The sequence below is a fragment of the Aquabacterium humicola genome (assembly GCF_030167915.1).
Classification (GTDB): domain Bacteria; phylum Pseudomonadota; class Gammaproteobacteria; order Burkholderiales; family Burkholderiaceae_C; genus Pseudaquabacterium; species Pseudaquabacterium humicola.
The window spans coordinates 1,067,332-1,125,002 of the sequence record NZ_JARGNB010000002.1 but is presented as its reverse complement, the minus strand read 5'-3'; the positions used below and the strand labels follow the sequence as shown (position 1 = coordinate 1,125,002).

47 protein-coding genes (2 of these 47 only partly in view) are annotated in these 57,671 nt (G+C 71.2%); 26 read left to right on the top strand and 21 right to left on the bottom strand.

What is annotated here, in order from left to right:
- The 3 genes from P1K89_RS15390 to P1K89_RS15380 form a co-directional block, all read left to right on the top strand.
- Positions 1–787, top strand: partial view of a CheR family methyltransferase gene (locus tag P1K89_RS15390; protein WP_284617316.1) — the 3' portion only. Its footprint begins 83 nt before the window's first position; only the last 787 of its 870 coding nucleotides appear in the window; its start codon lies off the left edge, out of view; its stop codon occupies positions 785–787.
- Between the two features lie 62 nt (positions 788–849).
- Positions 850–1,503, top strand: a complete 654-nt coding sequence (cheD, locus tag P1K89_RS15385) for a chemoreceptor glutamine deamidase CheD (protein ID WP_284617520.1) — start codon at positions 850–852, stop codon at positions 1,501–1,503.
- Between the two features lie 27 nt (positions 1,504–1,530).
- Positions 1,531–2,637 (top strand): protein-glutamate methylesterase/protein-glutamine glutaminase, encoded by a 1,107-nt coding sequence (locus P1K89_RS15380; protein ID WP_284617315.1) that lies wholly within the window; start codon positions 1,531–1,533, stop codon positions 2,635–2,637.
- Positions 2,638–2,671: 34 nt separating this feature from the next.
- On the opposite strand, the gene P1K89_RS15375 is transcribed toward P1K89_RS15380, so the two are convergent.
- Entirely contained in the window at positions 2,672–2,941 is a 270-nt protein-coding gene (locus P1K89_RS15375; RefSeq protein ID WP_284617314.1) for a hypothetical protein, read from the bottom strand.
- A gap of 127 nt (positions 2,942–3,068) precedes the next feature.
- Between P1K89_RS15375 and P1K89_RS15370 the strand changes: the two genes are divergently transcribed.
- Positions 3,069–3,983, top strand: coding sequence for a LysR substrate-binding domain-containing protein (locus tag P1K89_RS15370; protein WP_284617313.1), 915 nt, complete (start codon positions 3,069–3,071; stop codon positions 3,981–3,983).
- A 20-nt stretch (positions 3,984–4,003) separates the two neighbouring features.
- Here the strand turns inward: P1K89_RS15370 and hemW are convergent, their stop codons facing one another.
- From hemW to P1K89_RS15345, 5 genes are read right to left on the bottom strand one after another with little or no spacing between them, the layout of a single operon-like run.
- Complete coding sequence (hemW, locus tag P1K89_RS15365; RefSeq protein ID WP_284617312.1) at positions 4,004–5,206, bottom strand: radical SAM family heme chaperone HemW; 1,203 nt, start codon at positions 5,204–5,206, stop codon at positions 4,004–4,006.
- A gap of 18 nt (positions 5,207–5,224) precedes the next feature.
- On the bottom strand, positions 5,225–5,860 hold the full coding sequence (rdgB, locus tag P1K89_RS15360) for an RdgB/HAM1 family non-canonical purine NTP pyrophosphatase (protein WP_284617311.1): 636 nt from the start codon (positions 5,858–5,860) through the stop codon (positions 5,225–5,227).
- Between the two features lie 17 nt (positions 5,861–5,877).
- Positions 5,878–6,618, bottom strand: a complete 741-nt coding sequence (rph, locus tag P1K89_RS15355) for a ribonuclease PH (RefSeq protein ID WP_284617310.1) — start codon at positions 6,616–6,618, stop codon at positions 5,878–5,880.
- A 9-nt stretch (positions 6,619–6,627) separates the two neighbouring features.
- Positions 6,628–7,545, bottom strand: a complete 918-nt coding sequence (locus P1K89_RS15350; protein WP_284617309.1) for a PP2C family protein-serine/threonine phosphatase — start codon at positions 7,543–7,545, stop codon at positions 6,628–6,630.
- Between the two features lie 13 nt (positions 7,546–7,558).
- Entirely contained in the window at positions 7,559–8,527 is a 969-nt protein-coding gene (locus tag P1K89_RS15345; protein WP_173128474.1) for a serine/threonine protein kinase, read from the bottom strand.
- 30 nt (positions 8,528–8,557) lie between these two features.
- Between P1K89_RS15345 and P1K89_RS15340 the strand changes: the two genes are divergently transcribed.
- The 6 genes from P1K89_RS15340 (at position 8,558) to P1K89_RS15315 (ending at position 13,922) form a co-directional block, all read left to right on the top strand.
- Positions 8,558–9,478 carry a YicC/YloC family endoribonuclease gene (locus tag P1K89_RS15340; protein ID WP_284617308.1) on the top strand — a complete coding sequence of 307 codons (921 nt, stop codon included), beginning with the start codon at positions 8,558–8,560 and terminating at the stop codon, positions 9,476–9,478.
- Between the two features lie 67 nt (positions 9,479–9,545).
- Positions 9,546–10,166: a guanylate kinase gene (gmk, locus tag P1K89_RS15335; RefSeq protein WP_284617519.1), complete on the top strand. Its 621-nt coding sequence runs from the start codon at positions 9,546–9,548 to the stop codon at positions 10,164–10,166.
- Positions 10,167–10,206: 40 nt separating this feature from the next.
- Entirely contained in the window at positions 10,207–10,410 is a 204-nt protein-coding gene (rpoZ, locus tag P1K89_RS15330; protein ID WP_284617307.1) for a DNA-directed RNA polymerase subunit omega, read from the top strand.
- Between the two features lie 101 nt (positions 10,411–10,511).
- Complete coding sequence (locus tag P1K89_RS15325; RefSeq protein WP_284617306.1) at positions 10,512–12,794, top strand: RelA/SpoT family protein; 2,283 nt, start codon at positions 10,512–10,514, stop codon at positions 12,792–12,794.
- A 131-nt stretch (positions 12,795–12,925) separates the two neighbouring features.
- Complete coding sequence (locus tag P1K89_RS15320; RefSeq protein WP_284617305.1) at positions 12,926–13,171, top strand: hypothetical protein; 246 nt, start codon at positions 12,926–12,928, stop codon at positions 13,169–13,171.
- 151 nt (positions 13,172–13,322) lie between these two features.
- On the top strand, positions 13,323–13,922 hold the full coding sequence (locus P1K89_RS15315; protein WP_284617304.1) for a GNAT family N-acetyltransferase: 600 nt from the start codon (positions 13,323–13,325) through the stop codon (positions 13,920–13,922).
- 19 nt (positions 13,923–13,941) lie between these two features.
- On the opposite strand, the gene P1K89_RS15310 is transcribed toward P1K89_RS15315, so the two are convergent.
- The 6 genes from P1K89_RS15310 to P1K89_RS15285 form a co-directional block, all read right to left on the bottom strand.
- Positions 13,942–16,074: an NAD(P)-binding protein gene (locus tag P1K89_RS15310; RefSeq protein ID WP_284617303.1), complete on the bottom strand. Its 2,133-nt coding sequence runs from the start codon at positions 16,072–16,074 to the stop codon at positions 13,942–13,944.
- 23 nt (positions 16,075–16,097) lie between these two features.
- A complete protein-coding gene (locus P1K89_RS15305; RefSeq protein ID WP_284617302.1) occupies positions 16,098–17,792 on the bottom strand; it encodes a hydroxysqualene dehydroxylase in 1,695 nt (564 codons plus the stop codon).
- Positions 17,793–17,856: 64 nt separating this feature from the next.
- Positions 17,857–21,063 carry an adenylate/guanylate cyclase domain-containing protein gene (locus tag P1K89_RS15300; protein WP_284617301.1) on the bottom strand — a complete coding sequence of 1,069 codons (3,207 nt, stop codon included), beginning with the start codon at positions 21,061–21,063 and terminating at the stop codon, positions 17,857–17,859.
- A 35-nt stretch (positions 21,064–21,098) separates the two neighbouring features.
- On the bottom strand, positions 21,099–21,758 hold the full coding sequence (locus tag P1K89_RS15295; protein WP_284617300.1) for a Crp/Fnr family transcriptional regulator: 660 nt from the start codon (positions 21,756–21,758) through the stop codon (positions 21,099–21,101).
- A gap of 264 nt (positions 21,759–22,022) precedes the next feature.
- A complete protein-coding gene (greB, locus tag P1K89_RS15290) occupies positions 22,023–22,592 on the bottom strand; it encodes a transcription elongation factor GreB (RefSeq protein WP_284617299.1) in 570 nt (189 codons plus the stop codon).
- Between the two features lie 76 nt (positions 22,593–22,668).
- The gene (locus P1K89_RS15285) at positions 22,669–23,688 is read right to left on the bottom strand and encodes an AraC family transcriptional regulator (RefSeq protein ID WP_284617298.1); all 1,020 of its coding nucleotides are present in this window, start codon (positions 23,686–23,688) and stop codon (positions 22,669–22,671) included.
- Positions 23,689–23,798: 110 nt separating this feature from the next.
- Here P1K89_RS15285 and icmF point away from each other — a divergent pair, with 110 nt between their 5' ends.
- The 8 genes from icmF to P1K89_RS15245 all read left to right on the top strand — a co-directional run bounded on the left by icmF (position 23,799) and on the right by P1K89_RS15245 (position 37,870).
- Positions 23,799–27,107: a fused isobutyryl-CoA mutase/GTPase IcmF gene (gene icmF, locus P1K89_RS15280; protein ID WP_284617297.1), complete on the top strand. Its 3,309-nt coding sequence runs from the start codon at positions 23,799–23,801 to the stop codon at positions 27,105–27,107.
- A 156-nt stretch (positions 27,108–27,263) separates the two neighbouring features.
- Positions 27,264–29,501: a carboxypeptidase-like regulatory domain-containing protein gene (locus P1K89_RS15275; protein WP_284617296.1), complete on the top strand. Its 2,238-nt coding sequence runs from the start codon at positions 27,264–27,266 to the stop codon at positions 29,499–29,501.
- Positions 29,498–31,585, top strand: coding sequence for a caspase family protein (locus tag P1K89_RS15270; protein ID WP_284617295.1), 2,088 nt, complete (start codon positions 29,498–29,500; stop codon positions 31,583–31,585). Before P1K89_RS15275 ends, P1K89_RS15270 begins: the two co-directional genes overlap by 4 nt.
- 103 nt (positions 31,586–31,688) lie before the next feature.
- Positions 31,689–33,629: a serine/threonine-protein kinase gene (locus P1K89_RS15265; protein WP_284617294.1), complete on the top strand. Its 1,941-nt coding sequence runs from the start codon at positions 31,689–31,691 to the stop codon at positions 33,627–33,629.
- Between the two features lie 47 nt (positions 33,630–33,676).
- Positions 33,677–34,216 carry an OmpA family protein gene (locus tag P1K89_RS15260; RefSeq protein WP_284617293.1) on the top strand — a complete coding sequence of 180 codons (540 nt, stop codon included), beginning with the start codon at positions 33,677–33,679 and terminating at the stop codon, positions 34,214–34,216.
- The gene (locus P1K89_RS15255) at positions 34,213–36,009 is read left to right on the top strand and encodes a diguanylate cyclase (protein ID WP_284617292.1); all 1,797 of its coding nucleotides are present in this window, start codon (positions 34,213–34,215) and stop codon (positions 36,007–36,009) included. The genes P1K89_RS15260 and P1K89_RS15255 overlap by 4 nt, the downstream gene beginning before the upstream one ends.
- Before the next feature lie 161 nt (positions 36,010–36,170).
- Entirely contained in the window at positions 36,171–37,277 is a 1,107-nt protein-coding gene (locus P1K89_RS15250) for a calcium-binding protein (protein WP_284617291.1), read from the top strand.
- A gap of 122 nt (positions 37,278–37,399) precedes the next feature.
- The gene (locus P1K89_RS15245) at positions 37,400–37,870 is read left to right on the top strand and encodes a hypothetical protein (protein ID WP_284617290.1); all 471 of its coding nucleotides are present in this window, start codon (positions 37,400–37,402) and stop codon (positions 37,868–37,870) included.
- Here the strand turns inward: P1K89_RS15245 and P1K89_RS15240 are convergent.
- The 5 genes from P1K89_RS15240 to P1K89_RS15220 all read right to left on the bottom strand — a co-directional run bounded on the left by P1K89_RS15240 (position 37,857) and on the right by P1K89_RS15220 (position 45,411).
- The gene (locus P1K89_RS15240; protein WP_284617289.1) at positions 37,857–41,189 is read right to left on the bottom strand and encodes an ATP-binding protein; all 3,333 of its coding nucleotides are present in this window, start codon (positions 41,187–41,189) and stop codon (positions 37,857–37,859) included. The genes P1K89_RS15245 and P1K89_RS15240 overlap by 14 nt on opposite strands.
- 6 nt (positions 41,190–41,195) lie before the next feature.
- Positions 41,196–42,152, bottom strand: coding sequence for an MBL fold metallo-hydrolase (locus P1K89_RS15235; protein ID WP_284617288.1), 957 nt, complete (start codon positions 42,150–42,152; stop codon positions 41,196–41,198).
- Positions 42,153–42,337: 185 nt separating this feature from the next.
- Positions 42,338–43,129 (bottom strand): ABC transporter ATP-binding protein, encoded by a 792-nt coding sequence (locus P1K89_RS15230; protein ID WP_284617287.1) that lies wholly within the window; start codon positions 43,127–43,129, stop codon positions 42,338–42,340.
- A 427-nt stretch (positions 43,130–43,556) separates the two neighbouring features.
- A complete protein-coding gene (locus tag P1K89_RS15225; protein WP_284617286.1) occupies positions 43,557–44,336 on the bottom strand; it encodes an ABC transporter permease in 780 nt (259 codons plus the stop codon).
- Between the two features lie 130 nt (positions 44,337–44,466).
- Complete coding sequence (locus tag P1K89_RS15220) at positions 44,467–45,411, bottom strand: ABC transporter substrate-binding protein (RefSeq protein ID WP_284617285.1); 945 nt, start codon at positions 45,409–45,411, stop codon at positions 44,467–44,469.
- Between the two features lie 150 nt (positions 45,412–45,561).
- Between P1K89_RS15220 and P1K89_RS15215 the strand changes: the two genes are divergently transcribed.
- Positions 45,562–46,311: a substrate-binding periplasmic protein gene (locus P1K89_RS15215; protein ID WP_284617284.1), complete on the top strand. Its 750-nt coding sequence runs from the start codon at positions 45,562–45,564 to the stop codon at positions 46,309–46,311.
- Between the two features lie 14 nt (positions 46,312–46,325).
- Here P1K89_RS15215 and hutH read toward each other — a convergent pair whose 3' ends face one another.
- Together hutH and hutU are read right to left on the bottom strand one after the other, a co-directional pair.
- The gene (hutH, locus tag P1K89_RS15210; protein WP_284617283.1) at positions 46,326–47,873 is read right to left on the bottom strand and encodes a histidine ammonia-lyase; all 1,548 of its coding nucleotides are present in this window, start codon (positions 47,871–47,873) and stop codon (positions 46,326–46,328) included.
- Positions 47,874–47,876: 3 nt separating this feature from the next.
- On the bottom strand, positions 47,877–49,580 hold the full coding sequence (gene hutU, locus P1K89_RS15205) for a urocanate hydratase (protein ID WP_284617282.1): 1,704 nt from the start codon (positions 49,578–49,580) through the stop codon (positions 47,877–47,879).
- Positions 49,581–49,689: 109 nt separating this feature from the next.
- Here hutU and hutC point away from each other — a divergent pair, with 109 nt between their 5' ends.
- From hutC to P1K89_RS15170, 7 genes are all read left to right on the top strand, one after another.
- Positions 49,690–50,415 (top strand): histidine utilization transcriptional repressor HutC, encoded by a 726-nt coding sequence (gene hutC, locus P1K89_RS15200; RefSeq protein WP_284617281.1) that lies wholly within the window; start codon positions 49,690–49,692, stop codon positions 50,413–50,415.
- Positions 50,412–50,990: a HutD/Ves family protein gene (locus tag P1K89_RS15195; protein WP_284617280.1), complete on the top strand. Its 579-nt coding sequence runs from the start codon at positions 50,412–50,414 to the stop codon at positions 50,988–50,990. Before hutC ends, P1K89_RS15195 begins: the two co-directional genes overlap by 4 nt.
- Positions 50,987–52,216 (top strand): imidazolonepropionase, encoded by a 1,230-nt coding sequence (gene hutI / locus P1K89_RS15190; RefSeq protein WP_284617279.1) that lies wholly within the window; start codon positions 50,987–50,989, stop codon positions 52,214–52,216. The genes P1K89_RS15195 and hutI overlap by 4 nt, the downstream gene beginning before the upstream one ends.
- Positions 52,216–53,010 carry an N-formylglutamate deformylase gene (gene hutG, locus P1K89_RS15185; RefSeq protein WP_284617278.1) on the top strand — a complete coding sequence of 265 codons (795 nt, stop codon included), beginning with the start codon at positions 52,216–52,218 and terminating at the stop codon, positions 53,008–53,010. Before hutI ends, hutG begins: the two co-directional genes overlap by 1 nt.
- Complete coding sequence (locus tag P1K89_RS15180; protein WP_284617277.1) at positions 53,007–53,489, top strand: GNAT family N-acetyltransferase; 483 nt, start codon at positions 53,007–53,009, stop codon at positions 53,487–53,489. Before hutG ends, P1K89_RS15180 begins: the two co-directional genes overlap by 4 nt.
- On the top strand, positions 53,486–54,877 hold the full coding sequence (locus P1K89_RS15175) for a formimidoylglutamate deiminase (RefSeq protein ID WP_284617276.1): 1,392 nt from the start codon (positions 53,486–53,488) through the stop codon (positions 54,875–54,877). The genes P1K89_RS15180 and P1K89_RS15175 overlap by 4 nt, the downstream gene beginning before the upstream one ends.
- A gap of 163 nt (positions 54,878–55,040) precedes the next feature.
- Entirely contained in the window at positions 55,041–56,501 is a 1,461-nt protein-coding gene (locus P1K89_RS15170; protein ID WP_284617275.1) for a hypothetical protein, read from the top strand.
- A gap of 40 nt (positions 56,502–56,541) precedes the next feature.
- Here the strand turns inward: P1K89_RS15170 and map are convergent, their stop codons facing one another.
- Together map and P1K89_RS15160 are read right to left on the bottom strand one after the other, a co-directional pair.
- Positions 56,542–57,300 carry a type I methionyl aminopeptidase gene (map, locus tag P1K89_RS15165; protein WP_284617274.1) on the bottom strand — a complete coding sequence of 253 codons (759 nt, stop codon included), beginning with the start codon at positions 57,298–57,300 and terminating at the stop codon, positions 56,542–56,544.
- A 14-nt stretch (positions 57,301–57,314) separates the two neighbouring features.
- Positions 57,315–57,671, bottom strand: partial view of an HAD family hydrolase gene (locus tag P1K89_RS15160; RefSeq protein ID WP_284617273.1) — the 3' portion only. 303 nt of this gene lie beyond the right edge of the window; only the last 357 of its 660 coding nucleotides appear in the window; its start codon lies beyond the right edge, outside the window; it ends in the stop codon at positions 57,315–57,317.

Here is a 57,671-nt window from a genome sequence, read left to right as displayed (position 1 = left end):
CGACTTCGACAAGGTGCGCGAGCTGATCTACCAGCGCGCGGGCATCAGCCTGCACGCGGGCAAGCAGGCGATGGTCTACAGCCGGCTGTCGCGCCGGCTGCGCGAGACCAGCCACCGCTCGTTCGCCGACTACCTGCAGTGGCTGCAGTCGCACACCGGCGCGTCGGGTGACGCCGAGTGGCAGGAGTTCATCAACTGCCTGACCACCAACCTGACCTCCTTCTTCCGCGAGGACCACCACTTCCACGCGCTGGCCGACGACCTGAAGGCCCGCGCCGGACAGAACCTGCGCATCTGGTGCAGCGCGGCCTCGACCGGCGAGGAACCGTACTCGATCGCGATGACCGTCGCCGAGGCGCTGGGCCCGAGCGCAGCGGTGCGCATCCTGGCCAGCGACATCGACACCAAGGTGCTGGCCACCGCGCAGCGCGGTGTCTACGACGCCGATTCGCGCGGCCTGTCGCCGCAGCGCCTGCAGAAGCACTTCCTGCGCGGCAAGGGCGCGAACGCCGGCTTCATCCGCGTCAAGCCCGAGCTGGCACGCATGATCGAGTTCCGGCCGTTCAACCTGATGGCCCGCGACTGGGCCCTGGGCGAGCCCTTCGACATCATCTTCTGCCGCAACGTGATGATCTATTTCGATGCGCAGACGCAGCGCCAGGTGCTGCAGCAGATGCATCGCATCACGCGGCCCGGCGGCCTGCTGTACGTGGGCCACTCCGAGAACTTCACCGACTCGCGCGACCTGTACAAGCTTCGCGGCAAGACGATCTACCAGAAGGCCTGAGCCGACCCCGCTCGCCCGAGACAGGACCGCTTCACATGATTCCGATGTCTGCCACCGCCACGATGGCGCCGCGCATGCCGACGATCAACAACACGATCAACAGCTCGCCGCGGCTGGAGAAGCTCAAGGCCGCGTCGCGCAAGCCGGGCGAGGCCTCGTTCTTCTTCTGGGACGCGCACTTCAAGAACGACTCGGTCAAGGTGCTGCCGGGCGAGTACTTCGTGCACGACGAGGACCTGCTGATCACCACCACGCTGGGCTCGTGCATCGCCGCCTGCCTGTGGGACCGCGAGCGCAAGATCGGCGGCATGAACCATTTCATGCTGCCCGAAGGCGCCGGCGACTCCGGCCGCTACGGCTCGTACGCGATGGAACTGCTGATCAACGAGATGATGAAGCGCGGCGCCTCGCGCATCACGATGGAGGCCAAGGTCTTCGGCGGCGGCGCGGTGATCAGCGGCATGAACAGCCTCAACGTCGGCGAGCGCAACACCAAGTTCGTCATCGACTACCTGCAGACCGAGCGCATTCCCATCGTCAGCAAGGATGTGATGGACGTCTACCCGCGCAAGGTGTGCTTCCTGCCCGGCAGCGGCAAGGCGATGGTCAAGCGCCTGGCGCCGACCAACACCGACGCGCTGCTGGCCCAGGACCGCGCCGCGGCGCAGAAGGCCGTGCCGGTGTCCACCGGCGGCGGCTCGGTCGACCTGTTCTGATCAACCGACGACAAGACGGAGTTCAAGATGTCCAAAACCCGTGTCGTGGTGGTCGACGATTCCGCGCTGGTACGTGGCCTGCTCGCCGAGATCATCAACAAGCAGCCGGACATGGAGTGTGTCGGCGCCGCGAGCGATCCCTACGTCGCGCGCGAGATGATCCGCAACCTCAATCCCGACGTCATCACGCTGGACGTCGAGATGCCGCGCATGGACGGCATCGACTTCCTGTCCAAGCTGATGCGCCTGCGGCCGATGCCGGTGGTGATGGTCAGCACGCTGACCGAACGCGGCGCCGAGGTGACGCTGCGCGCGCTGGAGCTCGGCGCCATCGATTTCGTCGCCAAGCCGAAGATCGGCGTCGCCGACGGGCTGCGCCAACTCGCCGAGGACATCACCGAGAAGGTCCGCACCGCGTCGAAGGCCCACGTGCGGCGCCTGCCGCCGGCGGTCGCGCCGGCCGGGGCCGCCCCCGGCTCGCCGGCACCCGCGGGTGTGCGACCGGCCGCCCCGGCCGCGTCGCTGGGTCGCCTGTCGACGGAGAAGATCATCTTCATCGGCGCCTCCACCGGCGGCACCGAAGCGACCAAGGAAGTGCTGATGAACCTGCCGGCCGACGCGCCGGCGGTGGTCATCACGCAGCACATGCCGGCGGGTTTCACCCGCAGTTATGCCGCGCGGCTGGACGGCCTGTGCCGCATCCGCGTCAAGGAAGCCGTGGACGGCGACCGCATCATCCCGGGCCATGCCTACATCGCGCCGGGCGGGCTGCACCTGTCGGTCGAGCGTTCCGGTGCGAACTACATCGCCCGCGTGCGCGACGGTGACCCGGTGAACCGCCACAAGCCGTCGGTCGAGGTGCTGTTCGAATCGGCGGCACGCGTGGTCGGCCAGAACGCGCTCGGCGTGATGCTGACCGGCATGGGCGCCGATGGCGCACGCGCGATGAAGACGATGCGCGACGCCGGCAGCTACAACTTCTGCCAGGACGAGTCGAGCTGCGTCGTCTTCGGCATGCCGCGCGAAGCCATCGCCCACGGCGCGGCCGACGAGGTGCTGCCGCTGCAGCGCATCGCACCGGCGCTGCTCGAGCGCCTGCGCTCGACGGTCGGCGCGGCGATCCACCGCGTCTGAGCGAACCGCGCCGTCGGCGCGGTCCGCCCGTCGTTCACTGCCAGCGCAGGCCGCCGCCCGCGAGGTCCACACGCGCGGCGCGCAGCGCCAGCGAGTCCGCTCCCCGGCGGGCCGCCGCCTCGGCCTGCAGCCACTCGGGCGCGCCGATGTCGCGCAGCGTCGCGTCGTTGAGCTCGATCGCCAGCTGCAGGTCCATCTCGCCCTCGGGAACGACGCGCGCGCGGCGCCAATTCGTCAGACTGTCCAGCGCCGCATCCTTGATGCGCTGCCACAGCGGACGGTGCAGCGGGATCGGGGCGGGCATCGTGCAGGTGTTGGCGTTCATAAACACTCCGGTGGTCATGGATTCGACGTGCTGGTAAGCATAAACATAGCTTCCTGGCAAGAAAATCGATAAGTTCCGGCCAAATTGGTCAGCGATACTTACCAACATGCGCCTTCCCCTGCAAACGCTGCCCACCTTCCGCGCCGTCGCGAAGCGCCAGAACCTGCGTGCCGCCGCCGAGGTGCTGCACCTGACGCACAGCGCGGTCAGCCAGCAGATCAAGCTGCTCGAGGAACAGCTGGGCTTCGTGCTCTTCGAGCGCAGCGGCCGCCGCATCGTGCTCAACCCCGCCGGCGCGGCGCTGCTGGCGGCCGTGGAAAGCGCGCTGGACCAGCTCGACGAAGGCCTGCGCGCCGCTGCCGCCACCGCGGCCGGCGATACGCAGCGCGTGCGCGTGACGCTGCTGCCCTCCTTCGCGCAGCGCTGGCTGCTGCCCCGCATGGGGCGGTGGCGCGCCCGCCACCCCTGCATCGCGCTGGAGCTCGAGGCGTCGCCGCGGGTCATCGACCTGCAGAAGGAAGGCTTCCACGTCGCGCTGCGCCAGGGCGCCGGTCCGTGGCGCGGATTGCAGTGCGAGCCCTTGATCGCCTCGTCGCGCATCGCGCTCGCCGCGCCCGACATCGCGCGCCGGCTGCGCGGCGCCTCCCCCGCGGCGCTGGCCGACGAGCCGCTGCTCGGCGATGCAGACCTCTGGCAGCAGTGGTTCGCGCAGCAGGGCCACACGACGCGCGTCAACCCGGTCGCCAGCTTCAACGATGCGGGCCTGATGCTGCAGGCGGCCGAACAAGGTCTGGGGCTGGCACTCACGCGCGAGCTGCTGGCTGCCGATGCGCTGCGCGACGGCCGGCTGGTGCGACTGGCGCAGCAGGCGGTGGCCGGCGACGGCTACGACACCTTCTGGATCGTCTACCCGCCGGCACTGGCCGACTGGCCACCGTTGCAGGCCTTCCACGCCTGGCTGCGCGAGGAACTGGCGCAGTCGGCGGCCGAGCTGCGCGTGAGCCCCGCGCCGGCCGGCTGAAGCCTCGGCGGATCAGCGCGTCAAGGCGCCAGGAACAGCGACTGCAGGTCCGACAGGAAGTCGAAGCCGCGCACGGTCGGCTTCACGCGCACGAAGTCGCGCTCGACCAGCCCGCGCGCTTCGGCCTGCTGCAGCGGCGCTTCGATGGCCGTCAGCGGCAGCCCGGTGCGGGCGCTGAAGTCGGCCAGCGCGAAGCCCTCGCGCAGTCGCAGTGCGTTGAGCATGAACTCGAAAGGCAGCTGCTTGCGCGCCACCTCGTCGTCGTTGCTCATTGCGCTGCCGGCGAGCGCCTGCTCGATGTAGCTCATCGGCTCGCGCCAGCGCACCTGGCGCACGACGCGATGCGGGTAGCTCAGCTTGCCGTGGGCGCCGGCGCCGATGCCGAGGTAGTCGCCGAACTGCCAGTAGTTCAGGTTGTGCCTGCAGCGGTGGCCGGGCTGGGCGAATGCCGAGACCTCGTAGCGCTGCAGGCCCGTGGCGGCCGTGCGTTCGACCAGCAGGTCCAGCATGTCGCTGGCGAGGTCGTCGTCCGGCAGGCCCACCGGCCGCTGCACCGCGAAGCGGGTGTTCGGCTCGATCGTCAGGTGGTAGATCGACAGGTGCGGCGGCGCGAACGACAGCGCGGTGTCGAGGTCGGCCTGCAGCTGCGCGAGGGTCTGCCCCGGCAGCGCGTACATCAGGTCGAGGTTGAAGGTGTCGAACGCGTCCTTCGCTTCTTCGAGCGCGGCGCGCGCCTGCGCGCCGTTGTGCACGCGGCCCAGGCGCTTGAGCATGCCGTCGTCGAAGCTCTGCACGCCGACCGACAGCCGCGTGACGCCGGCGGCCCGGAAGGCCTTGAAGCGCTCGCGTTCGAAGGTGCCGGGGTTCGCTTCCAGCGTGATCTCGCAGCCCGGCTCGAGTGGCAGGCGGGCACGGATATCGGCCAGCAGCCGGTCGATGGCCTCCGGCGAGAACAGGCTCGGCGTGCCGCCGCCGATGAACACGCTGATCACCGGCCGGCCCCAGACCTGCGGCAGCGCCGCGTCGAGGTCGGCGCGCAGCGCGTCGAGGTAGCGCTGCTCGGGCGGTTTCCCGTCCGGCAGCGCGTGGGAATTGAAGTCGCAGTACGGACACTTCGCCAGGCACCACGGCAGGTGCACGTACAGCGACAGCGGCGGCTGCTCGCTCAGGGTGAGCGTGCCCGGGCGCAGGTAGCGCGCAACGACATCGGCACCGTCGACCATGGCCGCTTCCCTTGAACGCTAGGCCAGGCGCCAGACCTGCACCAGCTGCTCGCGCAGCGCGGCGGCCGAGCGTGCACGGTGGCTGAAGCGGTTCTTGCGATCGGCATCGAGCTCGGCGACCGTCGCGCCCAGCTCGGGGATCATCATCAGGGGGTCGTAGCCGAAGCCGCCGTTGCCGCGCGGGCTGTCGAGCACCTCGCCCGGCCAACGGCCGACGGCGATCAGCGGCTCCGGATCGTCGGCATGGCGCAGCGCCACCAGCGTGCTGATGAAGTGCGCACGGCGGTCGGCGGCGCCCTGAAGCCGTTCGAGCAGCAGGGCATTGTTCAGCGCATCCTGGCGGCGGCGGCGCGCCTCGCGGTCCTCGCCGGCGATGACGTCGACTTCGCCCGCGTAGTGCGCCGAGATCACGCCCGGCGACCCGCCGAGCGCGTTGACGCACAGCCCCGAGTCGTCGGCGATCGCCGCGCCGCCGCAGGCCCGCGCCGCATGGCGCGCCTTGGCCAGCGCGTTCTCGACGAAGGTGTGGTGCGGCTCCTCGGCCTCGACGATGCCCAGCTCGCCCTGCGTGACGATCTCCAGCGGCAGGCCGGCGAGCAGCGCGCGCAGCTCGGCGAGCTTCTTCGCGTTGTTGGAGGCGAGCACGAGGCGCATCGGATTCACCGTGAACGTCAGCGGGGCAAAGGCAGTGCCAGCGCCGCCGCCTGGGCCTGCACCAGCTCGCGGATGCCCTTGTCGGCCAGCGCCAGCAGCGCGTCCATCTCGGTGCGGGTGAAGGACGCACCTTCGGCCGTGCCCTGCACCTCGACGAAGCCGCCGGCCCCGGTCATCACGACGTTCATGTCGGTGTCGCAGGCCGCGTCCTCGGTGTATTCCAGGTCCAGCAGCGGCGTGCCGTCGACGATGCCGACCGAGATCGCCGCCACCGCGCTCTTGATCGGGCTCTTCGGGATCGCGCCCTTGGCCAGCAGCCAGCTCACCGCGTCCTGCGCGGCGACCCAGGCCCCGGTGATCGCGGCGGTGCGCGTGCCGCCGTCGGCCTGCAGCACGTCGCAATCGATCAGGATGCTGCGCTCACCGAGCGCCGCGAGGTCGAACACGCAGCGCAGCGAACGGCCGATCAGGCGCTGGATCTCCTGCGTGCGGCCGCTCTGCTTGCCGCGCGCGGCCTCGCGGTCGCCGCGGGTGTGCGTGGCGCGCGGCAGCATGCCGTACTCGGCCGTCACCCAGCCTTCGCCGGAGCCGCGCTTGTGCGGCGGCACCTTCTCCTCGACCGACGCGGTGCACAGCACGCGCGTCTCGCCGAAGCACACCAGCACCGACCCCTCGGCATGGCGGGTGAAGCCGCGCTGGATGACCACCGGACGCAAGGCGTCCGCTGCGCGGCCGCTGGCGCGCTGGAATTCACTCATGGAAGGACCTCAGTGTTTTTTCTGGGACGAGCGCCGGATGGCCTCGTTGATCTCGCGGATCGAGCGTTCGATCTCCGCGTCGTCGAGCTCGTCGGGCGGGGCTTCGCCGGCGCCGAGGCTGGCCTGGATGGTCGATGCGAAGACCTCGTCGCCGAGGTTCTGCGTCGACACCGCGACGGTCGATTCATGGTCCTCGGCGGCTTCCCACTCGACCGCCAGGATGGTCACGTTGTCGCTCTTCGCGCCGGCATTGCGCAGCGCCTGCTCGGCGAGCTCGGGCACGGCATCGGAGATGGGGCGCAACGACAGCTGCTCGGTGATCACCGCGTCGGTCACGCTGCCCCACAGGCCGTCCGAGCACAGCAGCACCTTGTCACCCGGCTGCATCAGCAGGGGCCCGGCGGTGTCGACCACCGGCTTGCCGGGCGAGCCGAGGCAGGTGAACAGCACGTTGCGGTTGAAGCGCTGCGCGATCGGCACCACCTGCGCCATCGTGTCCTGCAGCTCGGTGTACGAATGGTCGCGCGTGCGGGCGATCAGCTTGTCGCCGCGAACGAGGTACAGGCGCGAATCGCCGCAGTGCGCCCAGTACGCCGCGTTCCCCTGCAGCACGCAGGCGACGATGGTGGTGCGCGGCGTGTCGAGCAGCGCCTTGTCGGTGGCGTAGCGCAGCAGCTGGTGGTGACCGGCGAGGATGGCGTCGTGCAGGAAGCGCAGCGGGTCCTTCAGGCCCGGCTTGGCATCGCGCTGGTAGAGCGCGGCCATCGTCTGCAGCGCCAGCTGCGAGGCGACCTCGCCCTCCGGATGTCCGCCCATGCCGTCGGCCAGCGCAAAGAGGCCAGAACTGCGGGTATAGCAATACCCCATCCGGTCTTCGTTCTTCTCGCGGCCGCCCTTGCGGCTGACCTGGTAGACGGAGAACCTCATCGCGCGCTCCGGATCACGGCTTGGCGCCGGACTTCAGGTTCTCGATCTGCAGTTTCAGCCGCTCGCTGAAGCTGAGCTTGGTGTAGCGGCGTTCGGTCTCGCGCGACAGCTCCTTCTGCAGCGCGAACACGCTCTGCGGCCGCGACAGCGGATCGAGCGACATGCACCACTCGGTGACCTCGATCAGGTTGTCCGAGTAGACATTGCGCAGCCGCGACAGCGACAGCGCGAGGCGATCCTTCTCGAGCCGCTGCGGCGCGTCGTTCGGCGGATAGCCCTGCATGCAGGCATAGATGCAGGCGCCGATTGCGTAGATGTCGGTCCACGGGCCCAGCGTGCCGTCGCGGCGGTACATCTCGGGCGCGGCGAAGCCGGGCGTGTACATCGGCCGGATGAAATTGCCTTCCTTGCTCAGCACTTCGCGCGCAGCGCCGAAGTCGAGCATCACCGCCTTGTTGTCGTTGGTGATGAAGATGTTCGCCGGCTTGATGTCCAGGTGCAGCATCTTGTGCTGGTGCACGATGCGCAGGCCGCGCAGGATCTCGTCGAAGAGGCTGCGGATCGTCGACTCGCGGAACACCTTGTCGCGCTTGAGGTCGCGCGCGGTGACGATGAAATCCTGCAGGGTATCGCCCTGCAGGTAGTTCATCACCATGTAGACGGTTTCGTTCTCGCGGAAGAAATTCAGCACCGAGACGACGCTGGAATGCGAGATCTGCGCGAGCGACCGGCCTTCTTCGAAGAAGCTCTTCAGGCCCAACCGGTACAGCGGCTGCTTCTCGGGCTTGACGCGTGGCGTCAGTTCACCGGGCGAACGTTCGGCCAGCGACGCCGGCAGGTATTCCTTCACCGCCACCAGGTGCCGGTCGGCATCCTCGGCGAGGTAGACCACCCCAAAGCCACCGGCCGCCAGTTTCTTGACGATCGAGTACCCCCCGACCACCGTGCCCGCAGGCAAAGGGGCGGGTTTTGGCTTTGACATAATTGGTGATTTCGCTCGAACGAATAGTCGATGGCAGTCTACAGCATGACCGGTTTCGGCAGCGCCAGCGCAGCGGCTGCAGCACCTGCCGAAACGGCGCCGGCTTCCCCAGGTGCGGGGTCGGCCGCGACGGTCGAGCTCAGGTCCGTCAACGGCCGCTTCCTCGACCTGTCGCTGCGGCTGCCCGATGAGCTGCGCGGCCTCGAACCGGCGCTGCGCGAGCTCGTCGGCCAGGTGTTCAAGCGCGGCAAGATCGAATTGCGGGTCGCGACGCAGCGCGAGTCCGACAACGCCTGGCCGCAGCCGCAACCGGAACAGCTGATGCGGCTTGCTCAGCTGGAATCCACCGTGCAGTCCTTCCTGCCCAACGCCCGCTCGTTCAGCACCAGCGAGGCGCTGAACTGGTGCCGCGGCGCGGCCGCCACCGAACGGCTGGACGATGCGGTGCTTCAAGCCGCCCGCGCAGCCGTCGAGGCGATGCGCGAGGCGCGGGCCCGCGAAGGCGCCCGCCTCGTCGCGATCCTGAGCGAACGCATCGGCCGCCTGCGCGAACTGGCCGCGCAGGCCGAGCCGCTGGTGCCGCAGGTCGTGCAGCGCCAGCAGCAGCGCTTCCTCGAGCGCTGGCACGAGGCGCTGGCCAATGCCGGCGCGGCGAGCACCGTCAAGCCCGAGGCGCTGCAGGAGCGCGCCCTCAACGAAGCCGCCGCCTACGCGCTGCGCATCGACGTCGCCGAGGAACTGTCGCGCCTCAAGGCCCACCTCGACGAGATCACGCGGCTGCTGAAGGCCGGCGGCGAGCTCGGCAAGCGGCTGGACTTCCTGATCCAGGAACTGCACCGCGAGGCGAATACGCTGGGTTCGAAGTCGTCGGCGCTGGAGCTGACCAACGTCTCGGTCGAGATGAAGGTGGCGATCGAGCAGATGCGCGAGCAGGTGCAGAACATCGAGTGAGGCCGATCAGATGAGCGACACCCCCGCGCCCGCCGGGCCCCTTGCAGCCGCCGGCTCTGCATCGCCGATCGAGACGCCCGGCAACCTCTTCGTCGTCGCCGCGCCGTCGGGCGCCGGCAAGTCCAGCCTGGTCAAGGCGCTGCTGGAGCTGGATTCGCACCTCGCGGTGTCGGTCTCGCACACCACGCGTCAGCCGCGGGGCCAGGAGCAGCACGGCCGCGAGTACTGGTTCATCGACGAGCCGACGTTTCGCGCGATGGTCGCGCATGGCGACTTCTTCGAGTGGGCCGAGGTGCACGGCAACCTCTACGGCACCTCGCGCTCGGCGGTCGAGAAGCGCCTGGCCGAAGGCGAGGACGTGGTGCTGGAGATCGACTTCCAGGGCGCGCTGCAGATCAAGAAGCTCTTCCCGCACGCGGTGCTGATCTTCATCCTGCCGCCGAGCTGGCAGGAGCTGAAGCAGCGCCTGCAGCGCCGCGGCGAGGACCATCCCGAGGTCATCGAGGAGCGCATGGCCAACGCCCGCGAGGAAGTCGCACAGGCCCGGCACTTCGACTTCGTTATAATCAATTCTTTGTTCGAAACGGCGCTTTTCGACCTGAAGACCGTCGTGCACTCGCAGCGCCTGAAGTACGCCGCTCAACTGCGCAACAAGTCGCAGGTCTTCGCCGCGCTGAATCTGATCTGAACCGAGCTTCGAACAGACTTCGAAATCCACCAGGACGCCCATGGCCCGCATCACCGTCGAAGACTGCCTGCAGAAGATCCCGAATCGCTTCCAGCTCGTGCTCGCCGCGACCTACCGCGCCCGCATGCTGAGCCAGGGCCACGCGCCCAAGATCGAGACCAAGAACAAGCCCGGCGTCACCGCGCTGCGCGAAATTGCCGCGGGCGAAGTCGGCATCGAGATGCTGCGCCGCGTGCCGATCTGAGGCACGGCGTTTCCAGATCATTGCAAATGGGCACCCTCGGGTGCCCTTTTTGCTTTCCCGCGCGCCACGGCGCGCCCGTCAAAGCAGGCTAAATTCGGGCCATGGGGATCCGATCGTTCGCCGCTGAACTGCTTTTGCCTGCCGCGCTGCAGCCGAAGCATCGGGCGCCCGCGATCGAAACCGCGCCGAAGCCCGAAGCCGCCTCCTTCGCCGCACTCTCGGACAAGCTCGGCTACCTGTCGAAAGGCGAGATCAAGCAGATCCGCGAGGCCTACAAGTTCGCCGACGAGGCCCACCTGGGCCAGTTCCGCGCCAGCGGCGAGCCCTACATCACGCATCCGATCGCCGTCGCCGGCATGGTGGCCGACTGGCGCCTCGACGCGCAGGCCGTGATGGCCGCGCTGATGCACGACGCCATGGAGGACTGCGGTGTCACCAAGGTCGAGCTGATCGAACGCTTCGGCGCGCCGACCGCCGAGCTGGTCGACGGGCTGACGAAGCTGGACAAGCTGCAGTTCCCGACGCGCGAGGAAGGCCAGGCCGAGTCCTTCCGCAAGATGCTGCTGGCGATGGCGCGCGACGTGCGCGTCATCCTCGTGAAGCTGGCCGACCGGCTGCACAACATGCGCACGATGGCCGCGATGCAGCCGGCCAAGCGAAAACGCATCGCTCGCGAGACGCTGGACATCTTCGCGCCCATCGCCCACCGGCTGGGCCTGAACCAGATCTACCGCGAGCTGCAGGAACTGTCGTTCGCGCACCTGTTTCCCTGGCGCCACGGCGCGCTCGACAAGGCGGTCAAGCGTTCACGCGGCTACCGGCGCGACATCGTCGACCGCGTGCACAAGGACGTCGAGAAGGCCTTCGCCGCATCGAAGATGAAGGTGCTGGTCTCGGGTCGCGAAAAGACCGTCTACTCCATCTACCGCAAGATGCGCGAAAAGCACACCAGCTTCGCGCAGGTCAACGACATCTTCGGCTTCCGCATCGTCGTGCAGACGCTGCCCGACTGCTACCTGGCGCTCGGCGTGCTGCACCAGCTGTACAAGCCGGTGCCGGGCCGCTTCAAGGACTACATCGCGATCCCCAAGCCCAACGGCTACCAGTCGCTGCACACCACGCTGGTCAGCCCGCTCGGCACCGCGGTGGAGTTCCAGATCCGCACCGAGCAGATGCACGCGGTGGCCGAAAGCGGCATCGCGGCGCACTGGCTCTACAAGAACGACCGCCGCGCCGGCGGCTCGGGCGATGCGCATCCGCTGGGCGCGATGTGGCTGCAGTCGCTGCTGGACATCCAGGACGAGACGCGCGACGCGGCCGAGTTCCTCGAGCACGTGAAGATCGACCTCGTGCCCGAGGCGGTCTACGTCTTCACGCCGATGAGCAAGATCATGGCGCTGCCGCGTGGCGCGACGGCGGTGGACTTCGCCTACGCGATCCACTCCGACGTCGGCGACCACTGCGTCGCGGCCAAGGTCAACGGCGAGCCGGTCGCGCTGCGCACGGAGCTCAAGAGCGGCGACGTCGTCGAGATCGTCACCGCACCCGGCGCACGGCCGAACCCGGCCTGGCTGAACTTCGTGCGCACCGGGCGTGCGCGCTCGAAGATCCGGCACTTCCTGAAGACGATGGAGCAGGAAGAGTCGCGCAGCCTGGGCGAAAAGCTGCTGCAGCAGGCGCTGCGGGCCGAAGGCCTCGGCCTGCCGTCGACCGACCCGACCGACACCGAAGCCAATGCGCTGTGGCACCAGCTGACGCGCTGGAGCGGCAATCGCGGCCGCGGTGAGCTGCTGACCGACATCGGCCTGGGCCGCAAGATCGCCACCATCGTCGCCAAGCGGCTGGCGCAGCTGATGGCCGAGCGCGGCACGCGGCCCGATGCGGTGACGCTGACGCTGGGCCGCTATGCCGCGGACGACGCGGCGCCGAGCCAGGGCGGCGTGGCAATCGACGGCAGCGAAGGCGCGTCGGTGCAGTTGGCCACCTGCTGCCGACCGATCCCGGGCGACGCGATCGTCGGCTACCTGGGCCGCGGCGAAGGGCTGCTGGTGCACACCGCCGACTGCCACAACGGCAAGCGGCTGAAGGAACGCGATCCCGAGCGCTGGATGGCCGTGGAATGGGCCGAGCAGCCGGTGCGGGCCTTCGAGACGATGATCGCCGTGCAGGTGCGCAACGGCAAGGGTGCGCTGGCCCAGGTGGCCGCGTCGGTCAGCGCCGCCGAAGCCGACATCACGCACATCGACATGGACAACGAACGGGATGCCGACATCGCCGAGCTGCGCCTGTCGCTGGCCGTGCGCGACCGCCATCACCTGGCCGACGTGCTGCGCACGCTGAAACGCTCGCCGCCGGTGGTGCGCGCGTCGCGCGTGAAGCCCTGACGGCCGTCGCGGCGGCCGCTTAGCAATCTCTTCGCATCCCCGTAGGCGCGAGTTAGCAACGCGCGCCGGGCGCGCTTCCTAGACTGGGGCCAACCCTCGACGACCACGTCGAATCACCCAGGAACCGCGCCATGAAACTGCCCCGCCTCTCCCCGATCGTGTGGATGTGCCTGCCCGTGATGCTGCTGCTCGGCGGCAGCGTGCTGCTGCTGGCACCGTCGCAGGCCGCGGCCGCCGACAAGCCGGCCGCCGACAGCGGTTGCCGCGCCGCGGCGCCGCAGGTCATCGTCGACGATCCGACGAAGCCCCTGGACCCCAACGACCCGCATTTCGCCGCCAAGCTGGCCGCGCGCTACGAGGCCATCGGCAAGCGCTGAGCGTGCTCACTGCGCCGGCGCGATGTCGCCGGCGTCAGCGCTTGTCGCGCGGGGGTGAATATGTCACTCCGGGACGGCTGCATTGTTCATCGGGGATTCGAGGGCGGCTCCTTACAGTGCCCATCAAGCCCTCCCGACGGACACCGCGATGATGAGCACCACCCTCCTGCAGTCCACCGCCCCGGCGGTGCATGCACCGGCTGCCTGCCGCATCACCGCCGACGCCGGCACGCAATGGCGGCTGGCGAACGGCACGCCGGTGCGCGTGCGGCCGGTGAGCCCGCGTGACCGTGCCGCGCTGGGCCGCTTCATCGCCGCGCTCGGCCCCGCGAGCCGCCAGGCGCGCTACGGCACGACCGCCGCCGGCCTGTCGGACGCGCGCCTCGCGGCGCTGACCGACATCGACCCCGACCACGAGGTCGGCTTCGTGATCACGGTGCCCGACGAGGGCGGCGAGCGCATCGTCGGCGAGCTGCGCTTCGTGATCGACGGCAGCACCGGCAGCGCCGACATCGCGCTGGTGGTCGCCGAGGGCTGGCAGCGCCTGGGGCTCGGCACGCGGGCGCTGCTGGCGCTGGTGCGCGCCGCGTCGCGCCGCCGGCTGCAATGGCTGCGCGCCGACGTGCACTGCGGCGACGAATCCACCTTGCGCATGCTGCAGCACTGCGGATTCACCGCGACGCCGCATCCGGACGACGCGGTGCTGACGCGGCTGCACCTGCTGCTGCTGCCGCCCTTCCCCGGCCAGTGAGGTCGCAACGACGGCCTCGTCAGGGGCTGGCGTAGCCGACGATCTCCGACAACGCGGGCACGCCGCCGATCGCGTTGGCGGTCAGCAGCCCCGAGATCACCGTGCCCTCGACGCAGCCGGCATTGACGCCGGTGTAGATCCAGTCGCCGGTGATGAACAGGTTCTCGAAGTCGCGCCGGTCGGCCCGCAGCCGCACCGCCGTCGACCCCGGCACCGACAGCACGTAGCGCTCCGACGGATCGATGTTCGCGCGCCAGTACTGCGCGTCGAAGCGCGCGCGGCCCTGCCGATCGGCCGGCGCCATGAGCAAAGACCAGTCGAAGCCGCGGCCCGGCGTGGCCGGATCGCCGGCCTGCGGCCACATCACCGTCGCCCACTGCTCCAGCCACTGCAGCGCGTTGGCCCGGACCTGCGCGTCCTCGCGCGCGGGGGCGGCGCGGTCGTCCAGCGGCGGGATGCCGCCGGGCATCGGCGCGCAGAAGTAGGTCAGCGTGCCCGGCGTCGCGTCGTCCGCCCAGTCCTCGCGCGGCAGCAGGTGGGTCATGTCGGCCCAGGTGTCCAGCGGTTCGGGGTAGGCATCGGTCACCGCGCTGGGCAAGGTCCAGCCGAGCGCCTGCTGCGTGGGTTGAAGCCACAGCTGTGCGGCCTGCGTGCGCACGGTCTCGACGCCGGCCACGCTCGCCTGCCACGCCGGGCTGGCCGCCAGCAGCTCGCCGGCGACGTACGGGATGCTGGCGATCGAGATGCCGAAGACAACGAGGTCGAAATCGCGCCCGCGTTCGAGGATCACCGGCACCTCGCGCTCGACCCACGGCGACCACATCGACTCCAGGTCGATGCCCTGCGCCTTCAATTCGTCGCCTTCGACCAGTTGCGCGTACAGCGGCGTATTGGGCCAGCACGGCAGGCCCTTGACGTCCACATAGGGGCGGTAGGTGTCGCCCTCGCGCAGCGTCGCCTGCCGGCCGACGTGGATGCGTTCGACGGCGGTCTTGTCGGCGTTCAGTTCGAGGTTGTGCACACGATGGAAGAACTCGAAGCGAACGCCGCGCTTCTCGAGAACCTGGTGCATCGGCGTGAACACGGTGTCCCCCATGCCCGCCTGCATCTTCCAGAAGATGGCTCCCTTGTAGGTCAGCACCATGCGGAAGATGAACCGCAGCGCGACCCCGGCTGCGACGCGCTGGTCGTCCGGGTTGCCGTCGCGGTAGGCGAACAGCAGGTCGTAGAACGCGCGCACCAGCGAGGACTCGACGCTCGAATCGAGCGCCCCGCTCTCGCGCAGGAAGGCGCGGAAGTCCAGGTGGTCGATCGCGTCGAGAGCGTGCGCGCCCTGCTCCAGCCCGCGTTCCAGCACGCCCGCGGTGCAGGCGAGCCCGATGTCGACGATGATGAACAGCCGGCGCGCCTCGGTGTCGCCCTCGAGATGGGCTTCGATGTGCGCGAGCAGCCGGCGCCGGACCTCGCGCAGCAGCGCCACCAGCGGGCCGCGCACCTCGTCCGGATCCGCACCCTGGCGCAGCCGCGCGCTGTGGCCGCGCGCGGCATGCAGCAGCAGCTCGGCGGCGGCGATGTCGGCGACGTCCTCGACCAGGCGCAGCACGTGCTCGACCGACTGCAGCAGCTTGTCGATCAACCCGTGCGCGGGTGCCGTCGACGACGTGGGCGCCGTGAACAGCGTGCCGTCGAGCAGCCGGTGCAGCGACTGCAGCGTCTCGTCGATGTAGTCGGCCAGCGTGCCGAATTCGCCGCCCAAGCCCGGCGCATCGTCGGTGATCGGGAATTCGAGCGGCCAGTCGATCCAGCGCCCCTTCACCTGTTCGCCGAGGTCGATGAAGCCGTGGCGCTTGAACGCGTCGTCCCAGTTCGCCAGCGGCGCGCCGGCGGCCCGGCCGAGCTCGGCATAGGCCTCGCGCATGATGCGGAAGGCGTTCTGGTACCAGCCCATCCAGACGTGCAGCCCGTGCTCCTCGATGCGGCCGTCGGGGCCACGGCCGCTGGCGCCCTTGCCGCCGAGGCGCCAGCCCTGCTGGTAGACCGTGATCGAGGCGTAGCGCTGGCGCCAGTCGGGCTGGCTGGTCAGCGCCCACGCGACCGTCAGCGCCGACGCGCCGCCGCCCAGGATCGCAACCTTCTTCGGTGTGGCATCCATCGACCTGCCGCTCCTTTTGGACGTCAGCCGAACAAACGCGCCAGGCGCTTGCCGAGGTCGAGCTCGCCGTCCCACGGCATGCCGGCGTCGTAGCGCGTCTGGTCGTTCGCACGCCAGGGCGCGAAGAGCTCCGGCTCGTGCAGCTTCCACAGCTGGCACAGCGGCGCCGAGCTGCCGCTGGCGTCGATGATCGAATTCACCGCGCGGCGCGCCGCCTCGTTGGCCCCTTCCATCGTCGCCAGGTCGGTGTAGGTGCGCACGTAGTCGGCCGCCAGGAACAGGTTCGGGATGCGGGTGTAGGCATCGGGCCGCTTGTCCCAGCTGTTGATGTAGTTGACCAGCAGCGGCTCGGAGTCGCGCTCGCGCGAACGTCCCGCGGGGTCGGCCGGATCGAGGCGCGGAATGATGTCCGGGTCGAGGAACCACGAGTGCAGCATGTCGTCCGTCAGCAGCTCGGCGCCGGGCCGGTTCAGCGACTGCTTCAGCTGGTACCAGGTCTCGGCGGCGATCTCCTCGTGCGTGCACTGCTTCGCGGTGCGGCCGCCGGTGTGCGCTTCGGAGCCGGCGACTTCCCACTCGGAGATGTCGACCGACAGGATGCCCCGCACCGTGCCGTCGCCGGCGCGCGCGAAGTCGAAGCGCGGCCAGAACTGCGCCTGCGACACCGAGGTCAGCGCCCAGGCGCTGTCGACGTACAGCGCGTGGCCGTGCACGATCGGCACATCCTGCTTCAGGTAGAACTGGATGCCGTTCATCCACTGCACGTTGCGGCGGATGTCGACGATGCCCTGCAGCGTCGAGTCGGCGGCCAGCAGTTCCGGCGTGATGTGCCGCGCCATGACTTCGAGCGGCACGCAGCACAGGTAGTGGTCGGCCTGCACGTCGAAGGTGCGGCCGTCCTGCGTCACCGTCGCGCTGGCGATGCGGCCGTCGGCGACGTTCAGGCGCTCGAAGTGCGCGCCGAACTGGTAGTCCACGCCCTGCTCGCGCAGGTAGGCCAGCCAGGGGTCGATCCACACGTCGTTGGTCGGCCCGTTCAGCAGCCGGTCCGAGCTGGTGCCCGGCGTCAGGATGTCGAACAGCAACTGCACCAGCACGTCGCCGATGGTGCGCGTGCTGGCCAGCTGCGCCTTCGCGGCGTTCAGCGAACGCGTCAGCCCGCCGGCGAGAAATTTCTGGTAGGCCGGCGAGCGCGTCGCCGCGCCGACGAACTCCCACCAGCCCAGGCGCTCGTACTCGTCGACGCGGCGGTCCTCGCAGCTGGTGATGATCTGCCAGATGCGTTCGGCGAAGAACTCCTGCTCGCCGGGCTGAAAGCCGTAGTCGCCGGTCATGTCCTTGAAGACCAGCTTCCAGTCGGCGAGGCTGCGCGGGAAGCGGTCGACCGCGACGATCGGCGCCTGCCCCACCAACGGGTACTCCAGCCGCGTGGTCTCGACCAGGTTGTCCTCGACACCGTGCCGGTTGTCGCCGTACGGGATGCGCCGCATCGTGTCCGGCAGGTGGCGGTAGAAGCGCGGGAAGAAGCGGAAGCCGTGTTCCCCCGGCAGGTCGCGCCGGCCCTCGGTGCCCGAGCCCGGCACCGGCACGCTGCGCGCCTTGCCGCCGGCGATGCGGCGCTTCTCGAACACCTGCACGACGAAGCCGCGCTCGACGAGCTCGTGTGCCGCCGACATGCCGGCCACACCGCCGCCCAGGATCACCACACGATCGCCCATCGTCCGACTCCCTCGCGCGCCCTCGCGCAGATGGCCCCGTGATCGGGACCGGTTGGTCTCCGGTTCAGGCCGCGGGCAGCGACGCCTTGTCGAGCCGCTGCAGGCTGGCCGCGGCCCGCCCGGCCCACAGGCCGGCGCTCTGCGCCTGCGCCAGCTCGATCGCCCGCAACAGGTCCGCCCGCGATGCGGCCTCCGCCGCCGCACCTTCGCGCTTCAACCGTATCTCGGCCCGCAGCCGCAGCAGCTCGGCCAGTGCCAGGCGCTCCTCGCCCTGCGCCTGCTGCTGCACGGCGCCATCGACCAGCGACAGCGCGGCCTCGGTCTCGCCGTGCGCGGCCAGCGCCTCGGCCAGCAGCCCGGCCCAGTACGGCGCATACAGCGTGGTGCCGGTCGCGCGCCACCGGGCGATGCCCTCGCGCATGCGCGCCAGGCCGTCGCACTCGGCGTCGCCCCCGGCGATGGCGGCCCAGCCGCCCATCAGCTCGCTGGCCGCTTCCCAGATCGGGAAACCCTGCTCGTGCGCCAACGCGCCGCAGCGCCGGGCCAGCTCGGCCAGCGGCGCCGCTTCGCCGGCGAGCAGGTGCACGACCATCTGGTAGGTCATGCAGAAGCACGAGGTGTGCGCATGCGCGGTGGCCTCGGCGATCGCCGCCGCCTCGCGCGCATGCGCCGCCGCGCCGTCGGCATCGCCCATCACGGCCAGCGTCTTCGCGAGGTAGACATGCAGCGCCATGCCCGGCTCCTGACCGAAGACCTGCGCGTGGCCGCGGTGCTCGTCGGGCCGGTAGAGGTGGATGCCGGCGCGCAGCGTGTCGCGCGCGGCCGGGAACTCGCCGAGGAAGTACTGCGTGACGCCGCGCACCACGTGGGCCTCGAGCAGCAGCCCCGAGTCGCCGCTGCCCTGCACCAGGCGCAGCAACTGGTCGGCCAGCTCCAGCGCGGCGCGCAGGTCGCCGCGCACGACGTGGAAGGCCCACAGCCCGAACAGCACCGGCACGATCTGCGGCGCATCGCCGAGCTCATCGCAGATCTCGCGCGCCTCGCGGTAGGTGCGCGCAACGCTCGGATCGGCATAACCGCAGGTGGCCATCTGCAGCGGCCCCAGCGTCATCAGCAGCGCCAGTTCGTCCTGCACGCGTGCGGGGCCGGGCGGGCGCTTGCGCACCAGCGCCAGCGCCTGGCGGAAGTGCACCGCGGCCTCGACCTGCGCCGAGCGCGCCAGCGCCCGCTCGCCGGTCTTGCGCCACAGCGCGATGGCCTCGTCGTCCATGCCGGCTTCGGTGTAGTGGCGCGCCGCGAGCTCGGGCTGCGCCTCGCAGGTCTGCGGGAAGCGCTCGACCAGCGTGCGTGCGATGGTGGCGTGGATCTCGCGCCGGCGCGAGCGCAGCAGCGACTGGTAGGCCGCATCCTGCAGCAGCGCGTGCTTGAAGCTGTAGGCGGCCTCGGGCGGCGTGCCGTCCTGCACCAGCAGGTTCTCGTGCACCAGGTGGCCCAGCACGTCCTGCAGGCCGTCCGGCGGCAGCTCGGACATCGCGCGCAGCAGCTCGAAGCTGAACTGGCGGCCGAGCGCGGCCGCCAGCTGCGCGACCGGTTTCGCCGGACCCAGCCGGTCGATGCGCGCGGCCAGCGATTCCTGCACCGTCGCCGGAATCATCGGCTCGCTTTGTGCCGACGCCTGGAACGCCGCGCCGGTGTCGATCACCACGCGGGTGATCTCCTCCAGGTACAGCGGATTGCCTTCGGCGCGCGCCAGCACTGCGCGCATCACGCCGGCGGGCAGCGGCTGGCCGCCGTTGACGTTGGCGACGATGGCCGCGGCGGCATCGGCGTCGACCGCGCCGAGCACGACGCGATGCACGCCCCGCTGCTGGGCCCACGCGGGCAGGAACTCGGGCCGGTGGGTCATCACGATCATCAGCGGCGCATCGGCGGCGCGCCCGACCAGCTCGTCCAGCAGTTCCAGCGTCGACGGGTCGACCCAGTGCAGGTCCTCGATCACCATCAGCAGCGGCTGGCGCCGCGCGCGCTCGACCAGCAGCGTGGCCAGGAGCTCGATCGTGCGGCGGCGCTGTCGCTGCGGCGTCATCGACAGCTCGGCGTGGCCGGCGGGCCGGTCGACGGACATCAGGTCGGCCAGCAAGGTCAGCGTCTCGGCGGGGTCGTCGCTGTGCAGCGCCGGCAGCGCGGCGGCCAGCAGCGCGCTGCGCTCGGCCGGCGTCTGCTCGCGGTGCATGCCGAACTCGTTCTCCAGCCACTCGATGACCGGCGCGAAGGCGCTGTTCTGCTGGTAGGGCGAACACTGCACCTCGATCACCGCCGGCGGCACCAGCGCCAGCCGATCGCGCAGCGTGCGCAGCAGCCGCGACTTGCCCATGCCGGGATCGCCCTGCACCAGCACACAGCCGCCACGGCCGTGCTGCGCGTCGGCCCAGCGCTGCTGCAGCGGCTCGACCAGCCGCTCGCGGCCGACGAAGGGCAGCAGACCCTCGTCGCCCAGCGCGGCCAGGCGCGACAGCGCACCGGTCTTGCCGATCACCCGGAACAGCGACAACGGCTGCTCGATGCCGCTGACGGTGCGCTCGAGCAGCGGCTCGAGCCGGAAATAACCGCGCACCAGCCCTTGCGTCGCGCCGCTGATGACGATGCTGTCCGGCTCCGCCAGGCCCTGGATGCGCGCGGCGATGTTCGGCGTCTCGCCGGTGGCCAGCGTCTGGCTGGCGCCGGCGGCGCCCATCTCGCCGACCACGGTCTGCCCGCTGTGCACGCCGATGCGCACCCGCAGCGTCACGCCGCGCTCGCGCAGCCATTTCGCAGCCAGCGGCGCCAGCCCGTCCAGCGTGTCCAGCGCGGCGAGCACGGCGCGGCGCGCATCGTCCTCGTGGGCGGTGGGATAACCGAAGTAGGCCAGCACGCCGTCGCCCAGCACCTGCGCGACGTGGCCGTCGAAGTGCGCGATCGCGGCCGCGCACACCTGCTGGTAGGCGCGCATCAGGTCGCGCAGGTCCTCGGCGTCGAGCGTCGTCGACAGCGCGACGGAGCCGACGACGTCGCAGAACATCACGGTCAGGTTGCGGCGCTCGGCCTCGCCCTTCGGGCCCGCGCCCGGCATCGGCGCGACGCCGGCCAGCGGCTTGCCGCAACCCTTGCAGAAGCGGTCGCCGGCCTGGTTGCCGGTGCCGCAATGGCCGCAGCTGCGCAATTGCGGCGCGCCGCAGGACGGGCAGAACCGCGCGTCCGCAGGCACATCGGCGCGACAGCGCAGGCACTGCATTCAGCGACTCCCGCGGTCGTGGCGCGCCATGCTCGTCACCAGGCGTGGGGCAGCTTCTTGCGGATGACGAGCAGCTTGCTGTTCTCGTCGGTCACGACGTACTCGCCGATCGCCAGCTCCTTCATCACCCGATGCACCATCTCGCGCGACGAGCCGACGCGGTCGGCGATGTCCTGCTGCGTCAGGCGCTGGCGCACCAGGCGCTGCTCGGGATGGTCGTCGACCGGATCGGACAGTTCCATCAGCACGCGCGTGACGCGGCCGTAGACGTCCTGCAGCGCCAGGCTCTTCACCTGCTCGGTGAGGCGCCGCACCATGCGGATCAGCTTGCGCGTCAGGTGGCCGGCGAACTCCGGATGCTCGAGCAGGAAGGCGTCGAGCCCGTCGCGCTGCACGACGCAGCAGGTGGTCGCCTCCAGCGTCTTGATCGACACCGAGCGCTTGTCGCCGTCGAGCGCGAGCTCGCCGACATAGTGGCCGGGTCCGAACTCCTCGAGCACGATCTCGCGCCCCTGCGGGCCGGCCGAGTAGGCCTTCACGCGACCGCTGAGCACGATGAAGATCGAGTCGCTGACGTCGCCTTCGTGGATCAGCACGGTATTGGCTGCGAAGTTGCGTGTGCCGCCGTGCCGGGAGATCGCTGCCAGCAGGCCGTGCGGCAGCCTGTCGTCTTCGTTGTCGGGAAGCTCCATCATTGGCATGGATTATGGCGGCGCGACCGGCGGCAGATGGGAATATGTCACAGGGTGCTTGTGACTTCCGCCGAGCCCGGCGGGTCCCTGCACTGCCTACAGTGACGCCACACCGTCACAAGACGGCATCGGCTCAGGGAACAAGGCCGCGCGACACGCATCGCGACGCGCCGGACGGCAGGGCGGGCAGCGCAGCAGCGCGGCTCGCCCTGTGTCCTTCTGGCGACGACTTCCATGGCGTGGCGGCCCGGGCGCTTGAGCGCCGGCTCAGGCTTCGCCAGGCGCCGGGTACTGCACTTCCAGGACCTCCAGCGTCTCGGGCCCGCCCGGCGTCTGCAGGCGCACCTCGTCGCCGATGCGCGCCTTCAGCAGCGCCCGCGCGATCGGCGCCACCCAGCTGACCTGGCCCTGCAGGTTGTCGGCCTCGTCGATGCCCTTGATGGTGATCGTGCGTTCCTCGCCCTTGTGGTTCGCATAGGTCACCGTCGCGCCGAAGAACACCTGGTCACTGCCATGGTGCAGCGACGGGTCGGCCACCTCGGCGATGTCCAGGCGCTTGGTCAGGAAGCGGATGCGGCGATCGATCTCGCGCAGGCGCTTCTTGCCGTAGAGGTAGTCGCCGTTCTCCGAGCGGTCGCCGTTGCTCGCCGCCCAGTGCACCACCTCGACCATCTTCGGCCGCTCGACGTCGATCAGCCCGAGCAGCTCCGCGCGCAGGCGCTGGTAGCCCTGCGGGGTGATGTAGTTCTTGCCGCCGGCGGGCAGCGGGGCCGAGCCGGCGCCGTCCTCGTCGTCGTCGAGGTCGCCGTCGGGTTCGCGGGTGAAGGCCTTGTTCATCTCGAAGCGAAGTCTAGGCAAGGCGCGCGCGCATCACAGCAACGACGCGCCGGGCAGGGTCAAGCGCGATGCGCGCTCAGCCGGCGCGATAGGCCCCCGGCGCTGCGCCGGTCCACTTGCGGAATGCGCGGTGGAAGGAGCTGGCGTCGGTGAAGCCGAGCTGCGCGGCCACCTGTTCGATGCTCAGGCGCGGGTCGGCGAGGTGGTGGATCGCGAGGTCGCGCCGCACCTCGTCCTTCAGGGCCTGCCAGCCGGCGCCTTCGTCGTCCAGGCGCCGCCGCAGGGTCGCCGGCGACAGGCCGAACTGCTGCGCCAGGGCTTCCAGCGTCGGGCCCTCGGCGCCGTCCGTGCCGTCGGCGGCAAAGCGCCGGCGCAGCTGGCGCCGCACGCGTTCGGCCCAGCCGCCCTGGTGCACCTGCTTCAGGAACACCGATTGCGGCGCGTCGCGCAGGAAGGCGCTCAATGCCGCCGGGCTGATGCACAGCTCGGCGCGCAGCACCCGGGCATCGAAGCTGATGGCCGTTGCCGGCTGCTCGAAGCGCAGCACCGGCGAGAACATGCGGCGGTACTCGTCGGCATGCGCCGGCCGCGGATGCGCCCAGTCCAGCCCCGACAGCGGCACGCGCCGGCCGGCCAGCCAGCACAAGAGGCCGTGCACCATCACCAGCAGCGTTTCGTCGGCGAAGCGGCGCGCGTCCGGCGCGGCGATCCGGTTGGCCAGGCGGATGCGCGCCTGCCCGCCCTGCACCGCCAGCGTCGCCTCGATGTCGTCGAGGAACAGCGCCAGCCCGCGCAACGCCAGCTTCAGCGCGCGTTCGACCGTGCGCTGGCCCGCCAGCCCATGGCACAGCAGCGCGAAGCTGCCGACCTTCATGCGCCGCGCGTCGAGGCCGAAGAACTCGTCGTCCAGCGCCTCGCCGACGGCCAGCCACAACGCGGCGAAGGCCGACGCCGGCACCCGGGCCGCGTCGCTGGCCAGCAGCTCTTCGGCGATGCCCGCGCGCTGCAGCACCGCCTGGCGCTGCACGTCGTCCAGCGCCCCGACCGCGCTGCGCACGAAGGCGATCGACACGGTGTGCTGGGGCGCAGGCGGCATCCGGGGATTCTGGCAAAACCGCTCAGGCGCCTGAGCGCTTAGACCATCGCGCGCCGGCCGCGACCGGCCTAGACTGCCCGGTCGAGAGACCACCGCGTGCCGGAGACAACATGACCAACCTGTCCGCCGAATACAAGGCGCTGGCCGAGTACCGCCCGACCCACAAGGTGCGCTTCGTCACCGCCGCGAGCCTGTTCGACGGCCACGACGCGGCGATCAACATCATGCGGCGTATCCTGCAGGGCATGGGCGCCGAGGTGATCCACCTGGGCCACAACCGCTCGGTCGACGAGGTCGTCACCGCCGCGCTGCAGGAGGACGTGCAGGGCATCGCGGTCTCCAGCTACCAGGGCGGCCACAACGAGTACTTCGCCTACATGGTCGAGCTGCTCAAGGCCCGCGGCGGCGAGCACATCCAGGTCTTCGGCGGCGGTGGCGGCGTGATCGTGCCGGCCGAGATCCGCGCGCTGGCCGACCAGGGCGTGCGCATCTACAGCCCCGAGGACGGCCAGCGCATGGGCCTGGCCGGCATGATCGGCGAGATGGTCATGCGCGCCGACCAGGACCTGACGGTGCACGCGCCGGCCTCGCTGGAGGCGATCCAGGGCCATGGCGAAGCCGCGTGGCGCGCGCTGGCCCAGCTGATCACCGCGCTCGAGAACGGCAAGGTTTCTCCCGAGCTCGTGCAGCAGCTGCACGCGGCCGCGAAGGCGGCGAAGGCCCCGGTGCTCGGCATCACCGGCACCGGCGGCGCCGGCAAGTCCAGCCTGACCGACGAGCTGATCCGCCGCATCCGCCTCGACCAGGGCGACGCGCTGCGCATCGCGGTGATCTCGATCGACCCGTCGCGGCGCAAGAGTGGCGGCGCGCTGCTGGGCGACCGCATCCGCATGAACGCGATCGGGCCGTGGCCCAAGCCGGCCGGTCAGACGACGCCCGGCGATTCTGGTCATCGCGTCTACATGCGCTCGCTCGCCACCCGCGACACCGGCAGCGAGATCTCCGCTGCGCTGCCCGACGTGCTGGCGGCCGCCAAGGTGGCCGGCTTCGACCTGATCATCGTCGAGACTTCCGGCATCGGCCAGGGCGACGCGGCGATCGTGCCGCTGGTCGACGTGCCGATGTACGTGATGACGCCCGAGTACGGTGCCGCGAGCCAGCTCGAGAAGATCGACATGCTCGACTTCGCCGAGTTCGTGGCCATCAACAAGTTCGACCGCAAGGGCGCGGCCGACGCGCTGCGCGACGTCGCCAAGCAGGTGCAGCGCAACCGCGGCGCCTTCAACGTGATGCCGGACCAGATGCCGGTCTTCGGCACGATGGCCAGCCGCTTCAACGACGACGGCGTCACCGCGCTGTACCAGGCGCTGAAGCCCCGGCTCGCGGCGCTGGGCCTGCCGCTGCCGGACAGCCGCCTGCCGGCGGTCAACACCCGCCACAGCACCAACCAGACGCCGGTGGTGCCGGGCGCGCGCGTACGGTACCTCGCCGAGATCAGCGACACCGTGCGCGGCTACAAGGGCCGCGCGCGTGCGCAGGCGCGGCTGGCGCGGGAACTGCAGCAACTGCGCGCGAGCGCGCGCATGCTGCAGGACGTGAACGGCGATCCGGCGACGCTGTGGTCGCTGGCCGAGGAACGCGATGGCCGCCTCGATCCTGCCGCGCGCAAGCTGCTGGCGATGTGGCCCGAGATGCAGAAGGCCTACGCCGGCGACGAGTACGTCGTGAAGATCCGCGACAAGGAGATCCGCACGTCGCTGGTGCACACCACGCTGTCGGGCAACAAGATCCGCAAGGTCGCGCTGCCGCAGTACGAGTGCCACGGCGAGCTGCTGAAGTGGCTGATGCTCGACAACGTGCCGGGCAGCTACCCCTACACCGCCGGTACCTTCGCGTTCAAGCGCGAAGGCGAGGACCCGACGCGCATGTTCGCCGGCGAGGGCGATGCCTTCCGCACCAACCGGCGCTTCAAGCTGGTGTCCGAAGGCATGCCGGCCAAGCGGCTGTCGACCGCCTTCGACTCGGTCACGCTGTACGGCAACGATCCGGACCTGCGCCCCGACATCTACGGCAAGGTCGGCAACTCGGGCGTGTCGATCGCCACGCTGGACGACATGAAGGTGCTGTACGACGGCTTCGACCTGTGCGCGCCCAACACCTCGGTGTCGATGACGATCAACGGCCCGGCGCCGACGATCCTGGCGATGTTCATGAACACCGCGATCGACCAGCAGCTGGCCAAGTTCGAGGCCGACAACGGCCGCCCGCCGACGGACACCGAAGCGCAGAAGATCCGCGAATGGGCCCAGGCCAACGTGCGCGGCACGGTGCAGGCCGACATCCTGAAGGAGGACCAGGGCCAGAACACCTGCATCTTCTCGACCGAGTTCAGCCTGAAGGTGATGGGCGACATCGCCGAGTACTTCGTGCACCACCAGGTGCGGAACTTCTACTCGGTGTCGATCTCCGGCTACCACATCGCCGAGGCGGGCGCGAACCCGATCTCTCAGCTGGCGTTCACGCTGAGCAACGGCTTCACCTTCGTCGAAGCCTACCTCGCGCGCGGCATGCACATCGACGACTTCGCGCCCAACCTGTCGTTCTTCTTCTCGAACGGCATGGACCCGGAGTACACCGTGCTCGGCCGCGTCGCGCGCCGCATCTGGGCGGTGGCGATGAAGGAGAAGTACGGTGCCAACGAACGCAGCCAGAAGCTGAAGTACCACGTGCAGACCTCGGGCCGCTCGCTGCACGCGCAGGAGATCGCCTTCAACGACATCCGCACCACGCTGCAGGCGCTGATCGCGATCTACGACAACTGCAACTCGCTGCACACCAACGCCTACGACGAGGCGATCACCACGCCGACCGAGGAGAGCGTGCGCCGCGCGATGGCCATCCAGCTCATCATCAACCGCGAGTGGGGCCTGGCGAAGAACGAGAACCCGAACCAGGGCGCCTTCATCATCGACGAGCTGACCGAACTGGTCGAGGAGGCGGTGCTGGCCGAGTTCGAGAAGATCGCCGAGCGCGGCGGCGTGCTGGGCGCGATGGAGACGGGCTACCAGCGCGGCAAGATCCAGGAAGAGTCGATGCACTACGAGATGCAGAAGCACACCGGCGAATACCCGATCATCGGCGTCAATACCTTCCGCAACCCGCACGGCGACCCGGTGCCCGACCACATCGAGCTCGCGCGCTCCACCGACGAGGAGAAGCAGAGCCAGCTCACGCGGCTGGCCGACTTCCATGCCCGCCACGCCGCCGAGACCCCGGCGATGCTGGAGCGGCTGAAGCAGGCGGTGATCGACAACCGCAACGTCTTCGACGTGCTGATGGACGCGGTGCGCTGCTGCTCGCTGGGGCAGATCACCAACGCGCTGTTCGAGGTCGGCGGGCAGTACCGGCGCAGCATGTGAGGCCCGTCCCGTTCGTGCGCAAGCGCACGCCCGGGCCCCTTTGCATGCGCTGCACCTCGTAACACCTGACTTTCGGCACTGCGCCATGGCGGCGCAGTGCGGTCGCGGGCTCCTAGAATTTTCGACGTTCCCACGCGTCGCCTGGAAGGAAGCCCCATGTCACGGTTTGTCCGCCCGATGCTGCCGGTGCTGTTCGGACTGGTGGCCGTGATGCTCGGTTCCTGCGGTGGCGGCGGCGGAGGCGATGCGCCCCCGCCGCCACCGCCACCGCCCGCCTGCGCGCCCATCCCTGACAGCACGGGGGGCTCGCTGGCCTGCGACGATCCCTTCTGGGGCACGGCGCCCGGTGGCGGCCCGGGCGGCGCCGACGGCGACTCTGCCGGCGCCGACGGCACGGCCGGCGACGGCCGCGCGATTCCCAACGCCGCCGTCACGCTGACCGACGCCGGCGGCCAGACCCGCAGCGCGACCACCGACGCCCAGGGTTACTACCGCATCAACATCACGCGGTTCACGCCGCCCTTCGTGCTGAAGCTGGTCACCGCCGACGGCGAGGAGCGCCACCATGCGTTCAGCACGCAGGCCGTCAAGAAGCGCGGCTTCATCACGATCAACATCACCGGCCTGACCGACAAGCTGGCATCGGACCTCGCCATCGCCGGCGGCCAGAGCGGCGCGCGCAACCTGACGCCGGCGATCGTCACGGCGCAGTCCGGACAGATCCCGACGGTGCGCACCAACCTCACGCAGACCATCCGCAACCAGATCACCGCGGCCGGCCTCAACCCCGACACCTTCGATCCGATCACGCAGTTCTTCCGCCCCAACCTCCAGGGCCATGACCTGGTGCTCGAGACGGTCGCGGTGTACATCGACAACAACGGCGCCACGCAGGTCGTGCCGAAGGTGCAGAGCGCCTGCACCGCGCCGCGGCGCTGGGTGGCCGGCGGCAACGTCTGCACCACGTCCAACAGCCCGGGCTTCATCCCCAGCGGCACCACCGGCCGCTTCAACGACAGCAGCGCACCGCTGGTCGGCAGCGCCGACTTCTCGTGCAGCAACGGCACGCTGACACCGGTCGGCACGCCGACATGCGCGGCGCCGGTGAACCAGCCGTGCAACGCACCCACCGCATCGTGGACGGTCGGCGCCAGCTCCTGCACGTCCGATGCAGCACCGGGCGGCCTGGCGTCGGGCCAGTCGCTGACGCTCACCGACAGCCAGTCGCCGACCACCGGCTCCATCACCTATGCCTGCTCCAACGGCAGCCTGAGCCAGACCGGCACGGCCACCTGCAGCACGTCCAGCACCACCGCCTGCGCGGCGCCATCGGCGACGTGGAGCGTCGGCGGAACGTCGTGCCAGTCGGCCAACACCCCGACGGCGATGAGCTCCGGCACCCAGCAGACGCTGACCGACAGCACGGCGCCGAGCTCGGGATCCATCACCTACGCCTGCACCGGCGGCAACCTCAGTGTGCAAGGCACCCCCAGCTGCGCCCTGACCTCCGGCAGCTGCGCCGCGCCGCCCGGAACCTGGACCACGGGCAGCGCGACCTGCACGGCGGACCAGACGCCGCAACCGCTGGCCAACCAGCAGGCCGTCGAGCTGGCCGACACCACCGGCCCCGACACCGGCAACGCCGGCTGGATCTGCCGCGACGGCCGGCTGAGCCCGCAGAGCATCCCCTTCTGCCAGACCACGGTGCCGAGCGCCTGCAACGCCCCGTCGCGCGACTGGCAGGTCGAAGGGCGCACCTGCAGCGCCGATGTCGCGCCCACCGGCATCGCGTCGGGCAGCACCGCGACGTTGACGGACAACACGTCCCCCAATGTCGGCGCGATCAGCTACGCGTGCAGCAACGGCACGCTGACGCTGACCGGCTCGCCCAGCTGCGCGGCGGTCACCACCTCCACCTGCAGCACCGCGGGCCTGGCGAACAGCGGCTGGACCGTCGGCAACAACACCTGCACGCCCGACTCGGTGCCGACCAGCGTCGCCTCCGGTTCGACGATCGTGCTGACGGACAGCAATGCGCCGTCCACCGGCAAGCTCACGCTGCAGTGCATGGACGGCGCACTGATCACCGTCGGCGAAACCACCTGCACCGCACCGCCGGTGGCGCAGGCCTGCACGGCCAACGTCAAGAACTGGAACGACAGCACCTTCGTCTGTTCGGCCGACGAAGACCTGGGCGACGTGCTGATCCCGTCCGGCTCCAGCTTCACCTGGATCGACTCGCTCGGCCCGTTCGTCGGCAGCCGCACGCTGGCCTGCAGCAACGGCACGCTGAACGTGGTGAACAGCAACTGCAGCTTCTTCACCGGCGGCCCGTCTTCGGCGCCGAAAGCCACCGCGCCCGCTGCGAAGGCGCGCGCGCCCCGCGCGCCATGACGGACCGCCGCGGCTTCCGCTCCCGCGCGGTCGCCCGCGCCGCGGCAGCAGCGCTGGCGCTGCTGCCGGCGCTCGGGCCGTCGGCGTCGACCTCGACGGAGCGGCTGGCGCTCGTCATCGGCAACGCCACCTACCCCGGCAACGAGCTGATCAACCCTAAGAACGACGCGCGTGCGGTGGCCGAGCTGCTGCAGCGCGCGGGTTTCCAGGTCGACGTGCGCTACGACACCTCGCGCGGCGACCTGGTGCAGGCGATGCAGCGCTTCGGCAGCCGCGTGCGCGACCCGCAGGTGCGCTTCGCCGTCTTCTACTACGCCGGCCACGGCCTGCAGCAGGACTGGCGCAACTACCTCGTGCCGGTCGACGCGAAGGTCAAGACCGCCACCGACGTGCAGCGCCAGACGGTCGACGTCGGCGAGCTGATGCGCCACATGAACGAGGCGCGCGGCCGCAGCTACCTGGTGATCCTCGACGCCTGCCGCGAGGATCCCTTCGTCGGCGCCTACCGCCCGCCCGCCAAGGGCCTGAGCCCGTTCGACGCGCCGGCCGGCAGCCTGCTGGCCTATGCCACCGCACCCGGCCAGCTCGCCTACGACGGCCGCGGCAGCAATGGCCTGTACACCAAGCACCTGGTGCGCGAGCTGGCGACGCCCGACACCTCCCTCGAAGACGCCTTCAAGCGCGTGCGCCTGAACGTGCGCATGGAGTCCGAAGGCCGGCAGGTGCCCTGGGAAAGCACCTCGCTCGAGCAGGACGTGATGCTGTTCCCGCAGCGCAAGGGCACGCTGTCGGTGGCCGAGCTGGAACAGCGCTTCGAACGCGAGATGGCCGACTGGCAGCGCGTGCGCGGCAGCACCAACGTCGCGCAGCTGACCGAGTTCATCCGCACCTACCCCAGCGGCAACGCCAGCGAGCTGGCGCAGGCGCGGCTGAACCGCCTGCTCGAGGAAGAGCTGAAGAAGAACGAGGTCGCGCGTCGCGAGGAGGCCCGGCGCAAGGCCGCCGAGGCCGAAGCCGAGCGCCTGAAGGCCGAGGCGGTGCTGCGCGAGAAGCTCGAAGCCGCCGAGCGCGAGGAAAAGCGCCTGGCCGCCGAGCGCGAGGCGGCCCGCGTCGCCGCGGAACGCGAGGCCCAGCGCATCGCCGCCGATCGCGAGGCCGCGCGCAAGGAAGCCGAGCGGGCCGAGGCCGCGCGCATCGCGGCCGAACGCGCCGAGGCACAGCGCGTCGCGGCCGCCGAGAGCGCGGCGCGCCAGCGCGCCGCCGAGGAAGTCGAGACCCGCCGCCGCCAGGAGGCCGAAGCACGGCAGCGCGAACGCGAGCGGCAGGAGGCCGTGCGCGTCGCCGAGGCGCGGGCCGCCGAGATCGAGGCCCGGCGCCGCCAGGCCGAAGCCGCCGACCGCCAGGCCGCCGAGGCCCGCGCCCGCGATGCCGATGTGGCGCGCCGCGAGCTGCAACGCCTGGCCGAAGCCGCCGACCGCCACCGCGTCGTCGCCGCGCAGCCGCCGCTGGCCGTCGTCGCGCAACTGCCGCCGACGCCCTTCTTCCAGGGCCGGCTGCAGCACCGGCGCGACTTCCGCGTCGGCGACCACTACGAGTTCCGCATCGTCGACCAGTTCAACCGCAGCGAGAAACCGCTGAGCCTGCGCGTCACCGCGGTCGACGAGAATCTCGACCGGGTCGAGTACAACGGTGGCGAATACGCTTCGGACATGATGGGCAACACCACGGCGAATCCGCGCGGCAGCATGGGCACGCCGCGCCAGTTCTACCCGGCCGAGCTGGTCGTCGGGCACAAGTGGCGCACGATGTTCAAGCAGGCGCGCACCAGCGGGCTCAACTACACCTTCCAGTACGACGTGAAGGTCGCCGCCAAGGAAACCATCCAGGTGCCCGCCGGCCGCTACGAGGCCTACCGGATCGAGGCCCGCGGCTTCAACGTCGACCTCGGCGCATCGATCACGCGCACGATCTGGGTCGCGCCCGGCGTGAATGCCGACCTGGCGCACGAGACCCTGGTGCGGCTGCGCGACGGCCGCATCGAGCAGCACGACCGGCAGGAGCTGGTGTCGCTGGCGCGCCGCTGATGACGCCCCGACGCTCGCTTCGCTCGCTGCCCCACGGGATCCGAGAGATTCCCTGCGGGATCCGTGGGACGCATCAGCCCCTACGGGCGGCCGGGCGCCGCTGATGGTCGACGACGCCCTGCCGGCCGGAAGCGTCGTCGGCGAGTTCGAGATCCGCCGCGTGCTCGGCTACGGCGGCTTCGGCATCGTCTACGAAGCCTACGAGCCGATGCTCGACCGCCGCGTGGCGCTGAAGGAGTACTTCCTGCGCGGCTACTCGCGCCGCGACGGCCTGGAGGTGCGGCCGTCGAACGAGGACGCGGCGGAGATGTTCAACTCCGGCGCCGCGCGCTTCGTGCGCGAGGCGCGGCTGCTGTCGATGCTCAACGAGCGCACGCGCAGCGATGGCTCGCTGGTCGCCGTCTATCGCGTGTTCCAGGCCAACGGCACCGCCTTCATGGCGATGAAGCTGTACGAGGGCCAGACGATGCGCAATGCCGTGCATCTGGACCCCGACATGGTCACCGAGCCGTGGCTGATCCGGCTGATGGAACGCCTGCTCGATGCGCTGCACGGGCTGCACTCGCTGCCCGGCGAGAACCTGGTGCACCGCGACGTCTCGCCCGACAACATCATCCTGCAGCCCGACGGCTCGCCGGTGCTGCTGGACTTCGGCGCCACGCGCAAGGCCAACGACGCGCAGACCTCGCTGATCTTCAAGCCCGGCTACTCGCCGATCGAGCAGTACACCGACAGCTTCCCGCTCGGGCCGTGGACCGACCTCTACGCGCTCTGCGGTGTCGCCTACTTCGCGGTCACCGGCCAGTCGCCGCTGCCGGCCATCGACCGCTACGCCGGCGCGATCTTCAAGACCGCCACGGCCCTGGGCGGCGAACGTTTCTCGCGCGGCTTCCTGGCGCTGATCGACCGCGGCATGGCGGTGCAGCCGGAGAACCGCTTCCGCAGCTGCGACGAGCTGCGCGCGGCGCTCGAGCAGGTCAAGGCCGGCACCTACGACGTGCCGCCGCCGCCGCAACCGGCGAGGCCGAAGCTCTACGACGACGAGACGACGCAGGTGATGTCGGGCCGCGACGGGACGACGCGCAGCTGGCAGGGGCCGGCGGTGTCGGCGCCGGTGTCGGCCCCCGTATCGGCACCGGCATCGGAACCGGTATCGGCTCCCCGCTCCGCGCCCGCATCGGCGCCCCTGTCCGTCCCCGTGACCCGGGAGCGCACGGCCCCCCCGGTGGCCGTCACCTCGACCGCAACCGCGCCGCCGTCGCGCCGGCCGCTGCTGCTGATGCTCGGCGGTGGCCTCCTGATCGCCGCGATCGCCGGCGTCGGCTGGCAGAAGCTGCGTCCGCGGCCCGACGTGAGCACGGTGTCGTCGAGCAGCAACCCGACGGTGCTCGGCCAGGTGGCGTCGGCCGTGCCGGTCGACCCGTCGGCCGCCGCGTCGGCACCGGCCGGCACGACCGCCGCGGCCTCCTCGCCGGTCGGCTCGACCACGGCCACGGCCGCCAGCGCGACCGTGCCCGGCCTGGCCTGCACTGCCGAGGCCGCCGACTGGCCCTGCGTGCTCGACGGCCTGGCGAAGCTCTCGACCGCGCAGGAGCTGCAGCTGAAGGTGGTGCCGGCGCGCATGAAGGTCGGCCAGCGCATCACGCTGGACGTGGCACCGAAGAGCGACGGCCGGCTGATGATCCTGGGCGTCAACGACGTGCCGGGCGGCAAGCTCGTCCTGGTGTTCCCGAACGATGCCGACGCCAACGACCGCGCCCACGCCGGCCAGGCGCTGCAGCTGCCGCGGCGCCAGTTCTGGGACCTGGTCGCACAGCCGCCGCTCGGCCGCAGCTACATGGTCGCGGTGCTGACGCCGCAGCCGCTGGCCGTGCCCGCCGATCTGCGCCAGGGCGTGTCGCTGCAGCAGGCGGTGAAGGCCTTCGCCAGCGGGCGGCCGCTGTCGCTGCTGGGTGTGGCCGATTGCACGGCCGGCGCGGCCGGCGCGGCCGCGGAATGCCCTAAGTCACTGTCACTTCGCGCCGCCGACTTCATCATTGACTGATGTCGTTGTTGGCCGCGCCGGAAGAGCGCGGCGTGATGGAGAAACCCATGTCTGCCAACCGCTTCCGCATCCTGATCGCCCCGGTCGCCCTCGCCTCGCTGCTGGCCGGCGCCGGCCTTGCGCAGGCCACCGACTTCGGCAAGCGCACGCCCGAGGTCAAGGAGCTGGTCGATGCGCTGAAGCCCTCGGCGCAGCCGGCCGAGCGCACCCGCGGCTTCGCCGTCGTCGGCGCCGCGGCCACCGCGGCGAAGCCCAGTGCGTCGATGCAGGTCGGCTTCGACTTCGGCTCGGCCGACGTGATGCAGCGCGACCTGGTGAAGATCGACCGCCTCGCCGAGGCGCTGAAGAGCGAATCGTTGCGCGAGTACAAGTACCAGGTGATCGGCCACACCGACGCGGTCGGCCCGCTGGCGTTGAACATGCGCCTGTCCAAGGACCGCGCGGCCTCGGTCGTCGAGCACCTGAAGCGCCACGGCGTCGCCGCCGATCGCATCGTCTTCGAAGGCCGCGGCCCGAACGAGCTGCTCAATGCGCGCCAGCCGGACGCCGCCGAGAACCGGCGCGTCGAGGTGCGGCTGATGCAGTGACGAGAGCGACGACGCGGGCCCTCGCGCAGGCGCGCCGCGCGTGGCAGCTGCTGCATGCCGACGCACCCGCCGCCGGGCGCATCGCCGAGCAGGCGCTCGCGCTGGCGCTGAAGAACGACGACCACCCTGCCGAGGCCTGGGCCCGGCTGGTGCGCGGCTACCACCGCCTGAACTTCGGCACCCTCGTCGAGGCCGCCGACGAACTGCGCCGCGCCCGCAACCGCTTCGACGCACTCGGCGACCGGGCCGGCCACATCCTGGCCGAAGCCGGTTTCGCGCGCAGCCTGTGGCGCGGCGGCCGCTACCGCGAAGCCATCGACACCGTGCTGCCGCTGCGCGACGAAGGCCTGCGCGTGCTGCGCCATGCGCAGCGCGGCGTGCTGCTGAACACCATCGCCGGCTGCTATTCGGTCATCGGCGACTCCGAGCGCGCCTTCGCCTACATGTACCAGGCGCTGCGCGATGCCGGGCCGGCGCACGGCCACGGCATCGATGCGGTGCTGCACTGCAACCTCTCGAACGAGCTGCTGCAGCTCGGCGACTTCGAGGAAGCCTTGCGCCACGTCGAGCAGGGCCGCGAGCGCGCGGCGCGCATGAACAACCCGTTCCTGCGCAGCGTGCTGCTGATCAACCGCATCATCTGCCTGACCGAGATGGGCCGGGCCGCCGAGGCGCTGGACGACGTGCGCGCCGTGCGCGACCTGCCGGCCGATGCGCAGGGCCGCGGCGGCAATGCCAAGCACTTCGAGACGCTGGCCATCGCTGCGCTGGCCGCCGGTGATCCGACGCTGGGCGAGGAGCTGCTCGCGCTGGCCGATGCGCTGCCCGGCGCCGGCCTGCCCGACGAACGCCTGGAGCGCGTGATCGCGCAGGCGCTGCTGGACCACCAGCGCGACCGCCTGGGCGAGGCGCTCGATACGCTGGCGACGCAGCGGGCCCTGGCCGCGGACGATCGCGTCGCCGGCCTCAGCCTGCGCGTGCGCTGCCAGTTCTTCCACTGCGCGTCGGTGCTGCACGAAGCCCGCGGCGACAGTGCCCAGGCGCTGGCCGACCTGCGCCAGTGGCAGTCGCTGCACCTGCAGCAGGCGCAGCGGGCCTCGCGCGCGCGCTACCAGGCCGCCGCGCTGCAGACCGAGCTGCTGCGGCTGCAGCACCGGCTCGAGGAGAACGACGCGCAGCGCCGCGACTCCGAGCGCGCGCGCGAGGCGCTGGCGGCCGCCAACAGCCGGCTGTCCCGGCGGGTCGACGAGGCGCAGGCGCTGCATGAATCGCTGCGCCAGCAGGCCACCCGCGACGCGCTGACCGGCCTCTTCAACCGGCGCCACCTCGACGACACGCTGCCGGCGCTGCTGGCGCAGGCCCGGCGCGCGGCCGAGCCGCTGGCGATCGCGCTGATCGACCTCGACCACTTCAAGTCGGTCAACGACCGCTTCGGCCACGACGTCGGCGACCGCCTGCTGGAAGCCTTCGGCCGCCTGCTGCAGCGCAGCCTGCGCGCCGGCGACACCGCCTGCCGCTACGGCGGCGAGGAGTTCTGCCTGCTGCTGCCCGCCACCGGCGGCCTGGCGGCCCAGCGCCTCGTCGACCAGCTGCTGCAGCGCTGGCGCCGCGAGGCCTTCGAGCTCGACGGGCTGACGCTGCAGGGCCTGAGCTTCTCGGCCGGCGTCGTCGACAGCGACGGCCCGCTGCTCGACCCGCCGGCCGTGCTGCGTGCCGCCGACCAGGCCCTGTTGATGGCCAAGCAGCTCGGCCGCAACCGCGTGCTGGCCACCGCGCTGCCCGCCGCCGCGTGAGCCGAACGCGCCCTTGCAGCAATTGACGCAAGGCTTAACAACTACCCCCCTAACTTGGTGCCGGGCGCATGCGACGCCAGGGCGCACAAAGCGGCGTACACGGCAGGACGAATGGCGACATCGGGTCGCCAAGGGTCCACGGAATTCAACAAGGGGTAGCGATGGCCTTCCATCTGTACGACATCAACGAGCTGTTCAGCAATGCGAGCGGCAGCATCCAGTTCATCGAGCTGCGCGTGGGCGGCTCCAACGGCGAATCGTTCTGGTCCGGCCAGACGATCACGGTGACGCAGGCCGGCGAGACGCACACGTTCACCTTCGGCACCAACCTGCCGAGCACGCAGACCGCCAATACGTCCGTGCTGCTGGCGACCCAGGGCTTCGCGAACCTGGGGCTCGTGACGCCGAACTACATCATCCCGGACGGCTTCCTCTTCACCAGCGGCGGCGCAACGGTGAATTTCGGCGGCGGCGCCGACACGGTGAACTACCTCGCGCTGCCGACCGACGGCCGCAACTCGGTCGACCGCGCCGGCACCCAGCAGGTCAACTCCCCGACCAACTTCGGCGGCCAGACCGGCTCGGTGACGCTGCCGGCGCTGAACCCGATCGTCGGCACCGCCGGCGCCGACACGCTCAATGGCACCGCGGGGGCCGACGACATCGACGGCCTGGCGGGCCGCGACACGCTCAAGGGCAACGGCGGCGACGACCTGCTCGACGGCGGCAGCGACATCGACGTCGCGCTCTACTCGGGCAACCGCGCGGGCTACACGGTCGGCGCGGGCGGCGCGACCGTCTCCGGCGGCAGCGACGGCAGCGACACGCTCGCCAACATCGAGCGCGTGCGCTTTGACGACTCGGCGCTGGCCTTCGATCTCAACAGCAGCGGCGCCGCGGCGAGCACCGCCAAGCTGCTGGGCGCGGTGTTCGGCGCCGCGAGCGTCGGCAACAAGGTCTACGCCGGCATCGGCATCGCGCTGTTCGACAGCGGCGAGACCTATGCGGAAGTGGCGGACCTGGCGATCCATGCCGCGCTCGGCCAGACCATCGACAACGCGGCGCTGGTGCGGCTGCTGTACACCAATGTCGTCGGCAGCGCGCCGAGCGACACCCAGGTGAACGAGTTCGTCACGCTGCTCAACGTCGGCGTGTTCACCCAGGTGTCGCTGACCACGTTCGCCGCCGACTACGAGCTCAACGTGGCCAACGTCAACCTGACCGGCCTGGCCCAGACCGGGCTGGAATACCTGCCCTTCCCGGGCTAGCGGGTCAAGCGCAAATTGCACTGGGGCGCACCGGCTATTGGCGCCCGGCACGCCGAGGTCGGACGTTAGAGTCCTCGACAGGGTCCGCCGCATCGGCGGACCCTCGCATCGAGGAGGACCCCATGCCCAATCCGAAGGCCCAGCTGCTCGCCACCATCGTCAACGCCGTCGACTTCAAGCCCCTGGTCGCCGGCCAGGCGTTCCAGTGCAGCACCGCGACGCTGTCGATGAATCCCAATCCGCAGAACGGCGTGACGCTGAGCGGGACGGTGCCGGACCAGTGCGTCACGGTCACGGCCGCGGTGGACCTCGTCTTCACCTTCGCCGCCGGACCGACCAACCGCGAGGTCTACTACCCGGTCGGCCTGACGCTGGAGAGCCTGATCGACGGCGGCGAGGTGCTGCCCGAGCAGCGCGCGCTGTTCCCGACGCTGGTCATCGACAGCACCGGCATCAGCCAGGGCCTGCCGTCGATGACCCTGACGGACCTCGACAACGACCCGAGCGACAACAACTACGACTTCTACCTGATGATCCAGCGCGGCAGCGACGGCGCGATCGGCATCATCGATCCGAAGATCACGAACCAGTGACGGCGCCGGCCGGAGCGCTCTGGCGCGCGAGCCAGGCCGACCGGATCTGCCGGTGGAAGGGCACGGCCTCGAGGAACGACAGGCGCCGCGGTCCCTCGGCGATGCGGGCGGCGCGGGCACTCAGCTCGGACCAGGTCTGCGCCAGCTGGTCGGCTGCCCGCGGGTCCGCCAGCCGCTCCAGCACCTGCCAGCAGACCAGCCGGATGCGCAGCGGCTCGTCGGTGCCCTCCAGGCTCAGTCCGGTCGCCAGGCGCGCCAGGATGACCTCGACCTCGGCGCCCGCGGCCGCCACGTCGCCGCGCTCCAGCGCGGCCTGCGCCAGCGCGGCGATCGCCTCGATCGCGAGGTGCGGCATCTCCAGCTGGTCGAACAGGTCGCGTGAGCCGCGCAGCAGCTGCAGCGCGGCTTCGGCATCGCCGAGGGCCTGCGTGGCCTGACCCTCGACGCGCAGCGCCGCCGCCTCGCCCCAGCGGTTGCGCGCCGAACGCAGCAGCTGCACCGCCTGGCGGGCCTGGGCCTGTGCGGCGGCCGCCCGGCCCTGGTTCAGCAGCACGAGGCCGAGGTTGGTGCGGATCAGGCCTTCGTTCTTGTGCTGGCCGATCGAGGCGCTCAGCGCCATCGCCTGCTCGAACTGGGTCTGGGCCAGGCCGTACTCGCCCAGCGTCATCGCGACGAAGGCCAGGTTCGCCAGCGTTCCGCCCTCGTTGAGCCGGTCGCCGGCCGCCTTGTGCAGCGCGAGCGCACGTTCCAGGTACTCGAGCGCCTGTCCGAACTCCCCGGCCTCGACGAAATAGTTGCCCATCTCGTTGAGCAGCATGGCCTCGATGCGCGGCACGCCGCCCGCCCGCGCGCGCGCCAGCGCCTCGGCCGCCGCGGCGCGCGCCTCGACGTAGCGGCCCAGCCGCCCGAGGGCGAACACGACCATCGCGTGCGCGGCGATGGCACAGTCCGCGTCGCGGCGATCGGCCAGGGCCAGCGCGCGCTGCGCGCACGCCAGCGCCATCGCGGCGTCGCCGCACTCGAAGTGATAGCGCCCGCGACGTTCCAGCACGCGGGCGCGGCGGCCGTCGTCGCCGAGCTGCTCGGCCAGTGCGTCGAGCGCGTCGAGCGTGGCCGGCAGCGCGTCGTGCGCGCTGAGGTGGTCGAGCACGCGCGCGCGCAGGTGCGTCAGCGTCCAGCGTCGCGCCAGGTCGGTCTCGGCGGCCAGCGCCAGCGCACGATCGCAGTGCTGCAGGGCCCCGGCGAGCGCGAAGCGCTCGTGCGCCGTCTCGGCGGCGCGCTGCCAGCCGTCGAGCGCCCGCGCCGGCTCGCCCCCCCGCTCGTAGTGATCCGCCACCAGCTCCGGCGCCGCGCCGGGCTGAGCCGCCAGCCAGGCCGCGACCCGCGCATGGGCGCCGCGTCTGAACCGCTTCAGCAGCCGCTCGTAGACCGCTTGGTGCAGCGCCTGGTGACGGAAGCGGTACTCGCGCTGGCCCTGCAGCGTGCTGCGCCCGGCCTCGACGACCAGGTCGCGGCCGACCAGGGACCGCAGCGGTGCGAGCGATGGCACGCCCAGCGCCCGCAGCGCGTCGTCCCAGAACGCGACGCCGACCACCGCAGCGGCCTCCAGCAGCTGCCGCTCCTGCGCCGGCAGCGCGTCCAGGCGCGCATGCAGCACGCCGGCCAGCGTCGTCGGCACCGCGAGCTCGGGCAGGCGTGCGGCATGCACCTGCCAGCCCTGCGCCGAGGTGGCGATCACGCCCTGGTCGACCAGCATGTTGACCAGCTCTTCCATGAAGAACGGATTGCCCTCCGCGCCGGCGGTCAGCAGCGCATGCAGCGCCGGCGGCACGTCGGGCAGCCGGTGCAGCAGTGCACCGGCCAGCGTCGTCGACGCGGCATGGTCCAGCGGTTGCAGGTCGATGCGGCAGGCGTTCGCCGCCGCGGCCAGCCAGTGCGGCCGCCGCTCGTGCAGCGATGGCCGCGTGAAGCCCACCAGCAGCAGGCGCATGCCCGCCTGCTTCGCCAGCACCTGCTCGACGAAATCGAGCGAACCCTCGTCGGCCCAATGCAGGTCGTCGAGCAGCACCACCAGCGGAGCATCGCCGCCGGCGAGCGCGCGCAGCGCCTGCGCGGCATGGAAGAACGCGCGGTCGCGCAGCTGCCGCGCGTCGGCGAGCAGGCCGCGCAGGTCGGGCTCGTCGGCAAAGTCCAGCCCGAGCAGGTGCCCCAGCACGGCGGCATCGCCGCGGCTGCGCAGCAGCGGCGCCATGCCGTCGAGCCACTGCGCGCGCGCGGCGGCCGCCGCATCGCTGTCGTAGATGCCGAGCCAGCGCAGGAACATCACCCGCAGCAGGCCGTACGGGCGGCCGCCGTCGCGTTCGAAGGCATTGGCCTGCAGGCGGCGCAGGCCCTCCGGCCGACGCGCCAGCCACTGATCGAACTCGAGCGCCAGTCGCGACTTGCCGAGCCCCGCGTCGCCGATCACGGTGACGAAGGCCGGCCCCTGCGCGCCGCTGCGCACCGATTCGTAGGCCGACTCCAGCGCGCCGAGCTCGGCGCCGCGCCCGACCAGCGGCGTCTGCAGCCCGTCGACGCCCCGCAGCAGCCGGCGTTCGGCGGCCGGCCGCGCGCCGAGCACGAGCCAGGTGTCGACCGGCTCCTCGAGGCCCTTGACCTCGAGCGGCGGCTGCCGCTGCACCTCGAACAGGCCACGCACCACGCGCGCGGTGTCGCGGCTGATGCGCAGGCCCCCCGCGGGCGCCGTCTGCTCCATGCGCGCGGCGATGTGCACCGTCATGCCGCGGATCGATTGCGCCCCGTCGACGCCGCCCCCCAGCAGCACCGGCCCGGTGTGCACGCCCACGCGCAGGCCGAAGCCTTCGCGGCCGAAGCGCGCCCGCACCGCGGCGGCCTGCGCACGCCCTTCGTCCAGGATCGCCAGCCCCGCCAGCAGCGCGCGCTCGGCATCGTCCTCGCGGGCCAACGGCGTGCCGAACACCGCGAGCATGCTGTCGCCGGCGTACTGCAGCACCACGCCCTGGTGCTCGCGCACGATGGCCGTGAAGCGCGCGAGCGCGCCGTCGAGCAGCTGGTGCAGGTCTTCCGGGTCCAGCTGGCGGCCGAAGGCCGTGGAGCCGACGACATCGCAGAACAGCACGCTGACGAGCCGCAGCTGCTGTTCGGCCGCACCGTCCACGCCCTCCGCGCCGCTCGCGGCCACGCGCTGGGCGTGCAGCGCGGCCAGCGCCGTGTCGACCACGGCATCGCCCAGCAGCGCACGCTGCGCCTGCAGCGCCGCGATCGCCGCGTCGATGGGCCCGGTGGCGTCGCGGGTCACGTCAGCTCAGGGCGCCGCGCGGTAGTTCAGCGGCACGAAGGCATAACCGCTGCCTTCGCTGCGCAGGCGGCCGACGCCCGGGAACGACAGGTGCGCAGCGCCCACCAGGTAGCCCTGCGCCGCGGCCTCGGCGTAGGCCTTCGCGCGCTGCTGCGCGGCGGCGGCGGAATCGCTGTCGAACTGGATCGTCACCGGCGGCGTCGCGAACTGCACCGCGGCCACGTGCATCAGGTCGCCCCACAGCATCAGCTTCTGGCCCTTGCTCTCGATCAGGTAGGTCGTGTGGCCGGGGGTGTGGCCGTGACTGGCGACGGCGCTGACGCCGGGCACCAGCTCGGTGCTGCCGTCGAAGGCCTTGAAGCGGCCGGCCGCGAGGTACGGGTTGAGCATCGCCATCGCGCCGCGGAAGCCGCCGCGCGCGGCCTCCGGCGCCTTCTCCATCTGCTCCTTGCTGAGCCAGAACTCCGCATCGCGCTTGTCGGCGCGCACGACGGCGTTGGGGAACGCGGGCTTGTCGCCGGCACTCAGGCCACCGACGTGGTCGCCGTGCATGTGGGTGATGTAGATCTCGTCGACCTGCTCGGGCGTGTAGCCCGCCGCGCGCAGGCTCGCCTGCAGCTTGCCGAGCGTCGGCCCGAACAGGCCGCCGGCACCGCTGTCGATCAGCACCAGCTTGGCTCCGGTGTTGATCAGGAAGGCGTTCACCGAGGTCTCGATCGGATCGCTCAGGAAGCTGCGCTTGATGTCGGCCTGGTACTTCTCGGCCGTGATGTTGGTCAGGAGCTGGCTCATCGGCAGGTTCACCGTGCCATCGTTGAGCACGGTGACCTCGATGTCGCCCAGCATGACGCGGTGGAAACCCGGCGCCTGCGTCTTCTGCATCGGACCGGCGGCCTGCGCGGCAGGCGCCAGCAGCGCGATCCCGAGGGCCAGGGCCGTCAGCGTGTTCGTCAACGTCTTCATTCGATTCCTTCGTCGGTGGCCGCCCCGTTTCGCCCGATTGGCCGGGGCCGCGGCAGCATAGCGTGCGCCGCCGGTGCCCGCTGCGGCGGCGGGGAACCAAAGCGCGAGGGGCGTCATGAGGCCCCCACGTCGCTTCGCTCCTGCCCCGGAGGGCGCGAGCCGCCTTGGGGCGGCCCGGCGGCGGCTCAGGCCGCCTGCGCCTGAGCCGCGAGCACCTCGGTGCGCACCGCCTCGGTCAGCTCGGCTTTCAGCTCGGCGAAAGGCGCCGTGGTCTTCACCGAGTAGTGGCGCGGATGCACCAGCGGCACGGTGCGGTCGAGCTTGATGCGGCCCGGCCGCGCGCTCATCACGACGACACGGCTGCCCATGAAGACCGCCTCGTCGATGTCGTGGGTGACGAAGAGCACCGTCGTGCGCTCGGCCTCCCAGATGCCCAGCAGCAGTTCCTGCATCAGCTCGCGGGTCTGGTGGTCGAGCGCGCCGAAGGGTTCGTCCATCAGCAGCATGCGCGGCTTGTTGGCCAGCGCACGCGCCAGCGCGGTGCGCTGCTGCATGCCCCCGGACAGCTGCTTCGGAAAATGGTTCTCGAAGCCCTTCAAGCCGACCTTCGCAATGAAGCCCGACGCGATCGCCAGCTGCTCGTCCCGCGGCAGGCCGCGCTCACGCAGCCCGAAGCAGACGTTGTCCCGGACCGTCAGCCACGGGAACAGCGTGTAGCTCTGGAACACCATGCCGCGGTCGGCGCCCGGACCGTCGATGCGCCGGCCATCGAGCAGCACCTCGCCGGTGGACTGCCGGTCCAGTCCGGCGACGATGCGCAGCAGCGTGCTCTTGCCGCAGCCCGAGGGCCCGAGGATCGTGATGAAGTCGTTCTCGGCGACATCGAGGTCGGTGGCCTGCAGCGCCAGCGTCTCGCCGTGGTTCGAGGTGAAGCGGCGCGAGACGCCGCGCACGCTGAGAAGAGGGGACGGGGTCACTTGACGAATCCTTTGGAGGCGGCTGACGGCCCGGTGCGGTCATGCATGCAAGCACCGAGCGCGCCAAGGCCACTGGGTGCCCGGCTCCGCTCATGTCCCCCGGGCCGTGCGCCGCTGATACGCACCAGGCTGGATCCCGGCCGGCCCTCCTCCTTGACTTCGCTACGCCGGGCACCCAGCGGCCTTGGCTCAAGCGACACCGTGGCATGCGACGGCCTGCCAGGGCGGTGCGGATCAGGACGGCGGGGCGCTCTGTGGAGCGAAGTCAAGGAGGAGGGCCGGCCGAAACTCAGCCTGGGCGTCACAGCGCAGCCCGGCCCGGGGGACATGAGCGGAACAGAGCGCCCCGCCGGACTGATCTTGTGCAGACCTCGGCACGCGACGGCGACCACCCGCACAGGGCCGAACGCCGCCCCTCGGCCAGCGCTCACCGCCCCAGCTGCGCCCATGGGAACAGCCGCCGGTTCGCGGCCTTGAACAGCAGGTCGCTGGCCAGGCCGATCAGGCCGATCACGATGATGCCGAAGATGATCTGGTCGGTCGCCAGCAGCGCCTGGCTGTCGGTGATCATGTGGCCGATGCCGCTGGACGCGCCGATCAGCTCGGCGACGATCACGTAGGTCCAGGCCCAGCCGAGCACCATGCGCAGGATCTCGGCGATCTCCGGCGCGGCGCCGGGAATCAGCACGCGGCGGATCAGGCTGCGGTCGCGCACCCCCAGCGTATAGGCCGCCTCGACCAGGTCGCGCCGGGTATTGCCCACCGTCACCGCGATCATCAGCACCAGGTTGAAGAAGCTGCCGATGAAGATCACCGCCAGCTTCTGCGCCTCGCCGATGCCGGCCCACAGGATCAGCAGCGGGATGAAGGCCGACGCCGGCAGATAACGTGCAAAGGAGATGAAGGGCTCGAAGAAGGCCTCGACCGGCTTGTACGCGCCCATCGCGACGCCGAGCGGCAGCGCGAGCGCGGCGGCGATGACGAAGCCGCCGACGACCCGCCACACCGTCATGCCGATGTCGCCGATAAACCCCATCTCGGCCAGCAGCGTGTAGCCGCTCTTCAGCATCGTCAGCGGGTCGGCCAGGAAGGTCTTCTGCACGAAGCCGCCGAAGGTGGCGAGGCTCCAGGCGGCGACGAAAACGACGAAGAATCCCACGCCGAGCGCGATGCGCGCGCCCGGCGCGACAGGGACAAGAGGCTTCATGCCAGTGACGCTCCGAAGTCGGAGACCGCCGCAGATTGCGGTGCAACCAAGCACACGCCGCGGAACCGGCTCTGCCGGGCCGCTGGCGTGGCCCCCTGGGGGGAGGCGGCCGAAGGCCGCTTAGGGGGGGTCACTTGAGGAAGCGCGTGTCCGCGAGCTTCGACAGGTCCGGCGCCGCCTTGATGATCCCCACTTCGAGCAGCAGGTCCGCGGCTTCCTTGCTGAAGGCCGCATGCTCGCCGGCGAAGAACTTCTGGTTCGCCTCGCGGTCCTGCCAGCGCAGGTAGGCCTGGCTCTTCTCGAAGGCTTCGCCGGTCTGCTTGACGTCGGCGCCCATGATCTCGAAGCTCTTCTTCGGATCGGCCTTGATCATCGCCACCGCGTCGAAGTAGCCGTCGGCCAGTGCCTTGGCGGCCTTCGGGTTCTCGGCCAGGAACTTCGGCGTGCAGCCGAAGGTGTCCATCACCATCGGGTAGTCGAGCGTCGTCGCGATGATCTTGCCGGCCTCGGGCTTCGCGCGCACCGCGCCGAGGTAGGGCTCGTAGGTCATCGCCGCGTCGATGCCGTCGGTGCCGGCGATCATCGCGTTGGCCGCGGCCTGCGGCTCCAGGTTCACGACCTTCACGTCCTTCACGCTCAGGCCGTTCTTCTTCAGCATCCAGGCCAGCGTGAAATACGGCGCCGTGCCGGGCGCGCTGGCGGCCACGGTCTTGCCCTTCAGGTCGGCGATCTTCGTGATGTGCGGCTTCACCACCATGCCGTCGGCGCCGTAGCTCTTGTCGAGCTGGAAGATCTGCGTCGTGGCGACGCCGTTGGCATTCCACACCACCCAGGTCTCGACCGTCGTCGCCGCGCACTGGATGTCGCCCGAGGCGACCGCCAGATGGCGGTCCTTCTGCGGGATCTTCTTGATCGTCACGTCCAGGCCGTGCTTCTTGAAAAGGCCCGCTTCCTTCGCCAAGGTCAGCGGCGCGAAGCCGGTCCAGCCCGAGATGCCGATGGCGACCTTGGTCTCCTGGGCGAATGCGCCGGCGGCGAAGAGCGACGCGGCGGCGAAAGCGATCAACGACTTCATGGGTTCTCCGGTGGTGGATGAATTGATGTTCGCACGAAGGCCACCGCCAATTGCGACCGGGTGCGACCGGGTGCGGACGGTGGCTGGACTGGCGTGGCCGGGCGAGCGCGGGCTAGGATGCCCGCTCACGCGAAACGGAGGCCCCGCATCATGATCCGACGCCGCGTCCTCGTTGCGCTCGTCGCCCTCGGCGCCGGCCTGGGCCACGGGGCAGCCACGGCCCAGCCGCTGGTCATCGGCACCCATGCCCAGGAGGACACGGTGCAGGGCCGCCTGGTGCGCAACATCCACCGCGAGGCCTTTCGCCGCATCGGCGTCGAGGTGCGCGTCGACGTCTTTCCGCTGCAGCGCCTGACCATGCTCAGCCGCAGCGGCGAGATCGACGGCGATGTCGCGCGCGTGCATGGCTACGGCGCCGCCCACCCGGACCTGGTCCGCGTCGAGGAGCCGATGTACGCGCTGCAGTTCGGCCTCTTCGCGGTGAAGGAAGGCCTGCAGGTCCGGCAGTTGCAGGAACTGGCCGGCCAACCCTGGCGTGTCGTGTACCTGCGCGGCGTCGCGCTGTGCCGGGATGGGCTGGAAGCCACGCTGAAGCCGGCGCAGATCCAGGCGCTGAACGACGAGGACCAGGGCCTCGACATGCTGCTGGCCGACCGGGCCGACCTGTACTGCGCCTCCGACGCCGTTTTGGAAGATCGCCTGAGCCGGCCGCGGTACCGCGACGCGCCGAAGTTCCGGCTGCAGGTGCCGCTGGGGCCGCCGCTGCCGCTGTACGCGTACCTGCACCGGCGCCATGCCGAGCTGGCGCCCCGGCTGGCCGCCGCGTTGCGCCAGATGAAGGCCGAGGGCCTGATCGACCGGTACCGCCAGGAATCCCTGCTGCATCAGACCGCTCGTTGAACCGGCCGGCGCGCTCAGGCCGGAATCCACAGCGCCGGCAGGCCCGGCAGCGTGCGGAACACGCGCGACAGCGCCCCGTCGGTGACCAGCGTGGTCGCGTGCTCGATGTCGGGTGCGAGGTAGCGGTCGCGCTCGACCGACGGGCACTGCGCGCGCAGCAGGGCATGGGCCTGCTCCAGCGCCGTCGAGCTGGCCAGCGGCCGCAGGAACTCAATGCCCTGCGACGCCGCGAGCAGCTCGATGCCGAGGATGTGCGCGGTGTTGTCGATCATCGGCTGCAGCCGGCGCGCGGCGAAGGTGGCCATCGAGACGTGGTCCTCCTGGTTCGCCGAGGTGGGCAGCGAATCGACGCTGGCCGGGTGCGCGAGCGACTTGTTCTCAGAGGCCAGTGCAGCCGCGGTGACGTGCGCGATCATGAAGCCGGAGTTGAGCCCCGCGTCCTGCGTCAGGAAGGGCGGCAGGCGCGACACGCCGGCGTCGATCAGCATCGCGATGCGGCGCTCGGCGATCGCACCGACCTCGGCAATGGCCACCGCCATCGCATCGGCCGCCAGCGCCACCGGCTCGGCGTGGAAGTTGCCGCCGCTGATCAGGCCGCCCTCGCCTTCGCTGAACACCAGCGGGTTGTCGGTCACCGCGTTCGCTTCGCGCAGCAGCACGAGGGCCGCGTGGCGCAGCTGGTCGAGGCACGCGCCGACCACCTGCGGCTGGCAGCGCAGGCAGTACGGGTCCTGCACACGGTCGTCGCCGGTCTCGTGCGAGCGGCGGATCGCACTGCCGGCGAGCAGCGCGCGGTAGTACTGCGCCACGTCGATCTGGCCCGGCTGCCCGCGCAGCGCGTGGATGCGCGGATCGAAGGGGCCGTCGCTGCCGCGCGCGGCGTCGACCGTCAGCGCCCCCACCACCAGCGCCGATTCGAGCACCGGCTCGAACGCCAGGAAGGCATGCAGCGCGAGCGCGGTCGAGGTCTGCGTGCCGTTGATCAGCGCCAGGCCTTCCTTGGCCGCCAGTTGCAGCGGTGCGAGGCCGTGCTCGGCGAGCACAGCCTTCGACGGCTTGCGCTTGCCGTCCACCAGGAACTCGCCCTCGCCGATCAGCGCCAGCGTCATGTGCGACAGCGGCGCGAGGTCGCCCGACGCACCGACCGAGCCCTGGCTCGGCACGAAGGGCACGAGGCCGGCATTGAAGACGTTGAGCAGGCTGTCGATGACCGCCGGCCGCACGCCGGAGGCCCCGCGCGCGAGCGACGCGGCCTTCATCGCCAGCATCAGCCGCACCACTTCGGGCTGCAGCGGCGCGCCGACGCCGACCGAGTGCGAGCGGATCAGGTTCAGCTGCAGCAGCGCCAGGTCGGCTTCGCTGATGCGCTTGTTCGCCAGCTTGCCGAAGCCCGTGTTGACGCCATACACCGGCGCGTCGCCGGCCGCCGCGCGCTGCACGACGGCCGCGCTGGCCTCGATCACGCGCGCCGCCGACGGGTCCAGCGCCAGTTGCACGCCGCCGCGGTGGATGGCCTGCAGGTCTTCCAGCGTCAGCGCGCCGGGTTTCAGGACGAGCGTCATCGGTCAGGCTCCGAGCATCGGCATCTTCAGGCCCTGCGCCTTCGCGCAGGCGATCGCCTCGTCGTAGCCCGCATCGGCATGGCGCATCACGCCGGTGCCGGGGTCGTTCCACAACACGCGCTCGAGCCGCTTGGCCGCCGCCTCGGTGCCGTCGCAGACGATCACCACGCCCGCATGCTGCGAGTAGCCCATGCCGACGCCGCCGCCATGGTGCAGGCTGACCCAGGTCGCGCCGCCGGCGGTGTTCAGCAGCGCATTGAGCAGCGGCCAGTCGGAGACGGCGTCCGAGCCGTCCTTCATCGCTTCGGTCTCGCGGTTCGGCGAAGCGACCGAGCCCGAATCGAGGTGGTCGCGGCCGATGACGATCGGCGCCTTCAGCTCGCCCGACCTGACCATCTCGTTGAAGGCCAGGCCGGCGCGGTGGCGCTCGCCGAGGCCGATCCAGCAGATGCGCGCCGGCAGGCCCTGGAACGCGATGCGCTCGCCGGCCATGTCGAGCCAGCGGTGCAGGTGCGTGTCCTCGGGGAACAGCTCCTTCATCTTCGCGTCGGTCTTGCGGATGTCCTCGGGGTCGCCCGACAGCGCCACCCAGCGGAACGGCCCCTTGCCGCGGCAGAACAGCGGCCGGATGTAGGCCGGGACGAAGCCGGGGAAATCGAACGCGTTCTTCACGCCTTCGTCGAAGGCGACCTGGCGGATGTTGTTGCCGTAGTCGACCGTCGGCACGCCCATCTGCTGGAAGGCGAGCATCGCCAGCACGTGCTGCGCGCAACTCGTCGCGGCGGCGGCGCGCAGCGCCTCGTGCTGCGACGCATCGGCCTGCGCGGCACGCCAGCGCTCGACGCTCCAGCCGATCGGCAGGTAGCCGTTGACGAGGTCGTGCGCGGAGGTCTGGTCGGTGACGAGGTCCGGCTTCACACCCCGCCTGACCAGTTCCGGCAGCACCTCCGCCGCGTTGCCGAGCAGGCCGATCGAGACCGCCTTGCCCTCGGCGGTGTAGCGCGCGATGCGGGCCAGCGCGTCGTCCAGGTCGCTCGCCTGCTCGTCGAGGTAGCGCGAGCGCAGCCGGAAGTCGATGCGGCTCTGCTGGCACTCGATGTTCAGCGAGCAGGCGCCTGCGAAGCTCGCGGCCAGCGGCTGCGCGCCGCCCATGCCGCCGAGGCCGGCGGTCAGGATCCAGCGGCCGGTCAACGAGCCGCCGTAGTGCTGGTGCGCCGCTTCGGCGAAGGTCTCGTAGGTGCCCTGCACGATGCCCTGGCTGCCGATGTAGATCCAGCTGCCAGCCGTCATCTGGCCGTACATCATCAGGCCCGCCCGGTCCAGCTGATCGAAGTGCTCCCAGGTCGCCCACTTCGGCACCAGGTTCGAGTTCGCCAGCAGCACCCGCGGCGCATCGACGTGCGTGCGGAATACGCCCACGGGTTTGCCCGACTGGATCAGCAGCGTCTCGTCCTCTTCGAGCTTCTCCAGCGACTTCAGGATCGCCTCGTAGCAGTCCCAGTTGCGGGCGGCCTTGCCGATACCACCATAGACAACCAGGGCGTCCGGGTTCTCGGCCACCGCAGGGTCGAGGTTGTTCTGGATCATGCGCCAGGCCGCTTCGATCAGCCAGTTGCGGCAATGCAGCGTGGCGCCGGTGGGCGCCTTCACCGGGTGCGCTCCCTTGTGAACTTCGGCGACGTGACGCACGGCGGACAGATCGGTCATCAGGGGAACTCCGGAGGTGGCTTGCGGCGGACGCAACGGCCGGGGGCGGGAAAACGACGGGTCGGACTCTACTTGTCTATACAAGTTGGTGCAAGTAGTATTCGCGCCGATGTCCCGGACCAATACCACCGCGCCCCAGCTCGCGCCGTATGCGCAGGTCAAGCAGCACTTGAAGGGGGAGCTCGCCCGCGGCCGCTACCCGCCCGGTGCGCTGATGCCCTCCGAGGCGGAGCTGGTCGCGCAATTCGGCGTCAGCCGCATGACCGTCAATCGCGCGCTGCGCGAGCTGCAGAGCGAGGGCCTGGTCGATCGCGTGCAGGGCGTCGGCACCTTCGCCGCGCAGCTGCACCGCGTGGCGTCGACGCTGACGATCCACGACCTGCACGATGAGATCGCGCAGCGCGGCCATGTGCACCAGGCCGTCGTGCACGTCTCGCGCAAGGAGAAGGCGCCGGCTGCGCTGGCCGCGCGTCTGGGGCTCGAGGCCGGCGCGCCGGTGTTCCACACGCTGATCGTGCACCACGAGAACGGCATCGCGATCCAGTGCGAAGACCGCTACGTGAACCCGTCCTGCGCGCCCGGCTACCTCGACGTCGACTTCACGCAGACCACGCCGACGCACTACCTGCTGGAAGTGGCGCCGTACTGGAAGGCGCAGTACTCGATCGAGGCCGACCTGCCGAGCGCCGAAGAAGCGAAGCTGCTGGGCATCCGCCGCAGCGACCCCTGCCTGATCGTCGTGCGCCGCACCGAGCACCGCGACTCGCCGATCACCATCGCCCGGCTGGTGCATCCGGGTTCGCGCTATCTGCTCGAAGGCGCGTTCGCACCGTGACCCTGCAGGTGATCGACGTCAACCGCGTCGCGGCCGTGCCGTGGCGCAACGGCGGTGGTCTCACGCGCGAGCTGCTCGCCTGGCCGGACGCGACGAACTGGCATTGCCGCATCAGCGTCGCCGACATCAGCGCCGACGGTGCGTTCTCGTCCTTCCCTGGCATCGATCGCTGGTTCGCGGTGCTCGAGGGCGACGGCGTCGTACTGCATTTCGCCACGCACCGCGAGGCGCTGGACTGCCGCAGCCCGCCCCTGCACTTCGACGGTGCCGCGACACCGCAATGCAGCCTGCAGGGCGGCGCGACGCGCGACCTGAACCTGATGCTGCGGCGCGGCACCGGCAACGGAGTGATGCAGCGCGTGCACGGCGACGCGGAATGGTTCAGCATCGCCCCCATGCGTGCGGTGCTCACCCTCGAACCGGCGCGGCTGCAGATCAACGATGCCGACGCGGCGATGCTGCCGGCGTGGTCGCTGGCGCTCAGCCAGCACGCGTCGCGCCAGCGCTGGCGCCTGCAGGGCGACGCCGCGCCGAACGCGCTGTGGCTGGCCTTCGAGCCGCGAGCGATGCCATGAGCGCGCCGCTCACGCTCTGGCGCGGCGCCCGCCTCGCGACGATGTGCCCCGGGGCCCCCTGGGGCCTGGTCGAGGACGGCGCGCTGCTGATCGAGGGCTCGACGCTGCGCTGGGTCGGCGCCGAACATGCGCTGCCCGCGGCGCTGGCCCGCCAGGCCGAACAGGACATCGACCTCGGCGGTGCGCTGGTCACGCCGGGCCTGATCGACTGCCACACCCACCTCGTCTACGGCGGCCACCGCGCCACCGAGTTCGAGCTGCGGCTGCAAGGCGCCAGCTACGACGATCTCGCGCGCGCCGGCGGCGGCATCCGCTCGACCGTCACCGCCACGCGCGTGGCCACCGATGCGCAGCTGTACAAGCTCGCCGCGCAGCGCGCCCGCACCCTGATGGCCGAAGGCGTGACGACCATCGAGGTGAAGTCCGGCTACGGCCTGTCCGCCGAACACGAGGCGCGCTGCCTGCGCGTCGCGCGCCGGCTGGGCCGCGAGCTGCCGCTGACGGTGCGCTGCACCAGCCTCGGCGCGCACGCGCTGCCGCATGAATTCACCGGCCGGCCCGACGACTACATCGACGCGGTGTGCGGCTGGCTCGCCGAGCAGCACGCCGAGGGCCTGGTCGACGCGGTCGACGCCTTCTGCGAGCACATCGGCTTCACGCCACAGCAGGTGCGGCGCCTGTTCGAGACCGCGCGCCGCCTCGGCCTGCCGGTCAAGCTGCATGCCGAGCAGCTGAGCAACCTGCACGGCGCCGCGCTGGCCGCGGAGTTCGGCGCGCTGTCGGCTGACCACCTCGAGTACACCGACGACGCCGGCGTCGCCGCGATGGCGCGCGCCGGCACGGTCGCGGTGCTGCTGCCGGGTGCCTACTACTTCCTGCGCGAAACGCGGCTGCCGCCGATCACCGGGCTGCGCACGCAAGGCGTGCCGATGGCCATCGCCAGCGACCACAACCCGGGCTCCTCGCCCGGGCTGTCGCTGCTGCTGATGCTGAACATGGCCTGCACGCTGTTCCGCATGACGCCGGAAGAGGCGCTCGCCGGTGTCACCGTGCACGCCGCGCAGGCGCTGGGCCTGGGGGCCACGCACGGCCGCCTGCAGGCCGGACGCCAGGCCGACTTCGTCGTCTGGGACCTCGCCGCGCCGAACGAGCTGGCCTACTGGTTCGGCCGCAATCCGTGCCGCCGCGTGGTGCAGGCCGGCATCGAAGTGGGAGGACCGGACTGATGGACCCCGTCTTCACGCTGCATCGCGGCAGCACCCCGCTGCTGGTCAGCCTGCCGCATGTCGGCACCGGGCTGCCGGACGATCAGAAGGCGCGTTATGTCGATCGGGCGCTGGCGCTCGAAGACACCGACTGGCACCTCGCGCAGCTGTACGGCTTCGCCGCGTCGATGGGCGCGTCGATGATCGTGCCCCGCTTCAGCCGCTACCTGATCGACCTGAACCGGCCGCCGGAGAACGCACCGATGTACCCCGGCGCGAACAACACCGAGCTGTGCCCGACGCGATTCTTCACCGGCGAGAAGCTGTATCGCGCCGGCGCGGCGCCGGACGATGCCGAGATCGCGCGCCGCATCGAGTTGTACTGGCGCCCCTACCACGACGCGCTCACGTCCGAGCTGCAGCGGCTGCACACCGAGCATGGCTACGCGCTGCTGTTCGACGGCCACAGCATCAAGTCGCACCTGCCGTGGCTGTTCGAGGGCAAGCTGACCGACCTGAACCTCGGCACGGCCGAAGGCCACAGCTGCGCGCCGGCGCTGCGCAGCGTGCTGGCCGAGGTGCTGGCCTCGCAGGACCGCTTCAGCCACGTCGTCGACGGCCGCTTCAAGGGCGGCCACATCACCCGCCACTACGGCCGGCCGGCCGAGAACGTGCATGCGGTGCAGCTCGAGATGTGCTGGTCCTGCTACATGGACGAAGCGCCGCCGTACGCCTGGGACCCGGCACGCGCCGCGCCGGTGCAGCCGCTGCTGCGCCGGCTGCTGCAGGCGATGCTCGACTGGAGGCCGGCGTGATTCGCTTCGAGCCGGTCGACCCGCGCCATCCCGACGCACTGGCGCTGCTGCACGAAGCGGCGCTCGAAGCGCGCGCGCTGTACCCCGAGCTGTTCGCCGCCGACACGCCGCTGCCGAGCAATCCGCCGGCCGAACCACGCAGCCTGTACCTGCTGGCGCGCGATGCCGACGGCCGGGCGCTGGCCTGCGGTGCGCTGCGTCCGATCGACGAGCACACCGCCGAACTGCGTCGCATGTTCGTGACCCGCGGCGAGCGCCGCCGCGGCCTCGCCCGGGCCGTGCTGCAGCAGCTCGAAGCGGCCGCGCCGGCACTGGGCTATCGCACGCTGCGCCTGGAGACCGGCTTCCGCCAGCGACCGGCGATGGCGCTGTACCAGGCCTGCGGCTGGCGGCCGATCGAGCCCTTCGGCGCCCACGCCGACGATCCGGCGAGCCGCTGCTTCGAGAAGGTCCTTTCCGTTTCTGCATCCATCACATGAGCCCGGATCCCTCCCTGCTGTGGGCGCCCCGCGCCTGGGTCGCCGGCGGCTGGCGCGAGCGGGTGGTGCTGCGCATCGGCGCCGACGGCTGCTTCGCCGACGTGCAGGCCGACCAGCCGCCGCCGCCCGATGCCACGCGGCTGGCCGGCCCGGTGCTGCCGGGCCTCGTCAACGCGCACAGCCACGCCTTCCAGCGCGCCTTCGCCGGCCTGGCCGAACGCCGCAGCGGCGAACACGACGACTTCTGGAGCTGGCGCGACCGCATGTACGGCGTGGCGCTGCGCATCTCTCCGGCGGCGCTCGAAGCCGTCGCCGCGCAGCTGTACGCCGAGCTGCTGCAGGGCGGCTATACGCAGGTCTGCGAGTTCCACTACCTGCATCACGCGCCCGACGGCCGGCCCTACGACGATGCGCTGACGATGTGCCGCGCACTGCAGCGCGCCGCCAGCCGCACCGGCATCGGCCTGACCCTGCTGCCGGTGCTGTACGAACGCGCCGGTTTCGCCGCGCCCGCGCTGCGCGAGGACCAGCGCCGCTTCGCCACCGACGTGCAGCGGGTGCTGGCGCTGCGCGACGGCGTGCGTGACGCGCGCTGGCCGCTGGTGACGGCCGGCGTCGCGATCCACTCGCTGCGCGCCGCGGCGCCGCAGTCGATCACGCAGCTCGAGGCCGCGCTGGCCGACGACGCCGGCCCGATCCACATCCACATCGCCGAGCAGACCGGCGAGGTGGACGACTGCCTCGCCGCGACGGGCCAGCGCCCGATCGAATGGCTCGCGCGCCATGTGCGGCTCGATGCGCGCTGGCAGCTGGTGCACGCGACGCACGCGACCGACGTGGAGATCGACGCGGTGGCCGCCAGCGGCGCCGGCGTCGTGATCTGCCCGAGCACCGAAGCCAACCTCGGCGACGGCCTGACCGATGTGCCGCGCTGGCTGCGGCAGGGCACGACCTTGTCGATCGGGTCGGACAGCCACGTGTCGCGTTCGGCGATCGGCGAGCTGAAGCTGCTGGAAGAAGGCCAGCGCCTCGGGCTGCGCCGGCGCAACGTCGCCGCGGCGCCGCAGGCCGGCTGCCCGTCGACGGCCGCGCACCTGTTCGAGCGCATGCTGGCCGGCGGCGCGGCGGCCGCGTCTTTCGGACGTTGGGGATTGTCGGCCGGCGCGCGCGCCGACTTGCTGGTGCTCGATGTCGACGCGCCCGGCTTGCTCGGCGTGCCGGCCACGCACGTGCTCGACGCGCTGGTCTTCGCGACCGATGCGCCGGCCTTCGCCGAAGTGCGCGTCGCCGGACGGGTCGTGCTGTCCGGCGGCCGCCGTCACGACCAGCAGGCGCTGCAGCGCGCCTTTGGCGACGCGATGGCGGCGCTGTGGTCCGAAGGCGGTTGAGCGGGGCGCATCGCGCCGCAGCGCCTGCCGCCGCCCGGCGCTTCTTCCGGCAATCCTGCCGGCGATCCTGCGGGCGTCCTTCGGGCAATCGCTTGCAAGCCTTACCGGCCGCGACCGGGGCCCTGCGCTAAGCTCGCCGGCCCTGTCGCCGCCCGTCAAGCCGATGCCCGTTGTCCGCCGCCTGCTCGCCGCCCTCGCGCTGATGTTGACCGTCGGCAGTGCCGGCGCGCAGGTGTCGTCGAGCCCGGCCGGCTGCGAGGTGCTGTGGCAGCTGACGCCGCACTGGGCCGCTGGTGGCCAGCCGACGCGCATCGAGCTGCAGCTGGCGATCGACGGCGCGGCGCCGGTGAAGCAGGTGCCGGCCGACGACGCACCGGGCCTGCTGATCGGCCCGCGGCAACTGGCGTTCGCAGGGCGCGCGCTGCTCGCGCTGCCGCCGGCGCTCGCCGGCCGGGCCTCGCTGCAGATGTGCCTGCAGGTCGACGGGCTGGACAAGGACCAGCGCATCGCCAGCAGCCTGCATCCGAGGCTCGGCGACGAGCGCCTGCTGCGCTGGCAGGGGCCGCCGGCGCTCGCGCGCGAGATCGTGGTGGCGATCGGCGCGTGGTCGACGCTCGAGCGCGGCGCCGGGGACCACGCGCTGGAGGTGCTGGTGCCGGCCGGGCTGCGCGCCGAGACCGCCCAGGCGCTGGCCGATGCGGCGGGGCGTGCCGTCGGCCAGCCGCGGCAGTTCTGGGGCCTGGCCGCCCCGGAACGCGGGGCCTGGCTCGTCGTGCTGGCCGGCAACGACGGCACCGGCCCACCGCTCGCGATGGGCCAGCACGATGCGCTGCTGCTGCGCCTGCCGCCCGCCTCGGCCGCCTCGACCGATGCGGTCGCCGTGACCGCGGCGACAGAGCTGCTGATGGCCCAGGCCATGCAGCGCGGCGTGTTCCGCGAGCGCTTCGGCCCGGTCGCCTTCGCGCCGCGCGGCGACGACGCACCGAGCGCGTGGTTCAGCGACGGGTTCAGCCTGTTCTACGCACTGCGCCTGCGTGCGGCCGGCGGCCCGTGGTCGGTGGACGAGCTGGCCGACGCGTGGACGATGTTGTGGCAGCAGGGCGGGTCGCCGGCGGCGTTGCCCTGGCTGGCGGCGCACTGGCACAGTGCGCTGATCGCCGGCGGCCGCGCCGGGGGTCTCGATGCCGTGCTGCACCGCCTGCTGCTGCCGGCGAAGGCACGCGGCGGCGCCCTGCCCTTCGGGCCGCTGAGCCAGCCGCTGGCGCCCCACCGGCTGCAGGCCGCGCTGCGACCGCTGTTCGGCGAGCAGATGCGGGCCGACCTGCAGCGTTTCGCCGAAGCCGGCGCAGCGCCGGGCGCGGCGTCGCTCGGCCCCTGCTTCGAGGTCGACGCCGCGGCGCGGCGCATCAGCGCAGCTCGCGGCGCCGCTTCCGCCGGCGATTGCCAGGCCTGGCTCGGCACCGGCCGCCACGCGGCGGCCGCGGCCGCCGCCGATGCGCAGGCCCCGAGGGCCGCGGCCGGCAAGGCGACGAAGACCGCGCGATCGGCCAGGGCGACGAGCTCGGCCAAGGCCGCGCCGGCCGCCAGGCCGGCCAAGGCGGCGCCGAAACGCCGCAAGCGCTAGCGCACAAACGGTGCGGCAGCCCGCGCCGCGCAGCAGCGGCTCAGTGCACCCAGCGCAGGTCGGTGACGACGATCGGGCCGTGGCGCCCGACGACGAGCGTGTGTTCGTACTGCGCCGTCAGCGCGCCGGCCGGGCCGACCAACGTCCAGCCATCGCCGGTCTCGACCGCGGCCCGCGCCTTCGTCGACAGGAAGGGTTCGATCGTGAACACCTGGCCGGCCTGCATCGTGCGGCGGTCGCGCGGCTCGTGGTAGCCGGTGATCTCGGTGGGCTCCTCGTGCAGCGCGCCGCCGACGCCATGGCTGCACAGGTTGCGCACGATGCGCAGGCCGCTGGCGCGCGCCACGCGCTCGATCGCCGCGCCGATGCGGTTGAATTTCGCGCCCGGCTTCACTTCGGCCAGCGCCGCGTCCAGCGCCGCGCGTGTCGCGAAGCGCACCCGCTTCTTCGCCGGGCTGTCCGGTGGCACGACGGTGCTGGCACCGGTGTCGGCAAAGAAACCCTCCAGCCGGGCGGAGACGTCGATGTTCACCATGTCGCCCGCGCGCAGCACCCGCGCGCCGGGAATGCCGTGCGCGATCTCCTCGTTGACGCTGATGCAGGTGGCGCCGGGAAAGCCGTAGGCCAGGCGCGGGGCCGGTTCGGCGCCCGCGTCGGCGAGCCAGCGCTCGCCCAGCGCGTCGAGCTCGTCGGTGCGCATGCCCGGCTCGATCGCCGCGGCCATGCGGCGCAGCACATCGGCCACCGTGCGGCCCGCGCGCTGCAGGCCCTCGAGTTCTTCTTGGGTGTGGATCGTCATCGCCGTGGGGTTCCTCAGGTGCGCAGCAGCGCGGGCAGTTGCTTCATGTGGTCGAACAGGGTCTCGGCACCGGCGTCGCGCAGGCGCTCGGCCGGCGTCATCGCGGCATAGCCCAGCACGCGCATGCCGGCGGCGCGCGCGGCCTTCACGCCGGTCGGGCTGTCCTCGATCACGATGCACTCGGCAGGCGCCGCGCCCATCGTGCGCGCGGCATGCAGGAACAGGTCGGGCGCCGGCTTCGGACGGGACACGTCGTCGGCGCTGAACAGGCGGTCCTCGAAGTGCGGCAGCAGCCCGGTGTGGCCGAGCGTGAAGCGCATCTTTTCCTTCGGGCCGTTCGACGCCACGCAGTAGCGCGCGCCCAGGCCGCG

Coding starts and splice junctions, on each gene's coding strand:
- cheD (WP_284617520.1), top strand. CDS start 850: ATGGCGCCGCGCATGCCGACGATCAACAACACGATCAACAGCTCGCCG.
- P1K89_RS15380 (WP_284617315.1), top strand. CDS start 1,531: ATGTCCAAAACCCGTGTCGTGGTGGTCGACGATTCCGCGCTGGTACGT.
- P1K89_RS15375 (WP_284617314.1), bottom strand. CDS start 2,941: ATGCCCGCCCCGATCCCGCTGCACCGTCCGCTGTGGCAGCGCATCAAG.
- P1K89_RS15370 (WP_284617313.1), top strand. CDS start 3,069: ATGCGCCTTCCCCTGCAAACGCTGCCCACCTTCCGCGCCGTCGCGAAG.
- hemW (WP_284617312.1), bottom strand. CDS start 5,206: ATGGTCGACGGTGCCGATGTCGTTGCGCGCTACCTGCGCCCGGGCACG.
- rdgB (WP_284617311.1), bottom strand. CDS start 5,860: ATGCGCCTCGTGCTCGCCTCCAACAACGCGAAGAAGCTCGCCGAGCTG.
- rph (WP_284617310.1), bottom strand. CDS start 6,618: ATGAGTGAATTCCAGCGCGCCAGCGGCCGCGCAGCGGACGCCTTGCGT.
- P1K89_RS15350 (WP_284617309.1), bottom strand. CDS start 7,545: ATGAGGTTCTCCGTCTACCAGGTCAGCCGCAAGGGCGGCCGCGAGAAG.
- P1K89_RS15345 (WP_173128474.1), bottom strand. CDS start 8,527: ATGTCAAAGCCAAAACCCGCCCCTTTGCCTGCGGGCACGGTGGTCGGG.
- P1K89_RS15340 (WP_284617308.1), top strand. CDS start 8,558: ATGGCAGTCTACAGCATGACCGGTTTCGGCAGCGCCAGCGCAGCGGCT.
- rpoZ (WP_284617307.1), top strand. CDS start 10,207: ATGGCCCGCATCACCGTCGAAGACTGCCTGCAGAAGATCCCGAATCGC.
- P1K89_RS15325 (WP_284617306.1), top strand. CDS start 10,512: ATGGGGATCCGATCGTTCGCCGCTGAACTGCTTTTGCCTGCCGCGCTG.
- P1K89_RS15320 (WP_284617305.1), top strand. CDS start 12,926: ATGAAACTGCCCCGCCTCTCCCCGATCGTGTGGATGTGCCTGCCCGTG.
- P1K89_RS15315 (WP_284617304.1), top strand. CDS start 13,323: ATGAGCACCACCCTCCTGCAGTCCACCGCCCCGGCGGTGCATGCACCG.
- P1K89_RS15310 (WP_284617303.1), bottom strand. CDS start 16,074: ATGGATGCCACACCGAAGAAGGTTGCGATCCTGGGCGGCGGCGCGTCG.
- P1K89_RS15305 (WP_284617302.1), bottom strand. CDS start 17,792: ATGGGCGATCGTGTGGTGATCCTGGGCGGCGGTGTGGCCGGCATGTCG.
- P1K89_RS15300 (WP_284617301.1), bottom strand. CDS start 21,063: ATGCAGTGCCTGCGCTGTCGCGCCGATGTGCCTGCGGACGCGCGGTTC.
- P1K89_RS15295 (WP_284617300.1), bottom strand. CDS start 21,758: ATGATGGAGCTTCCCGACAACGAAGACGACAGGCTGCCGCACGGCCTG.
- greB (WP_284617299.1), bottom strand. CDS start 22,592: ATGAACAAGGCCTTCACCCGCGAACCCGACGGCGACCTCGACGACGAC.
- P1K89_RS15285 (WP_284617298.1), bottom strand. CDS start 23,688: ATGCCGCCTGCGCCCCAGCACACCGTGTCGATCGCCTTCGTGCGCAGC.
- icmF (WP_284617297.1), top strand. CDS start 23,799: ATGACCAACCTGTCCGCCGAATACAAGGCGCTGGCCGAGTACCGCCCG.
- P1K89_RS15275 (WP_284617296.1), top strand. CDS start 27,264: ATGTCACGGTTTGTCCGCCCGATGCTGCCGGTGCTGTTCGGACTGGTG.
- P1K89_RS15270 (WP_284617295.1), top strand. CDS start 29,498: ATGACGGACCGCCGCGGCTTCCGCTCCCGCGCGGTCGCCCGCGCCGCG.
- P1K89_RS15265 (WP_284617294.1), top strand. CDS start 31,689: ATGGTCGACGACGCCCTGCCGGCCGGAAGCGTCGTCGGCGAGTTCGAG.
- P1K89_RS15260 (WP_284617293.1), top strand. CDS start 33,677: ATGTCTGCCAACCGCTTCCGCATCCTGATCGCCCCGGTCGCCCTCGCC.
- P1K89_RS15250 (WP_284617291.1), top strand. CDS start 36,171: ATGGCCTTCCATCTGTACGACATCAACGAGCTGTTCAGCAATGCGAGC.
- P1K89_RS15245 (WP_284617290.1), top strand. CDS start 37,400: ATGCCCAATCCGAAGGCCCAGCTGCTCGCCACCATCGTCAACGCCGTC.
- P1K89_RS15235 (WP_284617288.1), bottom strand. CDS start 42,152: ATGAAGACGTTGACGAACACGCTGACGGCCCTGGCCCTCGGGATCGCG.
- P1K89_RS15225 (WP_284617286.1), bottom strand. CDS start 44,336: ATGAAGCCTCTTGTCCCTGTCGCGCCGGGCGCGCGCATCGCGCTCGGC.
- P1K89_RS15220 (WP_284617285.1), bottom strand. CDS start 45,411: ATGAAGTCGTTGATCGCTTTCGCCGCCGCGTCGCTCTTCGCCGCCGGC.
- P1K89_RS15215 (WP_284617284.1), top strand. CDS start 45,562: ATGATCCGACGCCGCGTCCTCGTTGCGCTCGTCGCCCTCGGCGCCGGC.
- hutH (WP_284617283.1), bottom strand. CDS start 47,873: ATGACGCTCGTCCTGAAACCCGGCGCGCTGACGCTGGAAGACCTGCAG.
- hutU (WP_284617282.1), bottom strand. CDS start 49,580: ATGACCGATCTGTCCGCCGTGCGTCACGTCGCCGAAGTTCACAAGGGA.
- hutC (WP_284617281.1), top strand. CDS start 49,690: ATGTCCCGGACCAATACCACCGCGCCCCAGCTCGCGCCGTATGCGCAG.
- hutI (WP_284617279.1), top strand. CDS start 50,987: ATGAGCGCGCCGCTCACGCTCTGGCGCGGCGCCCGCCTCGCGACGATG.
- hutG (WP_284617278.1), top strand. CDS start 52,216: ATGGACCCCGTCTTCACGCTGCATCGCGGCAGCACCCCGCTGCTGGTC.
- P1K89_RS15175 (WP_284617276.1), top strand. CDS start 53,486: ATGAGCCCGGATCCCTCCCTGCTGTGGGCGCCCCGCGCCTGGGTCGCC.
- P1K89_RS15170 (WP_284617275.1), top strand. CDS start 55,041: ATGCCCGTTGTCCGCCGCCTGCTCGCCGCCCTCGCGCTGATGTTGACC.
- map (WP_284617274.1), bottom strand. CDS start 57,300: ATGACGATCCACACCCAAGAAGAACTCGAGGGCCTGCAGCGCGCGGGC.